This is a genomic window from Agathobacter sp. (assembly GCF_977054825.1).
Genome location: NZ_CDRTEH010000010.1, coordinates 1 through 57,671, shown reverse-complemented (window position 1 = coordinate 57,671; position 57,671 = coordinate 1). Strand labels below are relative to the sequence as shown.

Annotated in this window: 52 protein-coding genes and 1 tRNA gene (1 of these 53 running past the window's edge); 44 read left to right on the top strand and 9 right to left on the bottom strand. The window is 41.9% G+C overall.

Annotated elements, in window-relative coordinates:
* From ACW6PM_RS09245 to aroE, 8 genes are all read left to right on the top strand, one after another.
* Positions 1–455, top strand: partial view of a hypothetical protein gene (locus ACW6PM_RS09245; protein ID WP_456056972.1) — the 3' portion only. The gene continues 358 nt to the left of window position 1, outside the view; 455 of the gene's 813 nt are visible here — the last part of the coding sequence; its start codon lies beyond the left edge, outside the window; it ends in the stop codon at positions 453–455.
* Complete coding sequence (locus ACW6PM_RS09240; protein WP_456056971.1) at positions 448–1,260, top strand: hypothetical protein; 813 nt, start codon at positions 448–450, stop codon at positions 1,258–1,260. The genes ACW6PM_RS09245 and ACW6PM_RS09240 overlap by 8 nt, the downstream gene beginning before the upstream one ends.
* A gap of 9 nt (positions 1,261–1,269) precedes the next feature.
* Positions 1,270–1,896, top strand: a complete 627-nt coding sequence (locus ACW6PM_RS09235; protein ID WP_456056970.1) for an ATP-binding cassette domain-containing protein — start codon at positions 1,270–1,272, stop codon at positions 1,894–1,896.
* A 15-nt stretch (positions 1,897–1,911) separates the two neighbouring features.
* On the top strand, positions 1,912–2,496 hold the full coding sequence (locus tag ACW6PM_RS09230) for a hypothetical protein (RefSeq protein ID WP_456056969.1): 585 nt from the start codon (positions 1,912–1,914) through the stop codon (positions 2,494–2,496).
* Positions 2,497–2,629: 133 nt separating this feature from the next.
* Complete coding sequence (locus ACW6PM_RS09225; protein WP_308499990.1) at positions 2,630–3,103, top strand: Hsp20/alpha crystallin family protein; 474 nt, start codon at positions 2,630–2,632, stop codon at positions 3,101–3,103.
* 121 nt (positions 3,104–3,224) lie between these two features.
* Entirely contained in the window at positions 3,225–4,286 is a 1,062-nt protein-coding gene (locus ACW6PM_RS09220) for a DnaJ C-terminal domain-containing protein (protein WP_456056968.1), read from the top strand.
* A gap of 108 nt (positions 4,287–4,394) precedes the next feature.
* A complete protein-coding gene (locus ACW6PM_RS09215) occupies positions 4,395–4,859 on the top strand; it encodes an NUDIX hydrolase (protein WP_456056967.1) in 465 nt (154 codons plus the stop codon).
* Between the two features lie 89 nt (positions 4,860–4,948).
* A complete protein-coding gene (gene aroE, locus ACW6PM_RS09210) occupies positions 4,949–5,818 on the top strand; it encodes a shikimate dehydrogenase (RefSeq protein WP_117690667.1) in 870 nt (289 codons plus the stop codon).
* 170 nt (positions 5,819–5,988) lie between these two features.
* On the opposite strand, the gene ACW6PM_RS09205 is transcribed toward aroE, so the two are convergent.
* On the bottom strand, positions 5,989–7,989 hold the full coding sequence (locus ACW6PM_RS09205; RefSeq protein ID WP_456056966.1) for an oxidoreductase: 2,001 nt from the start codon (positions 7,987–7,989) through the stop codon (positions 5,989–5,991).
* 289 nt (positions 7,990–8,278) lie between these two features.
* On the opposite strand from ACW6PM_RS09205, the gene ACW6PM_RS09200 reads away from it, so the two are divergent.
* Entirely contained in the window at positions 8,279–9,160 is an 882-nt protein-coding gene (locus ACW6PM_RS09200; RefSeq protein ID WP_456056965.1) for a LysR family transcriptional regulator, read from the top strand.
* On the opposite strand, the gene ACW6PM_RS09195 is transcribed toward ACW6PM_RS09200, so the two are convergent.
* Entirely contained in the window at positions 9,157–10,038 is an 882-nt protein-coding gene (locus ACW6PM_RS09195; protein ID WP_456056964.1) for a LysR family transcriptional regulator, read from the bottom strand. The two genes, ACW6PM_RS09200 and ACW6PM_RS09195, sit on opposite strands and share 4 nt — an antisense overlap.
* Before the next feature lie 261 nt (positions 10,039–10,299).
* On the opposite strand from ACW6PM_RS09195, the gene ACW6PM_RS09190 reads away from it, so the two are divergent.
* The 20 genes from ACW6PM_RS09190 (at position 10,300) to ACW6PM_RS09095 (ending at position 30,276) form a co-directional block, all read left to right on the top strand.
* Positions 10,300–11,178 carry a shikimate dehydrogenase gene (locus ACW6PM_RS09190; RefSeq protein WP_456056963.1) on the top strand — a complete coding sequence of 293 codons (879 nt, stop codon included), beginning with the start codon at positions 10,300–10,302 and terminating at the stop codon, positions 11,176–11,178.
* A 58-nt stretch (positions 11,179–11,236) separates the two neighbouring features.
* A complete protein-coding gene (locus ACW6PM_RS09185; protein WP_308651676.1) occupies positions 11,237–12,448 on the top strand; it encodes an MFS transporter in 1,212 nt (403 codons plus the stop codon).
* A 59-nt stretch (positions 12,449–12,507) separates the two neighbouring features.
* Entirely contained in the window at positions 12,508–13,269 is a 762-nt protein-coding gene (aroD, locus tag ACW6PM_RS09180; protein ID WP_456056962.1) for a type I 3-dehydroquinate dehydratase, read from the top strand.
* A 186-nt stretch (positions 13,270–13,455) separates the two neighbouring features.
* Entirely contained in the window at positions 13,456–14,067 is a 612-nt protein-coding gene (locus ACW6PM_RS09175) for a TRAP transporter small permease (RefSeq protein ID WP_456056961.1), read from the top strand.
* Positions 14,068–15,357 (top strand): TRAP transporter large permease, encoded by a 1,290-nt coding sequence (locus ACW6PM_RS09170; RefSeq protein WP_456056960.1) that lies wholly within the window; start codon positions 14,068–14,070, stop codon positions 15,355–15,357.
* 232 nt (positions 15,358–15,589) lie between these two features.
* Entirely contained in the window at positions 15,590–16,579 is a 990-nt protein-coding gene (locus ACW6PM_RS09165) for a TRAP transporter substrate-binding protein (RefSeq protein WP_456056987.1), read from the top strand.
* A gap of 188 nt (positions 16,580–16,767) precedes the next feature.
* Positions 16,768–17,571 carry a shikimate kinase gene (locus ACW6PM_RS09160; protein WP_308668212.1) on the top strand — a complete coding sequence of 268 codons (804 nt, stop codon included), beginning with the start codon at positions 16,768–16,770 and terminating at the stop codon, positions 17,569–17,571.
* 180 nt (positions 17,572–17,751) lie between these two features.
* A complete protein-coding gene (locus tag ACW6PM_RS09155) occupies positions 17,752–19,197 on the top strand; it encodes an ATP-binding protein (protein ID WP_308657607.1) in 1,446 nt (481 codons plus the stop codon).
* A 97-nt stretch (positions 19,198–19,294) separates the two neighbouring features.
* Entirely contained in the window at positions 19,295–20,302 is a 1,008-nt protein-coding gene (gene bsh, locus ACW6PM_RS09150; RefSeq protein ID WP_456056959.1) for a choloylglycine hydrolase, read from the top strand.
* On the top strand, positions 20,290–21,039 hold the full coding sequence (locus ACW6PM_RS09145) for a DNA alkylation repair protein (protein ID WP_456056958.1): 750 nt from the start codon (positions 20,290–20,292) through the stop codon (positions 21,037–21,039). Before bsh ends, ACW6PM_RS09145 begins: the two co-directional genes overlap by 13 nt.
* A gap of 83 nt (positions 21,040–21,122) precedes the next feature.
* Positions 21,123–21,782 carry an NUDIX hydrolase gene (locus ACW6PM_RS09140; RefSeq protein WP_456056957.1) on the top strand — a complete coding sequence of 220 codons (660 nt, stop codon included), beginning with the start codon at positions 21,123–21,125 and terminating at the stop codon, positions 21,780–21,782.
* A 459-nt stretch (positions 21,783–22,241) separates the two neighbouring features.
* Complete coding sequence (locus ACW6PM_RS09135; protein WP_456056956.1) at positions 22,242–24,035, top strand: ABC transporter ATP-binding protein; 1,794 nt, start codon at positions 22,242–22,244, stop codon at positions 24,033–24,035.
* Positions 24,036–24,112: 77 nt separating this feature from the next.
* Positions 24,113–25,873: an ABC transporter ATP-binding protein gene (locus ACW6PM_RS09130; protein WP_456056955.1), complete on the top strand. Its 1,761-nt coding sequence runs from the start codon at positions 24,113–24,115 to the stop codon at positions 25,871–25,873.
* Positions 25,874–25,884: 11 nt separating this feature from the next.
* Positions 25,885–26,514, top strand: coding sequence for a 4'-phosphopantetheinyl transferase family protein (locus ACW6PM_RS09125; protein ID WP_456056954.1), 630 nt, complete (start codon positions 25,885–25,887; stop codon positions 26,512–26,514).
* A 119-nt stretch (positions 26,515–26,633) separates the two neighbouring features.
* Positions 26,634–26,888, top strand: coding sequence for a hypothetical protein (locus ACW6PM_RS09120; protein ID WP_456056953.1), 255 nt, complete (start codon positions 26,634–26,636; stop codon positions 26,886–26,888).
* A 98-nt stretch (positions 26,889–26,986) separates the two neighbouring features.
* Entirely contained in the window at positions 26,987–27,562 is a 576-nt protein-coding gene (locus ACW6PM_RS09115) for an RNA polymerase sigma factor (RefSeq protein WP_308500367.1), read from the top strand.
* The gene (locus tag ACW6PM_RS09110) at positions 27,555–28,397 is read left to right on the top strand and encodes a hypothetical protein (RefSeq protein WP_456056952.1); all 843 of its coding nucleotides are present in this window, start codon (positions 27,555–27,557) and stop codon (positions 28,395–28,397) included. Before ACW6PM_RS09115 ends, ACW6PM_RS09110 begins: the two co-directional genes overlap by 8 nt.
* Before the next feature lie 19 nt (positions 28,398–28,416).
* Positions 28,417–29,067, top strand: a complete 651-nt coding sequence (locus tag ACW6PM_RS09105) for a hypothetical protein (protein ID WP_456056951.1) — start codon at positions 28,417–28,419, stop codon at positions 29,065–29,067.
* Positions 29,068–29,439: 372 nt separating this feature from the next.
* Entirely contained in the window at positions 29,440–29,694 is a 255-nt protein-coding gene (locus ACW6PM_RS09100) for a hypothetical protein (RefSeq protein WP_456056950.1), read from the top strand.
* 45 nt (positions 29,695–29,739) lie between these two features.
* Positions 29,740–30,276, top strand: coding sequence for an RNA polymerase sigma factor (locus ACW6PM_RS09095; RefSeq protein ID WP_308500157.1), 537 nt, complete (start codon positions 29,740–29,742; stop codon positions 30,274–30,276).
* A gap of 121 nt (positions 30,277–30,397) precedes the next feature.
* Here ACW6PM_RS09095 and ACW6PM_RS09090 read toward each other — a convergent pair whose 3' ends face one another.
* The gene (locus tag ACW6PM_RS09090; RefSeq protein WP_015517178.1) at positions 30,398–31,114 is read right to left on the bottom strand and encodes a hypothetical protein; all 717 of its coding nucleotides are present in this window, start codon (positions 31,112–31,114) and stop codon (positions 30,398–30,400) included.
* Positions 31,115–31,859: 745 nt separating this feature from the next.
* Between ACW6PM_RS09090 and ACW6PM_RS09085 the strand changes: the two genes are divergently transcribed.
* The 7 genes from ACW6PM_RS09085 (at position 31,860) to ACW6PM_RS09055 (ending at position 40,825) form a co-directional block, all read left to right on the top strand.
* Entirely contained in the window at positions 31,860–32,822 is a 963-nt protein-coding gene (locus tag ACW6PM_RS09085; RefSeq protein WP_456056949.1) for a hypothetical protein, read from the top strand.
* On the top strand, positions 32,823–33,302 hold the full coding sequence (locus tag ACW6PM_RS09080) for a DUF2975 domain-containing protein (protein ID WP_308657679.1): 480 nt from the start codon (positions 32,823–32,825) through the stop codon (positions 33,300–33,302). It begins immediately after the preceding gene.
* Positions 33,303–33,339: 37 nt separating this feature from the next.
* Entirely contained in the window at positions 33,340–33,582 is a 243-nt protein-coding gene (locus ACW6PM_RS09075; RefSeq protein WP_330022608.1) for a helix-turn-helix domain-containing protein, read from the top strand.
* A gap of 62 nt (positions 33,583–33,644) precedes the next feature.
* Entirely contained in the window at positions 33,645–35,078 is a 1,434-nt protein-coding gene (locus ACW6PM_RS09070; RefSeq protein WP_308668224.1) for an NAD(P)/FAD-dependent oxidoreductase, read from the top strand.
* A gap of 303 nt (positions 35,079–35,381) precedes the next feature.
* Positions 35,382–36,683 (top strand): phosphopyruvate hydratase, encoded by a 1,302-nt coding sequence (gene eno / locus ACW6PM_RS09065; RefSeq protein WP_456056948.1) that lies wholly within the window; start codon positions 35,382–35,384, stop codon positions 36,681–36,683.
* Between the two features lie 353 nt (positions 36,684–37,036).
* Entirely contained in the window at positions 37,037–39,118 is a 2,082-nt protein-coding gene (locus ACW6PM_RS09060; protein ID WP_456056947.1) for a DUF4153 domain-containing protein, read from the top strand.
* A gap of 111 nt (positions 39,119–39,229) precedes the next feature.
* Positions 39,230–40,825 carry an AAA family ATPase gene (locus ACW6PM_RS09055; protein WP_456056946.1) on the top strand — a complete coding sequence of 532 codons (1,596 nt, stop codon included), beginning with the start codon at positions 39,230–39,232 and terminating at the stop codon, positions 40,823–40,825.
* A 71-nt stretch (positions 40,826–40,896) separates the two neighbouring features.
* On the opposite strand, the gene ACW6PM_RS09050 is transcribed toward ACW6PM_RS09055, so the two are convergent.
* Entirely contained in the window at positions 40,897–43,383 is a 2,487-nt protein-coding gene (locus ACW6PM_RS09050) for a glycoside hydrolase family 3 C-terminal domain-containing protein (RefSeq protein ID WP_456056945.1), read from the bottom strand.
* Between the two features lie 254 nt (positions 43,384–43,637).
* Here ACW6PM_RS09050 and ACW6PM_RS09045 point away from each other — a divergent pair, with 254 nt between their 5' ends.
* From ACW6PM_RS09045 to ACW6PM_RS09025, 5 genes are all read left to right on the top strand, one after another.
* The gene (locus tag ACW6PM_RS09045) at positions 43,638–44,486 is read left to right on the top strand and encodes a helix-turn-helix domain-containing protein (RefSeq protein WP_456056944.1); all 849 of its coding nucleotides are present in this window, start codon (positions 43,638–43,640) and stop codon (positions 44,484–44,486) included.
* A 124-nt stretch (positions 44,487–44,610) separates the two neighbouring features.
* Positions 44,611–44,835 (top strand): hypothetical protein, encoded by a 225-nt coding sequence (locus ACW6PM_RS09040; RefSeq protein WP_055062150.1) that lies wholly within the window; start codon positions 44,611–44,613, stop codon positions 44,833–44,835.
* Between the two features lie 9 nt (positions 44,836–44,844).
* On the top strand, positions 44,845–46,920 hold the full coding sequence (locus ACW6PM_RS09035) for an ABC-F family ATP-binding cassette domain-containing protein (RefSeq protein WP_456056943.1): 2,076 nt from the start codon (positions 44,845–44,847) through the stop codon (positions 46,918–46,920).
* 12 nt (positions 46,921–46,932) lie between these two features.
* The gene (locus tag ACW6PM_RS09030; RefSeq protein ID WP_456056942.1) at positions 46,933–47,796 is read left to right on the top strand and encodes a putative ABC transporter permease; all 864 of its coding nucleotides are present in this window, start codon (positions 46,933–46,935) and stop codon (positions 47,794–47,796) included.
* Between the two features lie 79 nt (positions 47,797–47,875).
* Positions 47,876–47,947: transfer RNA gene (locus ACW6PM_RS09025), tRNA-Glu, on the top strand.
* Between the two features lie 153 nt (positions 47,948–48,100).
* Here the strand turns inward: ACW6PM_RS09025 and ACW6PM_RS09020 are convergent.
* The 5 genes from ACW6PM_RS09020 to trkA form a co-directional block, all read right to left on the bottom strand.
* Entirely contained in the window at positions 48,101–49,198 is a 1,098-nt protein-coding gene (locus ACW6PM_RS09020; protein WP_456056941.1) for an HD-GYP domain-containing protein, read from the bottom strand.
* A 199-nt stretch (positions 49,199–49,397) separates the two neighbouring features.
* The gene (locus tag ACW6PM_RS09015) at positions 49,398–50,255 is read right to left on the bottom strand and encodes a TPM domain-containing protein (RefSeq protein WP_456056940.1); all 858 of its coding nucleotides are present in this window, start codon (positions 50,253–50,255) and stop codon (positions 49,398–49,400) included.
* Positions 50,256–50,307: 52 nt separating this feature from the next.
* Entirely contained in the window at positions 50,308–51,948 is a 1,641-nt protein-coding gene (locus ACW6PM_RS09010; RefSeq protein WP_456056939.1) for a hypothetical protein, read from the bottom strand.
* Positions 51,935–53,434, bottom strand: coding sequence for a TrkH family potassium uptake protein (locus ACW6PM_RS09005; RefSeq protein WP_456056938.1), 1,500 nt, complete (start codon positions 53,432–53,434; stop codon positions 51,935–51,937). Before ACW6PM_RS09005 ends, ACW6PM_RS09010 begins: the two co-directional genes overlap by 14 nt.
* 12 nt (positions 53,435–53,446) lie before the next feature.
* Positions 53,447–54,835 carry a Trk system potassium transporter TrkA gene (trkA, locus tag ACW6PM_RS09000; RefSeq protein WP_456056937.1) on the bottom strand — a complete coding sequence of 463 codons (1,389 nt, stop codon included), beginning with the start codon at positions 54,833–54,835 and terminating at the stop codon, positions 53,447–53,449.
* A 413-nt stretch (positions 54,836–55,248) separates the two neighbouring features.
* Between trkA and ACW6PM_RS08995 the strand changes: the two genes are divergently transcribed.
* The 3 genes from ACW6PM_RS08995 (at position 55,249) to ACW6PM_RS08985 (ending at position 57,411) form a co-directional block, all read left to right on the top strand.
* The gene (locus ACW6PM_RS08995; RefSeq protein WP_456056936.1) at positions 55,249–56,019 is read left to right on the top strand and encodes a histidinol-phosphatase; all 771 of its coding nucleotides are present in this window, start codon (positions 55,249–55,251) and stop codon (positions 56,017–56,019) included.
* A 29-nt stretch (positions 56,020–56,048) separates the two neighbouring features.
* Positions 56,049–56,996 (top strand): alpha/beta fold hydrolase, encoded by a 948-nt coding sequence (locus ACW6PM_RS08990; RefSeq protein ID WP_456056935.1) that lies wholly within the window; start codon positions 56,049–56,051, stop codon positions 56,994–56,996.
* Between the two features lie 238 nt (positions 56,997–57,234).
* Positions 57,235–57,411 carry a hypothetical protein gene (locus ACW6PM_RS08985; protein WP_012743557.1) on the top strand — a complete coding sequence of 59 codons (177 nt, stop codon included), beginning with the start codon at positions 57,235–57,237 and terminating at the stop codon, positions 57,409–57,411.
* Positions 57,412–57,671 lie beyond the last annotated feature (260 nt).

Sequence of the window (57,671 nt, the reverse complement as noted above, 5' to 3'; positions counted from 1 at the left end):
CGCTTATTGGAATGATACCACTGGTGTTTGACTTTATGCTTACTGCAATGGTATTTCCGATGGTAATACCACAGGTAGGAACAGGCACATTCCCGGTAGCGGCAATGGATATCATGTCAGGGGTATTTTATACACATCCACTTGTATACAATCTGATTTTTGTGCTGATTGATGGCTGCTTCTGGGGACTTTTAAACTGTGCGGTGTTGTGGGCGGTTAATTTTGTAAGAAACCGGTTCTGGATATTGCTGACACCATTTATCATATACATATTTGTGTTCTGCATGGTTCATTTTGTAAACAGGGTGAGTTTATCACCGGTAATGTTTCTTAGACCAAGTGCGCCGTTTAGAAATGATATCCGGGTTGTGATCTGTGCGTTTATTATCCTTATAGTGGTAAATATTATATTTTACATACATGCGGTAAAGAAAGAGCTTGTTGCTTATGAATAGGAAAATTTTTGCAAATCTGATCTTATATGATATCAGAAAAGGATTTAGGGAAAACAAGATAAAATGGATAGTCGGAGTATTCATATTTGTATTTTTTTCATTTATCACCGTCAGTGATTTTAGTGTAAATTCACCGGAGCTTGGATTTTTGGCATACTTTACAAATATACTTCAGGGTATGCCGCCATACATAAAGACAGATGACAGCGTATTTACCATTCCGGTGTCGTGGTTTTTGTTTTATGCGTTTTTATTTTTTATGGTAGGATTTTATCCATTGTCAGATCTGTATGGTGCCGGCAAAAAGACACTGATATTGTCAGGCAGCAGGTTTAAGTGGTTATGGAGTAAGTACATATGGACGGTCATAAATGTGATTATGTATTATGCTGCAATGATACTGGTTCTTGCGGCTGTGACATGTGCAATCGGGAAGTGGAGCACAAAGCCTGATGATATGCTTATGGAAATGGGAATAGATATGCAGCAGTTTTCGACCGGAAATGAAGTGCTTGTATGGCTGATACTGCCAATGTTATGCGCCTGTACAATTGCGGTGGTGCAGCTTACTATCAGTATTTTTGCCGGTGCGATCGCTGGATATATTGTTTCCATAGTTTATCTTGTGGTGTCTGTTTACTGGGTGAGTCCGTTTCTTATGGGCAATTATCTTATGATCATCAGAAACAACAGGCTCTGTGCGGGTGGAATGGATGCGGCTGCCGGAATAATAAGCTGCATTATTGTGATGGTGGTTTCTATTGTATCCGGAAGTGTGTATTTTAACAGAAAGAATATTTTGTGAGGTATTTTTATGAAGATAGAGATAGAACATGTTTCTAAAAAGATAAAGGATGCTCTGGTACTCGATGATGTATGCATGACACTGGAAAGTGGTAATATATATGGATTTCAGGGCGTAAACGGCTCCGGCAAGACAATGCTGATGAGAGCGGTAAGCGGACTTATGTATCCTACAAGCGGTACCATCAGTATCGATGGCAAGGTGCTTGGAAAAAATATGGCTTTTCCGGAAAAGATAGGAATGCTTATTGAGAATCCTGCCTTTATAGATAGTTATACAGGCTATGACAATCTAAAAATGCTTGCATCAATAAATAAAGGTGAAGTTGATATAAGCAGGGCACTTGAAACGGTTGGACTGAACCCACAGGATAAGAGAAAGTATAGAAAATATTCTCTTGGAATGAAGCAGAGACTGGGTATTGCCTGTGCCATTATGGAGGAACCAAAGTTTCTTTTGCTGGATGAACCTTTTAACGCCCTGGACAAGGAGGGGCAGGAAAAACTGTCAGAAATCATAAGGGATATGCGTGATAAAGGAAGTCTTATACTGCTTAGCTCTCACGATAAGGATGAGCTTGAAAATCTATCCGATGTAATCTATCTGGTGGACAGCGGAAGGTTTAAATTGAAGTGACGAGGAGAATTTATTATGAAGCAAAGAAAATCAAAACAAGTAAGGCTTTTTTCGGGAATGCTCATAGGAATTGTGATGATTGCTGTTTTGGCAAGGATTGTTTATCTGAATCATTGCTATCCATCCCCAAAGGTCATCACATATACAGAAAATGACACTATTAAGCTTGGAAATTATGAGATAAAGCAGACCGGATGGGAGTGGGGCGATGGCAGTCTCCTAAAAGAAAAATGTCCGGATTATGTATATCATCAGATGGATGATGGTTCAGAATATCCTTTCGACAGTGTGCGTGTGGGGTTTATAACCTTGTCAGTTACCAAAGTAAAGGACGATACAACATCACTTGATCTTACAAGCCTTGCATTTCAAATGGGAACCAATGGTGATCAGTATGACATGGAACTGTTTTTTAAATTAAATCCTACTTTGGAAGCTTTGGAGATAAAGCTTAATGCCGGTGAGGAGACGTCCTTTGTGATACCGTATGCAATGAATGAGCAGCAGGTATCAAAGAAAGACTGGAACAGGGTAGATAAGATGAAACTGTATATGGTGTTGCAGTATTATCCGCAGAAGATAAGGTTGTGCTGTAACTAATTAATAAAAAGTTTATAATTTTTATTAGCACTCACTATTGACGAGTGCTAATAATAGTGCTATAACATACTTGTAAACAAAAGAAAGCAAATTTCCGAAAGGAAAGTTACAGGTATATAAGGAGGTATGACCTATGTTATTAACAACTACAAACAACAACTTATTTGATACTTTTTTCAGTAATCCATGGTTCAATGATCCTTGGTTTGATGACAGGGACGTACAGAAGGCACAGAAGAAATTATACGGACACAACGGAAAGAGAATGATGCTCACAGATATCAAGGAAAGCGATAAAGGCTATGAGCTTGAGATGGATCTTCCGGGATTCAAAAAGGATGAGATTAAGGCTTCTTTAGAGAATGGTTATCTGACCATTACAGCAGAGAAAGGCTTAGAGAAAGATCAGAAAGAGGAAGATGGCAAGAAGTATATCTGCAGAGAGCGCTACTCAGGAAGCTGCCAGAGAACTTTCTATGTGGGTGACGAGATTGAGCAGGATGACATAAAGGCATCCTTCAAGCATGGAATCCTTCGCCTGGATATTCCAAAGAAGCAGCCTAAACCACAGGTTGAGGAAAAGAAATGTATCTCAATCGAGGGATAATCAGATATTGCAAATGATAAGCGGGCTGCCTGTGCAGTCCGCTTATACTATATGGTGTAATTTATAATGTTTAATTATGAAGATAAATTGTTACAGGTAAATAGAAAGGCAGGTGAGTATAATGGCAGCAAAGAGAGATTATTATGAGACTCTTGGAGTGAACAAGAGTGCGGATAAAGAGGCAATAAAGAGGGCTTATCGTAAGCTGGCAAAGAAGTATCATCCTGATACAAATGCAGGAGATGCGCATGCTGAGGAGATGTTTAAGGATGTCACGGAGGCATACAATGTATTAAGTGATGAGAAAAAGCGTAAGCTCTATGACGAGTTTGGCTTTGCAGGTCTGCAGGATGGCTTTTCCGAGGAGGCTGCAAGACAGGCTACGCAGGGCGGCTTCGGTGGATTTGGCGGCAATGGTTCTTTCAGTGGCTCATACAGCTCAAATGGTGGACCATTTACACGTCAGGAATTTCATTTTGAGAACGGCTCCGGGGATATGGATGATATTTTCTCAATGTTCGGAGATGTGTTTTCACATGGTGGCAGCTCCGGAAGTCGTGGTTCATACAGCACAGGTGGAGCAGGGGGCTTCGGTGGAAATAGTACAGATTGGAGCAGCTTTACAGGTGGTTCAGCTAGGGGACGTTCAACGAGTCGCAAGGGTTCTGATGTTATGGCTGACCTTACGATTTCTTTTGACGAGGCTGTTTTCGGATGCGAGAAATCCATTTCATTACAGGATCCGTCCACAGGCAAGGTTTCCAATCTGTCCATCCATATTCCGGCAGGAATCGAGTCGGGCAAGACAGTCAGACTTAAAGGACAGGGCAATCCGGGCATAAACGGTGGTGCAGCCGGAGATGTGCTTCTCAACGTAAATGTGACACCGAGCAGGGAGTTTGAGCGTAAGGGACAGAATGTATACAGTACAATCCGTGTTCCGTTTACGACAGCAGCTCTCGGTGGTAAGGCGAGGGTGCATACTCTTTATGGAGATGTGGAGTGCAGCATCAAGGCAGGTACACAGGGCGGCAGCAAGATACGTCTCAAGGGCAAGGGTATTTCAAGCATGAAGAATCCTTCCGTAAAGGGAGACCAGTATGTGACGGTTGAGATTTCGGTTCCACGCAGGCTTACACCAAGGGCTAAGGAAGCGCTTGAGGAATACAGGGCTGTGAGCTGATGAATTTTATGTGCTTTATATATGGAAAACAAATTTGAAATCCGCTATACTATAGGTATTATAGTACAGCGGATTTTTTGCTTGATGAGATATAAGAAAGGACACAACATGAGCAATTATATAATGGATCTTAGAAAGGTGGTCGGACATGCCCCTTTACTGCAGGCAGGAGCGAGCATTATCGTTGAAAATGAAAACGGACAGGTGCTTCTCGGAAAGCGCACAGACAATCACCAGTGGGGCTACGCAGGCGGTTCTATAGAGCTTGGAGAGACTGTCGAGGAGGCTGCAAAAAGAGAACTCTTTGAGGAGATGGGACTTGTTGCAGACGAGATGGAGCTGTTTTATATCAATTCAGGCGAGGAAACACATTACATCTATCCGAATGGGGATGAAGTCTATAATGTGGAGATTATATATATCTGCCGCAAATATCACGGCACCATAAAGCGCCAGGAGGAGGAAGTCGAGGAGCTTAAGTTTTTCGATGTGGATGATATTCCGGAGGATATTTCTGATCCAATCAGACCTGTATTTCGTGAATATATAAAGATGAGGAAAAGAATAAAATAAACTTTAACGCTTTAAATGAAAAAAGTGCTTGCGCATGTCTTATAAAAGAGTTATCATAATACAAAACGAAACACTTAGGAGGATTTACAATGGAAAAGCGTATTTCAGGTCACACAGGCTTATTAGCACTCATAGGATCACCGGTCGGTCATTCAGGTTCACCGGCTATGTACAACTACAGTTTTGAAAAACTCGGTCTGGACTATGCATACGTTGCATTTGATATAAAAGAAGACAAGGTTAAGGATGCTATTGCAGCAATGAAGACCTTCAACATGCGTGGATGTAATGTGACTATGCCTGATAAGGTAGAGGCTGCAAAGTACATGGACGAGCTTTCACCGGCAGCCCAGATTATCGGAGCCATAAACACTATCGTAAATGACAACGGTAAGCTTACAGGACACATCACAGACGGTGAGGGATTCGTACACAACTTAAAGGATCACGGAATCGACATCAAAGGAAAGAAAATCACAGTTGCCGGAGGCGGCGGAGCTGCTACAGCTATTCAGGTGCAGTGTGCATTGGATGGAGCGCGTGAGATTACTATTTTCAACAAAAATGATGCTTTCTTCGAGCGTACACTACAGACTGCAGAGAAGATTAAAAAAGCAGTTCCTGATTGTGTTGTAAATGTATACGATATTGATGATACAGCCAAGATGACAGAGGAAATCCAGTCAAGCGATATCTTTGCAAATGCAACAATCGTTGGCATGAAGCCTCTGGATGATCAGAGCGTGGTAAAAGATCTTTCAGCTTTCAGACCGGGGCTTGTAGTTGCAGATGCAGTTTACAATCCGGAGGAGACAAAGCTTCTTCGCGAAGCAAAAGAGGCAGGCTGCACATGCGTAGGCGGAAAGGGAATGCTCTTATGGCAGGGTGTTGCCGCATTCAAGCTTTACACAGGACAGGATATGCCGGTTGATGATGTGAAGAAACTGTTCTTCAGCTAGATTTAAGTCTTATTACAAGATCATTAGATAGCTTCCTGTTATACAGGAATATGATAAAACAACAGCTCGCGGTTTCCCGCGAGCTGTTGTTTTTTAGGAGTTTTTATAGGTTTATTATTTTAAAGGAGAATTTTGCAACTATTCCGGTAATCAGAAATAGTTACGAAGTTTTATAAATAATCATGACGGGCAAGCACGTTTAAGATATTTCTACCTTCCTCTGTACCCTCAATGATTCTGCGGGCACGCTTGCTGTCTCCGATATTTACGATTTCAACATTGGTATCACTGAAGGCCTCATCAATCTCTGAAAGAACAGGTGTGTTGGCTCTCATACCAAGGCAGATGAATCCGTAATCAAATGGGATTTCCTCAATCTCACCCTCTGGATTCTTTACGATGAAACGGTCATTCTTAACCTCCTGCAGAGCAGTGTTAGTCATCTGTTTTACACCGTATTTTGCCATTTTTGCGTTTGTGTCACACTTTGTGACAGGGTCAAGTCCGTTTCCAATCATTGGAAGCATCTCAACCATTGTTACCTCTGCGCCTCTTTCTGTGAAGAATTCCATCACGTCAAGACCTACGGCACCACCGCCGATGATGGCGATTTTCTGTCCCTTCATATCCTCAGGATACTCATTGATGCGCTCAATCATCTTAAGGACTGTTGCTACGTTTGTGCCATCCTTGTCAACGAGGTCGTGAAGACCTGTGATAGGTGGGAGAGTAGGTACAGAGCCTGTTGCGTTTACAATGATATCAGGGTTTAAAGCCTTTACCATGTCAACTGTTGCTGATGTATTTTTGAAAACAAACAGGTTGTGAAGCTTGCTTGCACGGTGAATCATGTAGTTAGGGAAGTCTGCAAGACGCTTCTTGTCAGGAATCCTTGAGATAACTGATGCAAGTCCGCCAAGCTCTGCCTTCTTCTCAATGAGGAAGGTTGTACATCCAACCTCTGCTGCTGTGCAGGCTGCCTCAAGACCGGCAGTACCACCACCGATTACAACCACGTTGCAAGGCTTGTTTACCTTTGTCTTCATGTAATCCTCACCGCTGTTTACGGCAGGGTTTACTGTACAGCGGATTGGCTGGTTGAGACCGATTCTGTGTCCTGCGCATCCGATGTTACATGATATACATTTTCTGATATCGCACACATTTCCGAACTCTACCTTATTAACCCACTCAGGATCAGCGATAAGTCCACGGCCCATACCGATGAAATCAGCATCGCCTCCCGCAAGGATGTCCTCAGCTACCTGTGGGTCACGGATATTTCCAACTGTGATACATGGCTTGTTGTATTTCTCTTTTACAGCCTTTGCCATGAATGAACGCCATCCGTCAGGTAAGTAGTTTGCATCAATCTGGTACTGGATAGATCCGTTGAGACCACATGATACGTCGAATACATCGACTTCCTTCTCAAAATACTTTAAGTACTCAAGTGTATCCTCGAGTGTGTTTCCACCCTCCATGAGCTCGTCTGCACTGATACGGACGAAGATAGGGAAGAAAGGTCCAACCTGCTTACGCACCTCCTCGATAACCAGCTTTGCAAATCTTGCACGGTTCTCTGCAGAGCCGCCGAACTCGTCAGTTCTATTGTTTGTGATAGGTGAAAGGAACTGACTGATAAGGTAAGAGTGTCCTGCGTGGATTTCAACAGCGTCGAAGCCACAGATCTGGGCACGCTTGGCTGCCTCACCGTATTTCTTTACGATGTGCATGATTTCATCCTTCTCGAGAGGTCTTGGGATTTCCCCACCTGCCTTTGAAGGTACGTCTGATGCTGATACAGGCTGCATTCCGATACGTGAGCTCATTGCAGAAGCACCGGCGTGATTTAACTGTATCGCGATACATGCACCGTGCTTATGAACACTCTCGCAGAGCTTGAAAAGTCTTGGGATGTAGTTGTCTAAATCAATACGAAGCTGTGTTGTTCCGTTTGAACCCTGTGGAGAGTCAACGCTTGCATTCTCAACGATGATGAGACCTGTGCCGCCCTTTGCTCTCTGCTCATAGTAGTTGATGTGGAGAAAGCTCATTTCTCCGTTCTGCTCACCGTAGTTAGTTCCCATTGGAGTCATGACGATACGGTTCTTTACTGTCATTCTGCGTACTGTAATTGGCTCAAAAATATGTGGATATTTGTTTTTCATAGTATTTTTCTCCTTAATCTGCTAACCGGGTGGGCACACGGTAGTGTAAATTGCTCTCATTACATTATAGTTTTGTTTCATTAAATTGATTGTCAATATTTGTTATCAAAGGCTGTGATATACAAAGTATGTGATTTTTTTAACAATCAAAAAGTGCAGTGCACTCTTGTTACATTCAAGGTACAGCAAAAATATATAAATGTCCAATGCATCTTTTATTCGAAACCTATAGTTTTTGTCTATCAAATAGTGTATATTATCTTTAGACTAAATACACAGGGGGTGTACTATGAATCTGAGTCAATTGCAGTACTTCAAGGTACTGGCGCAGGAAGAACATTATACGAGGGCGGCACAGATGCTGTCGATTACGCAGCCGTCTTTAAGCCATGCAATCTCACAGCTTGAGCAGGAGCTTGGCACGCGTTTGTTTGAAAAAAAGGGAAGAAATGTCGTGCTGACAAGATATGGGAAGATGTTTCTGCCGTATGTTGAGGAATCATTAAAGGTGCTTAATGAGGGTGTGCAGCGCATTAAAGAGGTCAATGGCAGCAGGCATGGAATCATACATCTGGCTTATATATATACGATGGGAAGTGAGTTCGCGCCAAAGCTGGTGCGTAAATTTCTCAATGCATACCCGGATTATGATATAGAATTTCATTTTACGGTTGGAACAACCGGTGAGATTATAGATGGACTAAAGGATGACAAATATGACATAGTTTTTTCTTCTTATAAGGATGGGGAACAGGATATAGATTTTAAGAAGATTGCGAATCAGAAGCTTGTGCTTGCAGTGCCCATGGACCATCCGCTTTCCATAAAGGACAGTGTGGATTTGCGCGACACAATAGAGTATCCGCAGATTTATTTTGAGAAGGGCAGCGGTCTGCGTCCGGTCATTGACCAGATGTTTGAGGAGATAGGACAGTTTCCGAAGGTGGCCTTCGAGATGGAGGAGGATTCGAGTATGGCGGGTCTCGTGGCGCAGGGCTTTGGAATAGCTGTGATGCCTGATATTCCAATACTTCGGTCACTTTCTGTAAAGACACTTGATATATACAATCCTCCTTATGAGAGAGCGGTGTATCTGGCAACGCTTAAGCAGAGATATTTATCACCGGTTGCGAAGGCATTTATCAGGTTTGTGCTCGAGGAGACTGCCTAGCTGCAACTTTCCCGCACAAACTCTATGAAGCGCTTGATAGCCGGAAGCTGGTATTTGCCTGTCATGTAGCCCATGTAGACAGTGTGTGAGAATGACTCATGCGATACGAGGTGGCGTATGCAGATGTCATCGCGGTGAATTGCATCGACATCTGCGACAAGCGCAATTCCAAAGCCCTGTGCCACGAGGGAGGCGATGCCGTTCTCATCGGGTGACTCACATATGAAGTTTGGCGATACATCATGCTTCTTGAAAAAGCTTCTGGTGTACTTGCCAAGGCCTGAGTGTCTGGCATAGCCGAGCACAGGATAGTCAGCGAAATCAGTGGCTTCCATGGTATCCTTAAGTGTCAGTGGGTGGCCGGGAGGCAGTATGGCAACTATTTCCTGCTTTATAATAGGAACAAAATCAATACCATTTTCATCAGGCGAGTATGAACCGAAAATTATGTCATACCTGCCTTTTTTTAATCCATCAATATTCACAGAGGTGATGTCCTGAAAGAAATTGAAGGTGATATTTTTATTTTCCTTTTCGGAGAGGAAAGAGCGCACGATAGTTGGGATAAACACCTTTGCAAGAGGTGATACATAGGCGATATCGATGTGTCCGCCGTCGGTTGCAATCTGGTGCATTTTGTTCTCGGCTCTCTTTATATCGTCCAGAATAGTGGACACATGTTCTAAAAAAATCTCCCCGGCCTTGGTCAGAATTACATTCCGGCCTCTCTTTTCAAATAAGGTTACACCAAGCTCGTCCTCTAAAGCAGTTATCGAACGGCTGAGGCTTGGCTCTGTTATATTCATTTTTTCGGCAGCCTGATTGAAGTGCTCCAGAACTGCCGCTTGGTAAAAATAGCTTAATTGATTGAGCGTCATGCATAAATCTCCTTAAAATAATAGATACAGTCTATGGATTGCAAATGTTATAGCCTTTATTTGTGTATATTATAGCATGATTAGTACAGTAAAGCTATTAAAAAATAACAAAATAAGCATTGGAAGTACCGAAAATAATGCGTTATAATATCAGTATCAAAGGTTGTTAAGTTTTTAACGAAGTGGGCATCGTTGAAAACATAGCTAAGTAAAATACGAATAATCAATATTATTACATTTTAAAATGAAGGAGATTTAATCATGGCAGAGAGAATCACAGGACACACAGAACTCATCGGACTTATGGCTTACCCAATCAGACATTCAAGCTCACCGGCAATGCACAATGAGGCATTTGCTTACCTTGGACTTGACTACGCTTATCTGGCATTTGAGGTTGACAACAACACTCTTGAGGATGCGGTTAAGGGAATCAGAGCATTAAAGCTTGTAGGCTCTAATGTATCAATGCCAAACAAGACAGTTGTAGGACAGTACTTAGACAAGCTTTCACCGGCAGCAGAGCTTTGCGGAGCTGTAAATACAATAGTAAACGAGAACGGAGTACTCACAGGACACATCACAGACGGTATCGGCTTCATGCAGGCACTCAAGGATAACGACATCGATGTTATCGGAAAGAAGATGACAATCGCAGGAGCTGGCGGAGCTGCTACAGCTATCGAGATTCAGGCAGCACTTGACGGTGTAAAGGAAATCTCAATCTTCAACATCCATGACAAGTTCTGGGCAAACGCCAAGGAAACAGTTAGAAAGATCAACGAGAAGACAGACTGCAAGGCTACTCTTTACGACCTTGATGACAAGGAGAAGCTTAGAGAAGAGATGGCTGATTCCTACATCTTCGTAAACGGAACAGGTGTTGGTATGAAGCCGCTCGAGGGAATGTCTGTAGTACCTGACAAATCATTCTTCCGTCCTGAGCTTATCGTAATCGACGTACCTTACTCTCCACTTGAGACAAAGATGCGTTCTATGGCAAAAGAGGTGGGCTGCAAGACAATGAACGGTCTTGGAATGATGCTTTTCCAGGGAGCAGCAGCGTTCAAGCTCTGGACAGGAAAGGACATGCCAATCGAGCATATGAAGGAAGTATTAAACATCAGATATGATGATTAATCAGCCGCAGAAATTAAATTACATTGAATTATTTTGACAGAAATTAAGGAGAACACTGATGAATAAAAAATATTTACCTAGCGCATTGATCCTTTACTTAAATTACTTTATACACGGAGTGGGCTGCTCTATCCTCGGACAGGCAGTCATCAAGGAAGCTCTCGCAGCTTCATGGGGAGTACAGGTTATGGCTATCACAGCTATTTCAGCAGCCCTTGGCCTTGGACGTCTTATCGCACTTCCGTTTGCAGGACCTTTATCAGATAAGCTTGGACGCCGTATCTCAACAGCAATCGGAAGCGGCTCCTATGCTATCTACCTGATCGGACTTGCCCTTGCATTCAATGCAGGAACACATGGCGGATACCAGATCGCATATATCTGCGCTATCATTGGCGGTATTGCAAACTCATTCCTTGATACAGGAATTTACCCTGCAGTATCAGAGATCATCTACAAAGCACCGGGCGTTGCAACAATGGGAATCAAATTCTTCATCGCTATCGCACAGATGCTTTTACCATTCGTACTTGGTATGACAGTTGCTACAACAGCAGCAGGACTTACATCATACAACACACTGTTCTTCGGATGCGGAATCATCTACATCGTACTTTTAGTATTAGTAATGCTCTTCCCGCTTCCTGATACCGATGCAAAGGCAGAGGGAAAGAAAGAAGGACTTATCGCAAGCTTAAAGCACACACATTTCTCTGTTGAGTCAATCGCAATGATTATCATTGGATTTACATGTACCGGAACCTTCCAGTTATGGCTTAACTGTGCACAGAACTTTGCAAAAGAGAACGTAGGCTGGGCTGATCCGTCAGTTATGCAGTCATACTACTCAGCAGGAACCATGATAGCTCTTATCGTAACAGCTCTTTTAACAAGAAAGATCAAGGATGTTAGATTTATCCTTGTTTACCCTGTAATCTGCCTTGCAACAATGGTCGTAGTGTTAGTCGGACAGACAAAGCCACTCATGATCGCTGGTGCATTCATCATCGGCTGGGCAGGCGCAGGCGGACTTTTACAGATCGTAACATCTGTATGCAACATGCTTTTCCCTAAGATCAAGGGAACAGTAACAGCACTCGTAATGATCGCTTCATCACTTTGCAACTATACAATCCTTACAGCAGCATCAAAGATGCAGCCATCACAGGTTATGGTAATGAACATCGTGCTCACGGCAATCGGCGTGGTACTTGGATTATTCGTAAACCTGCGCTATACTAAGATGGTAGAGCTGTCACAGGAAGATTAATAACAGACATACCGGGGAGTATAATCTGTATATAAAATAGTAAAAGAAAGGCGTAAACCATGAACACCATTAAGGTAAGAGATATTGAGATCGGTGCAGGCGCACCAAAAATCATCGTTCCTATCGTAGGCGTTACAAAAGACGACATCATCGCAGAGGCAAAGACATTTGACTCTATCCCTGTAGACGTTGTAGAGTGGCGTGTTGACTGGTTCGAGAACGTATTCGAGTTTGACAAGGTTGAGGAAGTATTAAAGGAGCTTCGTGACGCTCTCGGAAATATTCCGATCCTTATGACATTCCGTACTTCAAAAGAGGGCGGCGAGAAAGCAATCGAGCCTGAGGCATATGCTAAGCTCAACATCAAAGCAGCACAGACAGGCTACGTTGATTTCGTAGATGTGGAGATCTTCACAGGCGATGAGATCGTAAAGCAGATCATCGACGGAGTACATGCAGCAGGTGTCAAGGTAGTAGCATCTAACCATGACTTCTTCAAGACTCCTGCAAAAGCAGACATCATCTATCGTCTCAGAAAAATGCAGGATATGGGAGCAGATATCCCTAAGATCGCAGTTATGCCACAGAATAAGCGTGACGTACTCACACTTCTTTCCGCTACAGAGGAAATGGTAACAGACTATGCCGACAGACCTGTCATCACAATGTCTATGGCAGGAACAGGTGTTATCAGCCGTCTCTGCGGTGAGGTATTTGGCTCATCAATGACATTCGGAGCAGCAAAGAAGGCTTCAGCACCGGGTCAGATGGGAGTGGAGGATCTGTCTACAGTACTTGGATTACTTCATAAAAGCATGTAAGAACAGCTTGTATAAAATCATGCGATAAAATTAAATGGCGCCTCGGCATCTGTAAACCAGGTGCTGTGACGCCATTTTTAAAGATAATAACAAATGGTAATAAAAAAATGTGAATATTTACGTGGAAAATAAGCAATAATTCAGTTAAAATAACACGTATAATTATTCACGGAAAGGGGATATTTCATGAAGAAAATACTGCACTATCTGGATGAATATCTTGAAGAGTTTTTAATGGTCATTTTCCTGATTGCGATGACGCTTATCATGGGTATTCAGGTGTTTTCCAGATACATCCTTGGCATGTCATTATCATGGTCGGAGGAAATCACCAGGTATCTTTTCATATGGTCGGCATTCTTAAGCGTCAGCCTTTGTACCAGAAAATGCATATCTATAAAAATAGACCAGTTTATACAGCTTTTTCCAAAGAGAGGAAAATCGCTCTGGAAGGTATTAAATCTGACAGTTGAGTTTGTGTTTTTCGTATATCTGATACCGTATTCATTCATATATCTGAAAAATACGATAGAAAGCGGTCAGGTAAGTCCTGCCTGCGGTATCCCTATGTACTATGTGCAGGCCGCACCGTTTGTGTGCTTTATCATTACAGCCTTCCGCATCGCGCAGAGATGGTTTGGCGAGTGGAAGATCGTCCTCGGAAAAGACAACAAGCCGCTTGAGGAGGGCAATATTGCCACTGTCATAGAGGAAGCGGTTGTTGAGGATGAGTTTCGTGAGAAGGAGCTTATGGAAACACTTAAAAAGAAACTAGAGGATGAGAGAAAGGAGAAATAGATGTCAGCAGTAGTAGTTTTTATATTGTTTGTGATATGTCTGGTCATTGCTATTCCTGTATCTATTTCCCTTGGAATAGTGGCAGTGCTGCCGGGCGTGTTTGACCCGTCTTTTACAGCCAGTGCCAGCTATGTTGTCCGCTCGATGCTCGGTGGTATAGACAGCTTCCCGCTTTTAGCGGTGCCTATGTTTGTGCTTGCCGGAATCGTTATGGCACATGGCAAAATCTCACAAAAATTGTTCGATGTTTTTGTGTATTTTATAGGAAAAAGAACCGCGGGAATCCCATGTGCGGTTATCATCACCTGCTTGTTCTATGGAGCGATTTCCGGCTCTGCGCCTGCAACTGTTGCGGCTGTCGGAAGCATGACCATTCCGCTTCTTATGGAGCTGGGCTACAAAAAGGATTTTTCAACGGCAATTGTTGCGGTTGCCGGAGGACTTGGAGTCATCATACCGCCAAGCATACCTTTTATCATGTATGCGATGGCAACAGGAGAGTCAGTCAGTGACCTTTTCCTCGCAGGAATCATTCCGGGACTTTTGATTGGAGCGCTTCTCATGTTTTATGCATATTATCACTGCAAGCGCTATGGAGAGGACAAGGAAAAAATAAATGCAAAGGTCTCAGAGCTTAGAAGCAAGGGACTTTTTAACATATTGAAGGACAGTATATGGGCACTTTTGAGCCCTGTTATAGTGCTTGGATGTATTTATGCCGGTATAGCTTCGCCTACAGAGGCAGCGGTAATCTCAGTATTTTATGCACTTATTGTTAGTATCTTTATTTACAAATCCATAAAGGTAAAAGAGATATGGGGCATCATGGTGGAGGCGATGAAGACATACGCACCTATATTGTTTATACTTGCGGCATCGACCGCATTTTCACGCGTGCTCACACTCATGCAGGTGCCACAGACTGTCAGCGCATGGATACTCGCACATTTCACAAATGAAATAGTGCTTCTTATCGTGATAAATGTGTTCCTGCTCATTGTTGGAATGGTTATGGATACCACACCGGCTATTCTTATTTTAAGCCCAATCCTGCTTCCAATTGTGCAGAGCATCGGAATGAACCCGGTCCACTTTGGTGTGGTCATGATCGTAAACCTTGCAATCGGATTTGTCACACCGCCTATAGGAGTGAACCTGTTTGTGGCAAGCTCACTGACGGATGTTCCGGTCATGCGGATAGCAAAGAAGGCGGCGCCTATGATAGGATATTTCCTACTGGCACTTTTGCTTCTTACATTTATTCCGGCAATCAGTCTGTGCTTACTGTAAGATTGAGATGGGATTGATGGAAGGTAGAGGTATATGCAGTTTGTTATGCTTATATGATTTTATATGATTTAAGATAATGTAAGTAAAACAGTAGCGGCATATATACTTGTAATTATAATCGGAGAGAAATATGAATAGATTTGGCTTGTTTTTATGTAAAAAAGTTTGTAAATATAATAAACCGCGTAGATTGTATAGCAAATATAGATTGTGGCGAAAGGCTGCAGCCGTCATGATGATACTTTCGCTTACAACAGGACTTGCCGCGTGCGGCGGCTCAGACAGCTTTGGCAATGCTTCGGATGAGGTACAGCGCTACGCATGGCCTCTCGGCAGCTCAAGTCCTGAGGATACCGTGACACAGATATATGCAGAGAAATTTGCCGATGAAGTGGACAGACTAAGCGATGGAAAGATGAAGATAACCGTATATCCAAACAGCGTGCTCGGCGGAGATAGAGAGCTTCTCGAGTCGTGCAAGGATGGAGATATACCATTTGTAGTGCAGAATACTGCGCCACAGGTTACTTTCATGAAGGATACTGCAGTATTTGATATGCCGGCACTTTTTGACAGCATCGATGAGGTGCGTGAGCATGTGGACAATCCAAAGTTTATGAAGCTCATGCAGCAGGTCTACAATGATGGCGGCTACGAGCTTTTGGGATATGCAGACCAGGGCTTCCGTGTCATGACAACAAACAAAAAGATAGAAAGCCTTGCTGATTTTAAGGGGCAGAAAATCCGTACCATGGAAAACTCTTACCATATGGCTTACTGGAAGGCACTCGGAGCAAGCCCGACACCGATGACCTTCTCGGAGGTGTATATCGGCTTACAGCAGGGCACAATAGATGCGCAGGAAAATCCATACGAGGTAATCGTATCCAATAAGCTCTACGAGCAGCAGGATTATGTAGTGGAGACAAATCATCTGCCACATCTGATATCGCTTATAGTAAGCGAGGAGTTCATGAAAGGACTGACAGATGAGCAGCAGCAGATTATCCGTGAGGCAGCCGAGACAGCAAAACAGTACGCCAGAGAGCAGTCTGACGAGCGAATTGCATCAAAGATAAAGACAATCGAGGACAGCGGCACACAAATCATTACTTTAAGCGATGAAGTGCATGAGCAGATTCGCAAGGAGTGTCAGCCGATATATGAGTCGATTGAGAAAAATGTGTCGTCTGATATTGTGGATGCATATCTGGCACAATAACACTTTAAAGCATTAAAATATTTTGCTTGATAAATTGGTAAAGTCTTGTTATACTATGACTAAGAAATTTGTGGTTATCAAAAATGCGAAATACTATAACGTAAAGTTATAATAAATATAATTTGACGATATTTCGCTTAAATATCAAAATCCAATATGAAAACCACACATAAGTAAGGAGACACACCATGGACAAAATCGAGGAAATCCGCGCAAAGATTGGGGAATGTGACGATATAATAATAGAGCAGCTTGCAGTCAGAATGTCACACATTCAGGAGATTATATCATACAAGAAGGCAACAGGAATCCCAATCTTACAGCCGGAGCAGGAGAAAAAGCAGACAGATGCACTTGCGGCAAAGCTTGGAGACAATGAATTTGAGGAAGAGATACTTGATATTTTCAAATATATCATGAAGAACAGCCGCCGTATCCAGGCAAAGAGCCTCTTTGATTACAATATCTTCCTGATTGGTTTCATGGGTGCCGGAAAAAGCACTGTAGCGGGAGAATTAAAGGATAAGCTTGAGATGGACCGTGTTGAGATGGATCAGATGATTGTTGAGAATCGTGGCATGTCAATCTCAGAAATATTCGATGAGTTCGGTGAGGCATATTTCAGAAACTTAGAGAGCAACACACTTATAGAGCTTCAGAAGAGAAAGCAGACCATCGTTTCCTGCGGTGGTGGTGTTGTCATGAGAGAGGAAAACGCAGACCATATGAAGAAAAACGGCCGTGTAGTTCTTCTTACAGCAAAGCCTGAGACTATTTACGAGCGAGTAAAGGACAGTGACGAGCGCCCGATACTAAATGGCAACATGAATGTTGAGTATATCAGTGGCCTTATGGAAAAGCGAAAGGAGCGCTATGAGGCAGTGGCAGATGTAACAGTTGCTACAGATGGCAAGAATGTCACACAGATATGCGAGGAAATCATTGCAAAGCTTATCGCACTTGATAATGAGCAGGACAATAAACAGGCATAATACAGGAATAGCACAGCACTTATTAAGGCGGCAGCCGGTTAGCAGACCGGTTGCTGTTTTTTGTTCAAATACTTCAGTAAACATTGAACTTGTTTGAAGTGAGTTTGAAGTTGACTTTGAAGTAACTTTGAAGTACTATTGAAATAGTTCAAAGTTGTTAGGATTGATAAGGAGAAAAATATGTATCTGGAAGAAATCGTTGATAATATACAATTAGAAAATGATAGATTTGAGTGCAAAGCCGTTTTGAACAGAGATGATGTAGTGGGATGGCTGAAAACGATAGCCGGATTTGCGAACGCTTCAGGTGGTGAATTTTATATAGGAGTAAAGGATAAGACGAATCAATTGGTTGGATTTGATAGAAAAGCTGCTGATAACGAGAGAAATTATTTTAATAATCAGGTTAATGAACATTTGACACCAAGACCGCAAATGAATATATCATTTATAAGATATGAGGTAAATAAAAATGAACGGTTTGTAATTCGGATTAGTGTAAAGGAATCGGATATAAAGCCTGTTATTTTGAAATATCAAAATATACCTTCAATTTTCATGAGAAGAGATGGATTTACGAATGGCGCAACATATGAAGAGATTATTGAAATGAGCGTTAGGAGTAAAAAAACACAGTATGATGTTTTGGAGTCAGATATAAAATATGATCCGGATAAAATATCAAAATTAAAGGATTTTTATTCCAGACATAATAATGGAAAAGAACTTAATGAAAAGCTGTTAAGATCGTTAGGATTTGTAAATGAGAGTGGATATCTGCTCAATGGTGCAGTATTGTTTTTGGACGGTTATAAAGGAGATAAAACAAAGGTACAGTGCTCTGTTTTTTCCGGAATAAATAAGGGAAGCGAGAGAATAGTTACTATTAATCGTTTTGCAGGTAATATAATTGATACTATTGAATATATGGTAGAATTCGTAAATCAGAGGATGAATCATGGAATAATCAAGCTCAACGATAAGAGAATCAATATAGACTCCTACCCGCAAAGAGCTTTATTTGAGGGAATCGTAAATGCAGTTGCACACAGAGACTATTATCTGGATGGCACACAAATACAGATAGATATATTTAAAGACAGATTGGAAATATCATCACCCGGGGGCTTTTACAGGGGTGAAAAATTGGGAAAAACCTATGATTTGTCGGGAATAATTTCAAAGCGCAGAAATGAGCTGATAGCAGGAGTTCTGGTCGCATGTAATGTTATGGAGGCCGCCGGTACAGGTTTCGATAAAATAGCAGAGGAGTATGCATCTGCTGATAAAAAACATCAGCCATATATATATTCATCATCGGATCATTTTACATTGGTACTTCCGGATTTGACATACGAAGACGGCATTAATGATAATGACAGTGCACCGGCAGTGACATTTATGCCTGTTAAAAATGGTACAGAGTATGATGAAAAAATATTATCATTTTGTTATTTTAAGGCGCATAGGGTTTCTGAAATTGCAGAATATCTGGGAGTTAGTGATTCTTCTTACCTAAGGAAAAAAATGTTGGGAAATCTGGAAAAAAATGGGTATTTAATAAAGGACAAAGTATCGCGAGCTATATATTATAAAACAAATCAGGAGAAGGTTATATTAAAATAAATAGCAGGAGACGCTTTTTTTACAGGATTGTGGTATAATGTTCTACAATTTAAGAGATACTGATTAAGTATGGCAGCATAACAAGGAGGTCATAATTATGTGTACAGCAGCAGCTTATAAAACAAAGGATTTCTATTTTGGAAGAACACTCGATTACGAATTTTCATATGGAGATGAGATTGCGGTAACACCGCGAAACTATGTGTTTGATTTCAGGCATGCGGGAAAGCTTGAAAACCATTATGCAATCATTGGAATGGCACATGTGGCAGGCGATTATCCTCTTTACTATGATGCAATAAATGAAAAGGGACTCGGTATGGCAGGACTGAATTTCGTGGGAAATGCAGCGTATGCGGCAGCAGACGAAAACAGCTCATGCGAGAATGGCACATGCGGCATCGCAAAGACAAAGGTGGCACAGTTTGAGTTTATACCGTGGATATTGTCACTATGCGCTACGGTAGCGGATGCAAAGGAAAAATTAAATCGTATTTTACTGGTAGATACACCATTTAGCAGTCAGCTTCCGGTTGCACAGCTACACTGGATTATAGCCGACAAAAATGAGTGCATTGTGGTGGAGTCGATGGCAGACGGTATGCATGTTTACGACAATCCGGTAGGTGTACTCACAAACAATCCGCCATTCCCATATCAGATGGCAGCACTCAATAATTATAGAGGCTTATCCACAAAGCAGCCTGAAAATACATTTGCACCGGGAGTGGAGCTTAGTGCATATAGCCGCGGAATGGGAGGTCTGGGACTGCCGGGAGATTTATCATCACAGTCACGCTTTGTACGTGTGGCATTCACAAAGCAAAACTCCAAATCGGATGACAGTGAGAATGCGAGTGTGAGCCAGTTCTTCCACATATTAGGCGCTGTAGACCAGCAGAGAGGCCTGTGCGAGGTGACAGAGGGCAAATATGAGATTACGCTCTACACATCATGCTGCAACTGCGACAAGGGCATCTATTATTACACCACATATGACAATAGCCAGATCACAGCGGTAGACATGAACAGGGAAAATCTTGATGAGAAGCTGCTTATCAGATATCCTGTTATTACGGAGGGAAAGATTTGTTGGCAGAATTAGAGCATTTATTTGAGCTGCAGGATAAAAATTACAGGGAATTTCATGCGAGGCTTATGCCCAATATTGAAAAAGACCGCATAATAGGAATAAGAGTCCCGGTGCTTAGAAAGTACGCAAAGGAGCTTGCTCGTGGCAGCAGGCTCTTTTTGTCGGTTCAAAAAGAGAAACGGGTCTGTAATACTGTAAAGGAAAATGACTGTGACAATGTGGAAAAGTTTCTAAACAGTCTGCCACATTACTACTATGAGGAAAATAACCTGCATATGTTTCTTATTATGCAGATGAAGGATTATGATACGGCATTGGCTTATCTGGAAGCATTCCTTCCATACATAGACAACTGGGCGACCTGCGACAGTGGCGTACCGGCTGTGTTCAAAAAGCACAAAAAGGACCTTCTCTTGCATGTATATGAGTGGCTGGATTCAGATAAACCATACACTGTCAGATATGGCATTGGCACTTTGATGCGCTTATATCTCGATGAGGATTTTGATATAAAATACGCTTTAGATGTGGCAAAAATCCGTTCCAAGGAGTATTATGTAAACATGATGAAGGCGTGGTATATCGCTACGGCACTTGCAAAGCAGTATGATGCAGTGCTGCCGATATTGCAGGAAAGGTTCATGGATAGCTGGAGCCACAACAAGGCGATACAAAAGGCGCGTGAGAGCTATCGCATTACGCCACAGCAGAAGGAGTATCTGAGCACATTAAAGGTGCTGAGTGATTAAAATTAAAAATCCGGCTGAAATGTTCGACGTGCGGTTATGCATGATTACCGGCATAATCAGTTATAGAAAGAGACATAAAATATATGAAAATAAAAAGCTTATTTGAATCAAAATTTATAAAGGTGTTTGACCTTCAGTACGGGGAGGGCAGGCATTATTATAATGCCACAAGGAGAGCTGAAGAAGACCTTGTAGCCGCTAAATCCACAGAGGAGTTCAAGAAAATGCTTCCGGATGCGGTGAGCTGCGTTGTGATATGGAATCCGTCAGATGATGAGAAATCCGGTCATGAGCCATGTCTGTTAATGAACCGCGAGTTCCGATATCCGACAGGTCAGTACCTGCTCAGCGTACCGGCAGGGCTTATAGACCCTGAGGATTGCATCGGAGATAATGATAATACAGCACCGCTCATAAAGACCGCCATGCGTGAGCTTAATGAGGAGACCGGCCTTAAAGTGACAGAAAAAGACACGGTTTCTATAATCAATCCATGTCTTTTCAGCACACCGGGCATGACAGATGAAAGCAACGCTCTTGTAAAGATTGTACTTAACCGTGATAGCCTTAATGGAATGTCGCAGGAGGGCGCAGTGGGCGGTGAGCTCTTTGACGGATTCGACCTTCTGACTAAAGCGCAGGCGAAGAAGATACTTGAGGATGGAGTGGACGAGCACGGCATATACTATTCCGTGTATACATGGGCGGCACTCACATATTTCGTGGCAGACCTGTGGAGGTAGATATAGAATGTAGCGTGGTTAGCCCGGGAGACGGTCATATGCTCTCGTAGAGCGACTAGCGAAGCTGTTTAGAGTCTGTAGAATTATGCCCTGTTAACATAGTACATCGTTCTGCAAATAACTGGACCAATAACTTGCCTGAATTTCCATCTGCGGCATCAGAAAAACTTGACGTAGCCCGCTACGCCTGCGTTTTTCTTCTTTGCAGAATGAAAATTCATTCTGCGTTATTGAACCAGTTAATTTTTGTACGCTGTACTTGAAATGCACCGGCATGGACGCCGGGGCAAGGCGTTATGTGCCATGGACGGCACATAAAAGCCGGTTTCGTCAAGCATAGAAATCTTTCGAGCATAATTCGTACAGCCTCTTAACAGCATAGCGTTAGCTCCTAGAGAGCATATGGCTGCCTCCCGGGTTAACCATGCGGCTACAGCAGTGATAATACGGAGGAATAACATGAACGATAAAAAATACTCGCTGCGCCCATATCTGCTAGCATACAAATGGCACTATGCGATAGGCATTTTTGTGCTCCTTGCAGTAGACCTTGCCAATCTGTACATTCCGCAGTTTATTGGGGAGATAATCGACGGAATCACTGCAGGAAAGCTCGATATGGCGGGCGTGGGCGGCATTATATTTAAGATATTGATAACAGGCCTGATAATCATGGCGGGGCGCTTTGGATGGAGATATTTCATCATCGGAGCATCGAGAGGAATAGAATACAGACTGCGCGATGATATGTTTTCGCATATGGAGACACTCTCGGCGCGTTATTACAACAGCCACAAGACAGGAGACCTTATGGCATATTTCACCAATGATTTACAGGCGGTCAGGATGGGAACCGGAATGGCTGTCATCACAGTGTTTGACGCGGTAATCATGACGGTGATGGTGCTTGTCAAAATGGTAGTATACGTGGATTTTAAGCTGACATTGTTTGCTTTTATTCCACTTATTTTTATTGCAATCGGCTGCTATTTTTATGGAATAGAGTCCAAAAAGCGTCAGGTGAAAAGGCAGGATGCTTTCTCATATCTGTCTGACAAGGTGCAGGAGAGCATTGCCGGTATCCGCGTGGTAAAGGCATTTGTGCAGGAGGACGAGGACTTTAAGCAGTTTGAAAAGGCCTGTGAGAACAGCAGGGAGAAAAATCTTGCCGTGGTAAAGCTTCGTGCTGTCTTTGGTCCGGCGTTAGATGCTGTAATCGGAATAAGCGTGATAGTGACACTTATTGCAGGCGGCAGGATGGTGCTTGACGGTCAGGTTTCGATAGGTCAGTTTGTGGCATTCAACTCATACATCGATATGCTTGTGTGGCCTATGATTGCGGCAGGTGACTGCATCAACACATTTTCCCAGGCGGCTGCGGCATGGGGCAGAATCCGGACTATTTTCGAGGAAAAGCCTGATATTGTCGATATGGTGCCACCGGAAAAGGTAATAGAAAATGATGGTGCTTCTGATAAAATACAGATACATGGTGATATACAGCTTAGCCACCTCACCTTCGCATACCCTGACGGCACCAAGCCGGTGCTTTCAGACGTGAGCATACATGTGAAGCAGGGCGAGATGCTTGGTATCTTAGGACGTACCGGAAGCGGAAAATCGTCACTTGCAGACCTTTTGCTTAGAGTCTATGACTGTGAAAACGGCATGATACTTTTGGATGACCGCCCGATAACAGACTATCCGCTGGCGGTTTTGCACCGTGATATCTCATATGTGCCACAGGAGAATTTCCTGTTTTCCGACACACTCGAGGAGAATATTGCATTCGGTCTGGAGGACAGGATTGCCGACAACCCGGCAATTCTTGATGCGGTAAAACAGGCTGCAAAGGATGCGTGTATACACGATAATATCATGGGCTTTCCGGATGAGTACAAGACCATGGTTGGAGAGCGCGGAGTGACACTTTCGGGAGGGCAGAAGCAGCGAAGCTCAATAGCCAGAGCACTTTTAAAGGATTCTGCAATCCTCATACTGGATGATTCGCTTTCTGCTGTCGATACCGATACAGAGGAGCAGATACTTGAAAACCTCATGGAAACCAGACAGGGAAAGACAACCATAGTGATTGCTCACAGGATTTCCACCCTGCAGAAGGCTGACCATGTGGCAGTGCTTTCTGACGGAAAACTGACAGAGTATGGCACTCCTGAAGAGCTGCTTGAGCTTGGCGGTTTTTACGCTGATATCAGCCATAAGCAGCAGCTTGAGAGTGAGCTTGGCAGCTAAAGGGTTTAAAACTCGTTGTTATGCAGATTTGTCTGTTTGACAATAAATAGCTACAAAATAACAGAGAAGATTATAGTATGAATTCGAGTAAAAATATAAATAAAAAAGAAATGAATAAAAAAAGCTCCACAATGCGCCTTGTAGCCTACATGAAGCCGTATGCCCACTGGGTGATTTTCGCCCTTTTGCTGGTGCTTGGACTGACAGCCTTTGACCTTTACAGGCCGATGCTGGTGGGAGATGCAATTGATACCTTTGGAGCAAATGGGGATTATGATGTAATAATTGCTACAGCTATCAAATATGCGGTGGTACTTGCCTTGAGCTTTGTATTCAACATCGCTCAGACCTGGATATTGCAGAAAACAGGCCAGAATATCATTCTTCAGATGAGAAAGGACCTCTACAGGCATATCCAGTCGCTCGGCAGCAGGTATTTTGATATCACGCCGGTTGGAAAGCTTGTAACCCGTGTGACCAATGATGTTGAGGCTCTCAATGAGATGTATTCGGGCATTCTCGTACAGCTTTTCAGAAATATTGTAAAAATAGTGGGACTTGCAGGCGTTATGCTCGTGCTTGACGTGAGGCTTGCTGCGATATCATTTGTGCTGATGCCGCTTGTAATTGGGCTTACGGTGCTGTGCCAGAAAATTGCCAGAAATATTTACAGGCTTTACCGTACGCGCCTGACTGACATCAATACATTTTTGTCCGAGCATCTTTCGGGAATGAAAATTATACAGATATTTGGCAGGCAGGAGCGCAAGTTTGAGGAATTTCATGATAAAAATACAAAGCTCTACAAGGCTTTTTACAGGGAGATGCTTATGTATGCGGTATTCCGTCCGCTTATCTATATTCTGAGCATTTTGTCGCTTATGATAGTGCTGTGGTTCGGAAGCAGAAATGTGTTTGATGAGATTATTTCGGTCGGCACTCTGTATATTTTCTCGAATTACATCAGGTCATTTTTCGACCCGATACAGGAGCTTGCAGAGCAGTTTTCGACATTGCAGTCATCAATTGCATCCGCCGAGAAGATATTTACGGTTATGGATGAGGATGAATTTATTCCTGAGGTCGAAAATCCAAAGCAGCCGGATAAAATCACCGGAAAAATTGAATTTGACCATGTATGGTTTGCCTACGACGGCGAAAACTATGTGCTTAAGGATGTCTCATTTGTCATTAATCCGGGCGAGAAGGTGGCCTTTGTCGGCGCAACCGGAGCAGGAAAATCATCCATTTTAAATCTGATAGGCAGGTATTATGATATACAAAAGGGACATATCTACATTGATGGCATCGATATCAGACAGCTTAGCAAAAAGCAGCTTCGCAGTGCAATCGGTCAGATGCAGCAGGATGTGTTCATATTCGAGGGGGATGTGGCGTACAATATCCGCCTGAATGATGACGATATCACGGATGCGCAGGTGAAGGAGGCAGCAGAATATGTAAACGCCTCACACTTTATCGAAAAGCTCCCACAGGGCTATCACGAGCCGGTTACGGAGCGCGGTGCGACCTTCTCGGCAGGAGAGCGTCAGCTATTGTCCTTTGCAAGGACACTTGCCCACAATCCGAGCATATTGGTCATGGACGAGGCAACAGCCAACATAGATACAGAGACAGAAATTCTCATACAGGAGGCGCTCGAAAAGCTCATGGATGGCAGGACAACAATCATGGTTGCGCACCGTCTGTCCACTATCCAGCATGCCGACTGCATCATGGTCATGCACAAGGGACGCATATGTGAGCGCGGTACGCACAGGGAGCTTTTAGAGCAGGATGGCATATACAGGAAGCTGTATGAGCTGCAGATATCGTAGGGAAGGCTGGTATGGAAAATAAAATAAACAATAACTGTCAGATTTTTATAGAAAAAACGGACTCCATAGCAGGCCGTGAGAAGGAGTTAATTCCACATGTGTCTGCCTATTATGTGGATAAATACACCACTATTTCAGAAAAAGGTGTAAAAACAGGCAGCAACAGGCTGTGTGGCACAGCTAATCAGGAGCTTTTGGCAGGATACATGCTATACAAATATCTGGGGATATCATCGGATGAACAGCTGGTCAGAAATGAGCACGGCAAGCCGGAAATAGCAGCCGGGTATAAGAATGAGCGCGCGACCTTTTTTAATCTGGCACACAGCGGCCCGTATGTGGTGCTTGCAATATCGGACAGGCCCGTTGGCGTGGACATAGAGCAGACAAAACGCATGAGCTTCAATGTGGCAAAGCGCATAATGCGAAAGGAGCAGCTTGACAAACTCGAAGGCTTTGAGAATGAATCTGAGGCATTTCAAATTGAGCTTGCAAAATACTGGACACAGTATGAGGCGATAATGAAGCTTGTCGGTACAGGCTTTTCAGGGGAGCTGGATGATAAGACGATGGAGGCTTATGAAAAAAGGGTAGTGTTTCGTGAGCTTGATGATTATGTAATTGCAGTGGTGACAGAGTAGGGATTGAAAAAAATCTTGATTTTTGTAAGCATATAAGCAGGGATTGCGTCTATATAAGTGAAGGAAGCCATTTATGGAAGCATAATGATGCAGTTGTATATTTTAAGGGGGGATTTGCCATGAAGAAAATTCAATTGTTTTTAAAGTACTTAGTTTTAATGTTGTTTTTAATAGTATGGATAATTATAATGTTTTTCACCGATTATATGAATTCACAGTCGTTTAAGCTATATTGCATGTTTACAGTGGGGTGTGGATGTGCATACTCAATCTGGCAGAAAACCTATGTACCGGATGCAAAATCATATATTGCAGAAAAAGCATTAGCGTTAATACTTATAGTAGCTGCCTTCATCAGATTATTATGTTTTTAATAAAAAAATCAAAATACGTAACAGACTTTTCTGTTGCGTATTTTTGGTTAAAAAAAATAAGGAGTATGTTTATCATTATATAACTTAAAGAAGATTTTATGAATGAAAAAATATCTGATCAGAAAATTGTAAGACATTATCTTGACAGACTTGAAAGTGCCATATTAGAAACAAAGAATAAGTATGGAAAACTGATTAATCTTATTGCGTACAATATCCTTTGCAGTAAAGATGATGCAGATGAATGTGAAAACGATACATATTTAAATGTATGGAACAGTATTCCACCAAATGAGCCTGAAAATCTAAAAGCATATTGTTTAAGGATTTCAAGAAATCTTGCTATTAAAAGGTACAGATACAATTTGGCTCAAAAGAGAGACAACAGCAAACAGTTATCACTTGAAAAAATAATGGAGGAGTGTGGGGATATTTTCCCGGAGCAAAGTAACGTAAGTGATGAAAATGAAATTAAAATAATTATCAATAAATTTCTTATGGATTTACCTTTAAAAAAAAGAAAGGTATTTATGCTGAGATATTGGTATTTTTTATCCGTGAAAGAAATAATGGAAGAATGCAAAATGTCTAAAAGTCAAGTGGAAGTCGCTCTTTTTAGGATGAGAAAATTGTTGAAAGAAGAATTTGAGGAAAGGGGGTATATTCATGGATGATAAGAGACTGGATGTCATGAGTTTGGTGAAAGATGAATATATTGTGGAGACTGCACCCAAAACTTTTTTTAACAGGAAGAAATTAAGAGCAAAAAGATATATGAAATTGGTTGCGTGTGTGGCAATTATAGCAACTGTGTTTAGTGTTTCACCGATGCGTTCGTGGGCAGATTATATTGTTAAAAAGTTGAAGATTACTATAAATTTTAATGAGAATAATGTCAATATAGGTGATGCATACGAAACTAAAATCACGATACCTAAAGATTGTAAAAAAGTTCAATATGATAATGTAATATATTTGACAAAAGCATATAATTCTATAGATACGTTAGAATCAGATATTAATGAAAACTTTTATTCGTGGCAGACAGAGTACAAAATATTGGATGAAGCTCTATTAAATATAGTACCTGATAAATACGCTAGAATCTTTTTTGATTATGATATACCACCGGATGGAGAAAAAGATGGAATATCAGGTGTGTCTGAATATGTGTATATTCCTATAAACGGAAAGGATTTTATTAAAGAGCTGGCTTTGGAAAATAAGGCATTGTCATACTGTCAGTTTGATGAAAGCGGTAATATAGAGCTTTATAAGCAGAACATAGAATACGAGTTGGTTAAACAATATAAGAGCAAAAAATTAGATACTCAGGTGATTGTTGTAAAAGAAAAATTTAATATCAAAATGTCGGATAATGGAATAGATGATAGCTGTTCTGATGAGCTTTATTATTGCTATTTTGCCAAATCAGGGAATGTATATATGATACAGTGTATTGGCTCGTTGGAGGGGGCATGTAGGGTTATTGAAACAATGGGAGAATAAAGTCAAATGGAGGTAACATATGATAAAAAGAAAAATAATTATGTTGATAGTTATGATTACAATCTCATGGAGTTATGTAATGATTCCGAAATTCGTGTATGCGGAAGATAAATTGATGCCGTATAGAGAGGTATTAATTGAAATGAATAATAAATTGGGAACAGATTATTCATTTCCGGAAGAAACTCAATTACAAGAGAATGGACAAAAGCAAGATGATATTGTTAAATTTTTTTCAAGAATGACTTTAGAAGAATTTAGGAAATATATATATAAAGCATATTTAAATCAGATAAGTAACGGCTCTAACCAATATTCAAGAGGTGAAGAGTTTAATATACAGTCAATAGCATTTTCGAAAAGGCAAAATGTATATTATAATAGTAATTCGATTTTTATTAATACAACTATTTATTCAGCTGATGGTTGTGATAGATATAGTAGTATAAATAATTATGGATACACGAAAAAAGGATATCCATATTATAAACCAAACAAGATGACTAAAACGTTTGGTTCAGGAAATAAAACAGTTACATGTAAATTTTTTTGTACCCAATATGTAGCACAGAATATTGTTTCGTCTTCAAAATATACGCTAGTCGCTACTTTTTCTGCATCTGGTGGAGATGTAAATTATACTAGTATATATAAGGGGAATATGACTTAATTAAACATATATTTATATTGACATAAATTATACGTGACTTTGTTGTGAAAGTGGATGAAACCGCCAGAATTTATATATTTTAATTTCCAGGTTGTGGATGTGCATACTCAATCTGGAAGAAGAACTATGTACCGGATGCAAGATCATATATTGCAGAAAAAGCATTAGCATTAATACTTATAGTAGCTGCCTTTATCAGATTATTATGTTTTTAATAAAAAAATCAAAATACGTAACAGACTTTTCTGTTGACTTTTCTGTTGCGTATTTTATTGTTGTTTTTTTACTCATATATGTTAGAATATAATCTAAGTGAAGGAAGCTATTTATGGAATCATAATGTTGTAGTTATATATTTAAGGGGGATTTGCCATGAAGAAGATTCAATTATTTTTAAAGTACTTAGTTTTAATGCTGTTTTTAATAGCATGGATTATTATAATGTTTTTCACTGATTGTATGAATTCGCAGTCGTTTAAGCTATATTGCATGTTTGTAGTGGGGTGTGGATGTGCATACTCAATCTGGGAGAAAACCTATGTACCGGATGCAAGGTCATATATTGCAGAAAAAGCATTAGCATTAATACTTATAGTAGCTGTCTTCATCAGATTATTATGTTTTTAAAAAATAAGGAGAATGTTTATCATTATATAACTTAAAGAAGATTTTATGAATGAAAAAATATCTGATCAGAAAATTGTAAGACATTATCTTGACAGACTTGAAAGTGCCATATTAGAAACAAAGAATAAGTATGGAAAACTGATTAACCTTATAGCGTACAATATCCTTTGCAGTAAAGATGATGCTGATGAATGTGAAAACGATACATATTTAAATGTATGGAACAGTATTCCGCCAAATGAGCCTGAAAATTTAAAAGCATATTGTTTAAGGATTTCAAGAAATCTTGCTATTAAAAGGTACAGATACAATTCTGCTCAAAAGAGAGACAACAGCAAACAGTTATCACTTGAAAAAATAATGGAGGAGTGTGGGGATATTTTCCCGGAGCAAAGTAACGTGACAAACTATAAAAGAAAAATAATTATGTTGATAGTTATGATTACAATCTCATGGAGTTATGTAATGATTCCGAAATCCGTGTATGCGGAAGATGAATTGATGCCGTATAGAGAGGTATTAATTGAAATGAATAATAAATTGGGAACAGATTATTCATTTCCGGAAGGAACGAGAGTGTAATATAAAGTGTGTAAGTTACCGGTAACAAAACTTTACGCACTTTATATTACACTCTCAATCTTTTCTAAATAGTTCTTATCATATTACCAGAATCCAGTTTCACTATTTTCTATAATAATCATCATATGTTTATTTTGTATTTTGCTAACATCTCCAAATTGGTCTTTTTGCATTTTTCAGCTTCTTCAAGTGCAGCTTTCAATAATTCAGGGTTATTATATACCCTATCCCTTGGAGTCGTATATGATTCTTCGATACACTGCTTTATAAATTCTCTTTCGCTCTCTTTCTCTTTTTGCAAGCATTCCATAAAATCATCATGATTATTTGTGAGTATTAAGACCAGTGAATCGTCAATAAATTTATCACACATTCTAAGAACATTTATTGTATATTCCTTCGCATACTTCACATAAGATGTTAAATCTGTCACCTCAGCAAACACTGGAAGAACTAATTCCTTTGTTATTTCAGCAGACTTCTCTACTACCTCAATCATGTTTTGTTCATTGTACTCAAACCCCATTCCATATTCATAGGTCGGTGAGAACATTTGAAGTTGAAGTCCGGTATAATCAAACGCCCATTTAAAGAGTTTGTCCTCGGTGCAGCCATGTGTCCAATCAGCACGTTTAGAAAAATATACCGACATAATACCTGCAGTAATGGTAAAACCTTTATTGCCTTTGAGCCATGCCGGAACCTTTTTTAATCCAATAAAATAGATCAGCTCCTGATTTACCACCTTCACAAATCTTTGCAATTTAGAGCACCATTGATATCCTTGTTCTGTTAGAAATTTACAATATACATCCTTAAAAGCTTTGTTAAGCGTCATAATTGTTCCTTTCAATTATCCAAAAATCAATTTATATGCAAGTGCAAAGCTTGCAGCATCGTCAGTAACTCCAATTCCGCCACTAAGGAAATCCTCAGCCACAGTACCTCCAATGATTACAATTCCGACTACTGTTCCCCAAAACGCATAATCGTTTGATGGGGATGTTTTTGGTGTATACTGATACCCTTTTTCCTTTTCTGTTTCCGGCTTTGGAACTACTACCGGGTATGGTTCCTCCTTTCTGTTTTGTTACAATGTCTTCCTCAACAGCATTATGAATATAATTCCACGCATGTTCTTCAATTAGTTCTTGCCAGTCCCACCAATTATTAAAGGAAAAACCAGATGGCATACTACTTATTATACCACTTGTATCAAGACTATTCCATACACTTATCGGTGATGTTCCAATATCCTAAAATGAATTTCTGTTGCGTATTTTATTGTTGTTTTTTCGTGCATATATGTTAGAATATAATCAAAGCAGTTTTTCTATAGCAACCTGTGCGGTCGTTGGCACATTTATTACAGATATGATTACATGTTCTGTAAATATGTGAGGCATAATAAGATGTCGTCCGGCGATAAGGGCGTGCAGGGTCTTCAATACCTTAATTATTTTTCATATTCCCTGAAATTCTTGCTTTTAAATGTTTCATTATTTTATTTAAAGCAGGATAAGAGGGCTTTTACCACGCAGATATTTCCTGCTTTAGTGTTTTCAAATGAAGGAGGATTTTATATGAGTGGTAACAGAGAGTACAAAAGTGATGTTTTCAGTATGCTGATGCAAGATAAGGAAAGAGCCTTACAGCTGTATAACGCAATGAATGGGTCTAGCTATGACAATCCGGAGGATGTTGAGATAGTGATTCACGATGGCGGCATTTCACTTTCGGTCAGAAATGATGCATCGTTTATCGTGGATGCGAGATTGAGCATATATGAGCATCAGTCCACAGTTTGTCCGAATATGCCGGTGAGAAGTCTTATTTATTTCAGTGTGATATTATCAGATATGCTCAGCGACAAGAAAAAAGGAACAAAAAAGGGCAAGAACATCTATGGCAGAAGACTGGTAAAGATACCGACACCATATTTCGTTGTGTTTTATAACGGTGAGGAGGAACAGCCGGAGGTTCAGGAGCTTAAGCTGTCTGATGCGTTTGAGAAGCCGACCGACGAGCCGAATCTTGAGCTTAAATGTAAGGTGTACAATATAAACGACGGAAAGAACAAGGCGATTATGGAGTCCTGTGGCTGGCTGAATGACTATATGACATTTGTGAATAAGGTCAGAGAGTACCACGCAGACGGAGCATTTGATGATCTTGCTATAGATATTGAGAAGGCTATAGACTATTGTATTGACAATGATATTCTGAAGGAGTTTCTAAAGACTTACAGAAGTGAGGTGACGAAGAGTATGCAGTTAAATTATGAATTTGACAGGCAGCTTGAGCTTGAAAGAGCTGATGCTATCGAGGAAGGCTTAGAACAAGGAAGAGAACAAGGCTTAGAACAAGGCTTAAAGCAAGGAATAGAGCAAGGATTAACGCAAGGAATAGAACTGATTAACCAGCTAAATCAGATTTTATTGTCCGAAGGCAAATATGATGAATTGCAGAAAGCTTCAAAGGATAAGGAGTATCAAAAAAAGCTTCTTTCAGAGTATGGACTTCTCAATGAGAAACAAGGTGAATAAATGAGACAAAAAGAACTCGAAAAATGGTTAAAGATAGTAATAATAGCGGTAGCACTTTGCGGATTAGTGGTCTGTGCGGTTGCTATACCATGGATAGGGCATGTGCTTATTGCGTCTGATCCGCAGATTTCTGATATGTATATACCATGGCTTGTGCTGTTTATCATCAGTGCAATTCCGTGCTATGTTATATTGTATCTGGGCTGGAGGGTAGCTGTAAATATCGGAAAAGACAGGTCGTTTTCCTTAGAGAATGCGAGGCATATAAAGCTGGCATCGAAAATAATTCTGTTTGATGCGTTGTACTTTTTCGTTGTGAATATCTGCATGTGGAGGATATATGTGAATCATCCGGGGGTGATACTGGCGCTTGTGTTCATAGTGTTTGCCTGTGTTGTGGCATCGGTCGTGGCGGCGGTTTTGTCACATCTTGTGGTAAAGGCCGCAGATCTGCAGGAGCAGAGTGATTTGACAATATAGCGTGTGCGCTACAGTTTTATTTGAGCGGGAGAGATACATGGAAGGCGAGATTATTTTTAACATAGACGTAATGCTTGCAAAGAGAAAGATGAGCGTTACGGAGCTGTCGCAGCGTGTGGGAATCACCATGGCAAATATATCAATTTTAAAAAATGGCAAGGCAAAGGCAATCAAGGTATCCACGCTTGCAAAGCTTTGCGAAGCACTTGACTGTCAGCCGGGAGATTTGCTGGAATATAGAGATTGTTCTTGCGATAAAGGAGAAAATATAGTATCATAAATGATTGGTGTGCGCCACATTGGGCGGACAAACAGCAACGTATTATGGGAGGCAATTGATAGATGAATAATTATGATGTGATAATCATTGGAGCAGGACCGGGAGGTATCTTCGGAGCATATGAGCTTATCGAGAAGAATCCTGACTGCAAAATAGCGGTTTTTGAGGCAGGACATGAGCTCGCCAAGAGAAAATGTCCTATCGACGGAAAGAAAATAAAGAGCTGTATTTCCTGCAAGAGCTGTTCTATTATGAGCGGTTTTGGCGGGGCAGGTGCTTTTTCAGACGGAAAATACAATATCACAAATGATTTTGGCGGCACCTTATATGAGCATATCGGCAAGCAGCCGGCCATTGATCTGATGGAATATGTTGACGAGATTAATATGAAGTACGGCGGTGAGGGCACAAAGCTTTACTCTACAGCCGGCACAAAGCTCAAAAAGGTCTGCATGCAGAACAAGCTCAAGCTTTTGGATGCATCGGTAAGACATCTCGGAACTGACATAAACTATGTTGTTTTGGAAAATATGTATGCACATCTGAAGGACAAGGTAGATTTTTATTTCGATACACCTGTTGAGTCGGTAGAGGTGCTGTATGATGAGAATACGGCAGGAGATGATGCTTGTGGTGCAGAAGTGGCTCACACAGACAATGTATCAGGATATGCAGTTAAAACAGCAGATAGCACATATGAGAGCAGATATTGTATCATCTCAGTGGGAAGAAGCGGAAGCAAGTGGATGGAGAAGGTATGCAATGACCTTGATATCCCGACCAAGTCAAACCGTGTGGATATCGGTGTGCGTGTTGAGCTTCCTGCACTGATTTTTTCACATCTGACAGATGAGCTGTATGAGAGCAAGATTGTATACAGGACACAGATTTTTGAGGATAATGTGCGTACCTTCTGCATGAATCCGCATGGTATCGTGGTAAATGAAAATACAAATGGCATCGTAACAGTAAACGGACACAGCTACGAGGGAGCAGACAAGCAGACTGAAAATACAAACTTTGCTCTACTTGTTGCAAAACATTTCTCAGAGCCGTTCAAGGATAGCAACGGATATGGTGAGAGCATCGCGCGCCTTTCAAATATGCTTGGTGGCGGTGTGATTGTACAGCGCTTTGGTGATCTCGTTAGAGGGCGTCGAAGCAATGAGAAGCGTATTGAGGAGGGACTCGTTACTCCTACACTTTCAGCTACACCGGGAGACTTAAGCCTTGTGCTTCCAAAGAGAATCCTGGACGGAATCATTGAGATGATTTACGCACTTGACAAGATAGCACCGGGAACAGCAAATGACGATACTCTGCTTTACGGCGTAGAGGTCAAGTTCTACAATATGGAGGTAGAGCTTAACGATAAGCTTGAGAGCAAATATAAGGGGCTTTACATCATCGGAGACGGCAGCGGTGTGACACATTCACTCTCACATGCATCGGCAAGTGGTGTGTATGTTGCGCGTGAGATCGAAGCGGAGAGATAGTTACGGTTAAAGATGTGTTCTATATAAGAAATGCTTGAGAATGTATAGATTTAAATTGTTATATGAGAACATAATATTTCTGTAATTGGGAAATATTATCATTATGAACTATTGAAATGCTACATCAGTTAGATTAAACTAACTATGTAGCATTTTTCTTTATTTATAAATATATGCGTATGCGGAAGGCTTTCACATATCATTTTTATAATAAGGTAAGGACCACACGATCCTACAATCATGACGAAGAGAAACTGTATTGTAGGATAAAATTGAATCAGAAAAAACATAAGGAGGTTCATAATGAATTATTTGGAAATTGAAAAGGTAGTGGGCAGAGAAATACTTGATTCCAGAGGAAATCCTACAGTTGAGGCTGAGGTTTATCTGGTTGACGGAACTGTTGCCAGAGGCACGGCGCCATCAGGAGCCTCAACAGGAGAGTTCGAGGCACTGGAGCTTCGCGACGGTGACAAGAGCAGATATCTGGGAAAGGGCGTTACCGGGGCAGTAGAAAATATAAATACTGTAATCAACGATACACTGACAGGTATGGATGCAAGCGATATCTATGCAATTGACGCGGCCATGATAGAGGCAGATGGCACAAAGGACAAGTCTAAGCTTGGAGCCAATGCCATTCTCGCTGTATCAATTGCATGTGCGAGAGCGGCAGCAGTCGCACTTGATATTCCGCTCTATAGATTTTTAGGTGGTATTTCAGGAAACAGACTTCCTGTACCTATGATGAACATTGTAAACGGTGGCTGTCATGCACTTTCATCAGGACTCGATGTGCAGGAGTTTATGATTATGCCGGTGGGTGCGCCATCCTTCAAGGAGTGTCTCAGATGGTGTGCGGAGGTATTTCATGCACTTGCAGCTATATTAAAGGAACGCGGTCTTGCCACATCGGTTGGTGACGAGGGTGGCTTTGCACCTGCACTCAAATCTGACGAGGAGGCTATCGAGACAATTCTTGAGGCTGTAAAGAAAGCCGGCTATGAGCCGGGCACGGATTTCAAGATTGCCATGGATGCCGCATCATCAGAGTGGAAGAGTGAAAAGGGCAAGGGCTTTTACAAACTGCCAAAGGCCGGTACAGAGTACACCTCAGAGGAGCTTATAGAGCACTGGGCAAAGCTCTGTGATAAATATCCTATCATCTCAATCGAGGATGGACTCGATGAGGAGGATTGGGAAGGCTGGCAGAAGCTTACAGAGCGTCTGGGTGATAGAGTACAGCTTGTGGGAGATGACCTGTTCGTAACAAACACTGAGAGACTTGCAAAGGGAATAAGCATTGGAGCAGGAAATGCAATCCTGATTAAATTAAATCAGATTGGCTCGGTGTCAGAGACCCTTGAGGCTATCAAGATGGCACACAAGGCAGGCTATACGGCAATCAGCTCACACCGCTCAGGTGAGACTGCCGACACAACTATCGCAGACCTTGCAGTGGCACTCAACACATGCCAGATAAAGACAGGTGCACCTTCGCGTTCAGAGCGTGTCGCAAAGTATAATCAGCTTTTAAGAATTGAAGAGGAGCTGGGAAAGAGCGCGGTTTATCCTGGAATTAAAGCGTTTAATGTGCAGAAGTAGTTTAAATAAAACTGTATGGCTGCATTAAATGAATATCCATTGGAGTGTCTTTAGGAGAAAATAATATAAGTATAGTCGCAGATATCAGAATATGGTATCTGCGATTTTTTATTTTTTATCAGTAATTCTAAATATCGTCGAAACAAATTATTTTAGCACATCAATTGTAGTCCTTAATTGTAGCCTCAATTACCTCAATTGTAGCACCTCAAATTGTAGCAATTAAAACCGATTTATCGTAAAACGATAAAAAAATATTGCAAAACTAAAACCGATGTAGTACAATTAGCTTGCCGGTAAGTAAAAAATATGAGAAAATAACTACATAGATAGTAAGGAGTAAGGAGGAAGCTATGGACAATAATAATAATATCGGGAGCATGAATCCCCAACAGTTTTCACAGAACACGCCACAGAATACGCAGATGAATATGGGCATGTCAGGTATCGAACTGCAGAAGATGCAGCAGGAGGCGGAGCAAAGATGGCGAGAGCAAAGCAGGAGAAACGCGGATTTCTTTGGCAGGCTATGCATACCTACGATAATATATGCGCTGCTGTACACCATTTTCCTGTATGAGAATATAGGTGGAATACTTGTCACATTGTTTTCAATCGTCACAGGGGTATACAGCCTGTATTGTATGAAGATACTTCATATAGAGGCAAAGCCACTCACTATATGGTACAGTGTGATGATGATACTTACAGGCCTCTCGTCAGGCTTGACCGGCAATAAAATTATACAAGGATTTAATTTTTGCTGGATTCTTGTGTTCTTGGTTTTTATGCTGCTTCACAATTTCTGCAATGACAGACAGTGGGGACTTATAAAGTATATCACTGCGGCATTTCAGGCAGTGTTTGGAGCGATTGGATGTATAGCTGAGCCGTTTATGGATATTGCCGACTATATGAGAAATGAACGTATGGATAGTGGCAGTATGGGCAGTGATTGTATGGACTCTGACAGTGTAAACAGAGCAGCCGGAGATGTACATGTGAAAAAACACAGAATGCTTTATGTGTTTATCGGAATTGCTATTGCCTTTCCACTTGTTGTACTGATAGTGGTGCTGCTGTGCTCTGCGGATGCGGTTTTTGCATCAGTAATAAAGAAAATATTTGCTGATATCAATTTCTTTACAGTGAGCAAGGTTGTATTACTTTTTGTATTTGCACTATTTTCATCATACTGCGGTATAAAGTATCTGAGCAAGAAGCGTATATCAGATGCACCGGTTGAGACTCCGGCATTCCCGGCTGCAATCGGCATCACTGTAGCCGCAACTATATCAGCGGTATATGTATTTTTCTGTTTTATACAGATTGTGTATCTGTTCGGAGGGCTTATGCAGCTTCCAAGCGGCTATACCTACGCTAGGTATGCGAGAGAAGGCTTTTTCCAGCTGCTTTTCGTGTGTATACTGAATGTGATTATCGTATTGCTAGGAAGTGGACTGTTTAGAAAAAACAAAATATTAAATGCATTTTTAATTTTAATAACTTTGTGCACATATATCATGATTGCATCAAGTGCATATCGTATGGGACTGTATGTATCGGAGTATGGGCTGACAGCCACCAGACTCTGTGTGTTCTGGGCACTTGGGGTGATAGCGCTGTTTATGCTCGGAGTGATTTTATCTATATGTAAGCCTGCTTTTTCACTATTCAGGTACGGAATAATAGTAATCGGGGTATGTTATCTTGTGCTTGCATTTGCAAGGCCTGATTATGTGGTTGCAAGGTACAATACAGTATGTATGGAGGATACAGACTATAAATATCTAATGTCACTTTCCACGGATGCAGCCCCGGCGCTTGCGGATGATGCAGACTTCATGGAAAATAAGGGGATGGTCACCATGTATGCAAGACAGCTTGCAGGTGAGACAAATGATAGTATAAGACAGCTCAATGTGTCTCATATAAAGGCTGCACATTTATTCAGAGATAGCATAGATGAGGTAAAGAGCTCACAGCTTATCCTTTTATATGTATATTCGCCTTACGATTCGGGCAGCTATAACAATAATGATACCGGTCTTGATGGTGTGGACAGCATACAGATGGGCTATCATGTGTTAAAGGATACAGAAGATGATGACACAGCCTACTATGATTACGACAGTTATAGCATGGATGATACAAGAGTGGCGGCACCGGTATTTTTCAAATGGGTGGATGCAGTCGAGGTGAAGAAGATTTCCGACAGTGAGCGTATCTTCCTTGCAAAGATTCCAAGAAAGGCTTTAAAAGGCAAGGAGGGAGTGAATATTGAATACAGATTTAATAAAGATGGAGATGTGATATATTCATCCCAGTACAATGTGATACTCGACAAGAAAAAAGGACTCAATGAGGTTGAGCTGTCATACTATGAGGGAACAGATGGTGTGGATGAGCCTGAGTACAATATTTATGGGAAGTAATGGCTTAAATTGGATATAATCCAAAGTTGATATGGTGAAGTTGATTAAAAACTGTTATACTTAGCATGTAGTATACGTTGTCAAATTATTTCATTAAGGCAGGAAAGATTCATGGGAAGATTTTTAAATCCGGGAAATAAAGCTTTTCAAAAGACATTGAAATCGGAAATATATGTGGATAAAACTATGCTTTTGGCATACACCAATAAGGTTATGGGTTCTGATATGGCATGCATATGCAATAGCAGACCGAGGCGCTTTGGAAAGTCCATCACGGCGAATATGCTTGCTGCTTATTATAGCAGAGGATGTGATTCCTTTGATATGTTTTCTAATTTAAAGGTTGGCAGGCTTGATTCCTTTGAGACAAACCTTAATAAATATGATGTGATTCATATTGATGTCCAGTGGTGCATGATGGATGCGGGCGAAGTGCAAAACACCGTGAAATACATCAATAACGGTATTCTGGATGAGCTTATAATGGCTTATGGTGATGTGATACCGGACACTGTAAAAACAGCCTATGGAGCCATGTCTTATATCAACGCAGCTACAGGAAATACCTTTGTTATCATAATAGATGAGTGGGATGTGTTGATTAGAGATGAGGCTAATAATAAGGAACTGCAGGAGGAATATATTAATTTCCTCAGAGGAATGTTTAAAGGTACAGAGCCGACAAAGTATATTGCGTTAGCTTATCTTACCGGCATACTTCCAATAAAAAAGCTTAAAACCCAGTCAGCACTTAACAATTTTGAAGAGTTCACAATGCTTGATGCAGGATCGCTTGCATCATATATTGGCTTTACAGATGATGAGGTTAAGCAGTTATGCAAAAAGTATGACAGGGATTATGAAGCGGTAAAAAACTGGTATGATGGCTATATGCTTTCAGGTAAGCATGTGTATAATCCAAAAGCGGTAGTAAGCGTGATGATGAGAGGCAGCTTCCAAAGCTATTGGTCACAGACCGGCACCTATGAATCTCTGATTCCGCTTATTGACATGGATTTTGATGGATTAAGAGCCGCTATTATTTCAATGATTTCCGGAAATGAGATTAAAGTCAGAACAACCACGTTTCAGAATGATATGGTATCATTTAAAAATAAAGATGATGTGTTGACATTGCTTATACATCTTGGGTATCTGGCTTTTAATCAGAAAAATCAGATGGCATATATCCCAAACGAAGAGCTTCGCAATGAGCTTATGGATGCGGTTGAGGAAAACAAATGGGATGAAATCATACAGTTTGAGAGACAGTCAATAGATTTGTTTAATGCAACAATAAACAAAGATGTAAATACTGTGGCAGCAAAAATTGAGCAGATTCATATGGAGTATACCTCGGTGATTCAATATAATGACGAGAATTCCCTTAGCAGTGTGCTGACCATTGCTTATCTTGGAACAATGAACTATTATTTTAAGCCGGTCAGGGAGCTTCCGACAGGGCGCGGCTTTGCTGATTTTGTTTATATTCCGAAGCCTGAGTATATAAATGATTATCCGGCGCTTGTTGTGGAGCTAAAATGGAATAAGAATGCGGATACAGCCATGCAGCAGATTCGTGAGAGACGGTATCCGAATTCATTATTGCAATATACGGGAAACATACTGCTTGTGGCAATCAACTATGATGAAAAAACAAAAGAGCATGTATGTAAAATTGAGGAATATGCTAAAATACAGAATTAATGATTGAGATATATAAATACAAAACCAAAAACGGACATGGCAGCTTTGCATGTCCGTTTTTTGCATCTTATTTAATCAAGCTTTAATATTAAACCTAATATACGCTTTACAGAGGTTTCCATCTCATCACGAGTGATGGCTCCTGCATCATAAGCCTTCTTTACACGATCAGGATATCCGTTGCCCATCTTAAGATCATTTCCTGCTTTTGTCTCCTTGTAATGCTCGCCACAGGTCCACCAGTCGGTTGTGACCATTCCTTCATAGCCCCATTCATCACGCAGTATTCCTGTCAAAAGCTCTTTGCTTTCAGAGGCTCTGTAGCCGTTTATCATATTGTAAGAGGACATAATAGCCCATGGGTTTTCATTCTTTACAATCATCTCAAAAGCCTTCAGATAGATTTCTCTGGCAGCTCTCTCGGAAACTCTTGAATCACTGTTTTTGCGGTTTGTTTCCTTATTGTTCAGTGCAAAGTGCTTGAGTGTGGCACCGACATTGTTTGACTGGATTCCGCGTACCATGGCACCTGCGAGCTTGCCTGTGACGAATGGATCCTCTGAGTAGTACTCGAAGTTACGTCCGCAGAGAGGAGTTCTGTGAATACAGATGGCAGGTGTGAGCCACAGGGCAAGGTTATTTTCTTTTAATTCTTCACCGCCTGCACGTCCTACAGCCTCTAAAACATCCGGGTTCCATGTGCATGCGAGCAGTGTGGAGCATGGAAACGCAGTGGTGCATATACCGACCTCCGGTGCTATGCGCACTCCGGCAGGACCGTCTGCTGTCATGATAGAAGGAATACCGTATTCAGGCATATTTCCGATACCGAAGGTATTTGCGACACCTGTATTTGGCTGTCCGCCGAGCAGATGAATGAGATCATCGATTGACAGCTCTGATACAAATTCATCAAGTGTGATACGTCCTTCCACAACATCCATGATGTCGTGACTGCCGTTTTTAGCCATGCCATCGGCAAAGCGGAAGTATGGGATGGCTCTCTGACCGGGACCAACACCCTCTGTCAGGGCAGGGTCAATGGTGCCGATAGCTGAGTAGTCGGTGTCGACAGGCTCACCTTGAGGCAGAGCTTCATAGCTTCCGTCAGAGAGCATTCTCTTTGGCAGACTTGTAGGTATAAGCTTTGCTGAAAGCTGCTCGGTAATTACATCATGATTTAATATATATGAGTAATCGGCTTTTGTCACGTCACGGACGTTCGTTCCAACGTATATATCATATGAACCGGCTTCAAGCACATATGCAGACTTTTGAACCTTTCCCAGGTCATCATATGATGCCATATCGTTTATTTCCCATGTAAGAGTCATAAGCTGAGACTCACCCGGCTGCAGTTCTCTTGTCTTTTCAAAGGCGACAAGCTCCTTTGCAGGCTTTCCGAGCTTTCCCTGTGGTTTAGCAACATATACCTGAACAACCTCTTTTCCGGCAGCTTTGCCTGTGTTTGTGACACGGACTTTTGCGTAGAGCTTACCGGCTTTGATGTCAATATCTGCATCGGCTGATCCGGCTGCAGTAGCACTTGACGTACAGTTGGAATTCACAACGCCGGCAGAAACAGTCTCCACATCAAATGTGGTGTATGAGAGTCCATAGCCGAATGGGTATACAACCTTCTCGGCAGCGCCCGGAATTGTCTCAAAATAGCGGTATCCGACATATATATCATCGGTGTAGTCCACATAGTTTCTTGACTCATGGAAATTGTAGGTAGATGGATAATCGTCGAGTGATTTGGCAAATGTATCGACAGTCTTTCCGGAAGGATTGCCATCCCCTACTAAAAGCTCAGCGGCAGCAAGTCCTCCCTCCATGCCACCCTGTAAGGCAAGCAGTGCTGATTGAATCTGCTCATCATAAGCAAACCATGATGTATCAACCATTCCACCGACATTTAAAATCACGATTACATTTTTGAAGCTTGACTTAACCGCGTCAACCATCTCTTTTTCTTTTACGGAGAGGCAGAAATCGCCATCCTTAAAAAGCTCTGCCGACTTCTCGGTCATCTCGCGCTCGTAGTCCCAGAGAGCCTTGTTATTTGGGTCAACAACACTCTTTCTGTCCCAGCCCTCTCCGGAGTAGCGGCAGATTGAGATGATAGCAGTGTCAGTGTAGGCCTTTGCCTTATTTAAAAGCTCAACCGGCACATCAGGCTCTATAGTCATGCCGGGTACCGCACCGGCTGCATACTGCTTTTTAATGTCATTGCGGTAGTAGTCGCACAGCTCCTCAAATATGCTTATTTTATCTTTTTGAAGCTTAAGTCCTTCGTAGAGATTGCGGATATATGCAACGGTTACATCACCGCTTCCGCCGCCTCCCTTTACATAGTCGAAGGTGCCCTTTCCGAAAAGAGCTACCCTTGTTCCGGCTGCAAGAGGCAGTACATTGTTGTCATTTTTTAAGAGCACCATGCCTTCCTTGGCTGCGTTCTTTGAAAGCTCAATGTGTGCCTTGCTTCCGGTGACTCTCTCCCCATTTGCCCCAATCGGGAGATTCGGTGTGAATTTGATTCGTGACCATTTGTTCATAGCAGATACCTTCCTTATATTGTGTTTTATAAAGTTAATTTTGTGTCTGTATGGCATTTTATTTATAAAAATACCATGATTTTTCATGTATATTATTGTATAAAAGAATTGTAAGCCAAAATGGAATGATTTACAATCATGATAATGACTTTATTTTATGTCGATATTGACTTTTGGTTTTGCCATTATATTATATAATTAAAACTTCAAACCTGTAAATTTTAGTATATAAGCTTACGCATATGGAGGTTCACATGCAGCAATACACGCACGAATATATAAAATCAATACCACATCTGCCGGTATACTGTCTCCTATATGAGACATACCGCCAGATGTCACCGAGCCACTGGCATGATCATCTGGAGATAATCTATGTACTTGAGGGAGAATTACAGATATCAAGTAATGAAAACGCTGATATATATGCTAATGATGGACATATTCTTCATAAAGATGAGTTCTATATCATAAATTCAAGTAAAATCCACAGCACAAAGAGTAAGGGGATGGTTAAAGCATTTCTTATACAGGTACCATATATGTATTTGGATAATTATATAGAGGATTATGGACACGTCAGATTTCTGGAATGCTTTGATGGAGAAAAGAACACAAAAAAATGTGATCGGATGAAAGCTCTTCTAAAAGCAATAACACGAATTTACTGCAAAAAGGATAAAGGCTATGAGCTTCGTCTGATGGCAAAGATGAATGAATTTCTCTATATTTTGTATACGAGCTATTCACACATTGATGCAAATATGGAAAAAGAGTCAAAACAGATAGAAAGACTGAAGGATGTTCTTAAATATGTGGCAAAAAACTATCAGGAGCCAATAGCATTAAAGGAGGTGGCAGACATAGCCTCGCTCAATCAGGAGTATTTTTGCCGTATGTTTAAAAAATGTATGGGTGTGACATTACTCGAGTATGTCAATCAGGTAAGAATCAATCATATACACGAGGAGCTTTTGTCAACGGAGGATTCCATCACGGACATACTGGAGCGCAATGGATTTACGAATTATAAGGTGTTCAGCCGGATGTTTAAGACGCAGTTTGGCATGACACCGAGGGAATTGCGCAGACTTAGACATTAATAGTGACAGATACACAGAAAAATTCTAAAATGATAGATTATAGAATTGACTCATGGTATAATATAACGAACGTAAAGATATGTGCATCAAAAGATATATCATACACACAAGATAGGAGAAAACCATGAACCCAGCAAGTATAATGAAAATGATGAAAGCAAAAAATACATTTACAGCAAATCACCCAAAGTTTGTATCCTTTTTACAGTATGCATTCGGCAGCGGCATTCCGGCAGATTCTGTTATTGAAATCACAGTTACAAAGCCGGGACAGGAGCCTGTTACATCAAATATCAGGGTTTTGCAGTCGGATCTTGAGCTTTTGGAGAGTCTTAAGGACTTAAAATAGAGGTAAAATATGTTATACCAGATTAAGGATGGGACAGTTTCGGCAGGAGGTCAGACGATTCTGTCCCATATTGATTTTTATATAAAAGAAAAGGAGAAACTCGCAGTTGTAGGAAAAAACGGTGCTGGAAAGACCACACTCCTTCGGCTTTTGGCAGGAGAGCTGACTCTGGACAGGGATGACCGCAGAGGAAACGGTGGTCAGCGCAGTGAAAACAAAGCCAAGACTGCCGGAGAAAACAATAAAGGCAGAAAGAATAATAGCAGAAATAGTGCCGGGATCACGACATCCCGAAATATTACGATTGGTATGTTACGACAGGCTGATAAGTCGGATCAGGACAAAACGATAGAGGAGATACTGCTTGAGAGCTGTCCGGATAAGGATACATTTTCCAAAGAGAGGTTTGACTACGAGATGGAGTATGACCGGCTGTTTACAGGCTTTGGCTTTGAAAAAGAACAGAAAAGCCGTACACTTGGCAGCTTTTCGGGAGGAGAACAGACGAAGATTTCACTTATAAAGCTGCTGCTTGAAAAGCCGGATTTGCTGCTGCTTGATGAGCCGACCAATCATCTAGATATGAAAACTGTCGAGTGGCTGGAGGATTATCTGATAAACTATCCCAAGGATGTTGTTATGGTGTCGCATGATAGGGCGTTTCTTGATGCGGTTGCGACAGGTGTATATGAGCTTGAAAACGGAGCATTGCACAGATATGCCGGCAACTACACGCAGTACAGGCAGCAGAAGCTTAAAAATCTGCAGATACAGCGCAAAGCCTACGAGCGCCAGCAGGCGGAGATTGCGCACAATAATGAGCTTATCGAGAAATTCAAGCATAAGCCGAAGAAAGCTGCCTTTGCCCGCTCGAGAAAGACCATGCTTGCCAGAATGCAGCACATTGAAAAGCCGATAGAGGATGAGGCACATATATTTACAGGTAATATAGAGCCACAGTTTCCGGGCGGTAAATGGGTTTACGAGGCGAAAGAATTAAAAATTGGCTACGACGGCAGGGCACTGCTTGAGCTGTCGCTTCGTATAAGGCGAGGTCAGAAGATTGCCGTAATCGGTGACAACGGCATAGGAAAATCAACATTTCTAAAGACTGTGGCAGGGCTTATTCCACCAATAAAGGGCACAAGCCAGCTCGGCACCAATCTGCTGGTGGGATATTTTGACCAGCAGTCGGCACTTATCGACAGCGAAAAGACGGTGAGAGACCATTTTCACGAGCTTTTTCCGGCACTTGTGGAGAAGGACTTGAGAAAGACTCTTGGCATGTATCTGTTTGGAGGAGCAAATGCCTCAAAGCGCATCAGTTCGCTCTCGGGCGGTGAAAAGTCCAGACTTGTGCTCGCAGAGCTTCTGACAGACCGTCCTAACCTTATGATACTCGATGAGCCAACCAATCACATGGATATTCCGGCGAAGGAGACACTTGAATCAGCATTTAAGGCATATACCGGCACCATGCTCTTTGTATCGCATGACAGGTATTTCATAAAGCAGGTGGCTGATGCCATACTTGTCTTTGAAAAGGACAAAGTGATGTACTATCCGTTTGGCTATGACCATTATATTTCAAGGCTTAAGGCATCAAAGGACGGCAATCTGCCAGCACTCATGCAGGCAAAGGATGCTGCGATGGTCGAGGCACTTGCGGCTGTCCCAAAGAGGGAGAGACATGAGACCAGACAGCTTTCAACAGATGAGGCGTACCTTGAGTGGAAGCTTACGCTTGCGGCAGAGCCGATGATGAAAGCTGCTGATGAAGCTAAGAAAGCTTATGAAGAGCTATGTGCAGCAGAAAGCGAGCTAAAAGCAGAGGAACTTAGAAGCTGTGATTTATCTGATTTCCGCGGGAAAATTCCATGCGGAAATAATTTGGCAGGAGAAGATAAATCTTGTGACATATATAGTGAAAAATTAAATCAAAACATAATAAATGCGGATACGGCTGAGGAAAATGTCGATAAACTGCGACAGCAATACGAAAATGCCACTGACTCATGGACAAATGAGTGTACAAAATGGTATGATATATACTTGAATGAGATGTATCTGGATAATGATTTTTAGAAAGGTGTTTTTATGTGGTTATCAAGATATTTTGTGTATTTTATTATATTTAGCTGTATGGGCTGGATATATGAGAGCATCTACTGTACCATCAGAGCAAAAAAATGGGAGAACAGAGGCTTTCTCTATGGCCCGCTCTGCCCTATTTACGGAGCCGGAGGTGTCGCAATCACTGCGATAGCAGATTTTATTTCTGCTCACACGGATGCGACATTTACCTGGTGGCAGATATTTCTGGTGGCATTTTTGGGAAGCATTGTGCTGGAATATAGCACATCGTGGGCGCTTGAGAAGCTGTTTCACGCGTACTGGTGGGATTACAGCAGTATGCCTCTCAATATAAACGGCAGAGTGTGTTTTCCTTATTCTGTAGGCTTTGGAGTGGCCGGACTTATAGTGGTATATTTCATTGCACCGTTTACGAAGCTCATCACAGGCTGGATGTCACCTATATGGTATGAGTTTTTCTCACTGCTTCTCATGGGCTTTTTAGCCGTAGACACCGCAATCACAGTGTCAGCGCTTACTGATTTCAGCAGGACCATCGTCAATCTGCAGAACAATTTCAACACCTATATGGATGAGGTTGTGGAAGAGGTCAAGGAGCGTAAGAAGGCGGCGGATGAAAGGGCAGAGGAGAGGTCACAGGAGATTGCGGAGGCTGTCGAGGAGCGCAGAAAGAGAAAAAGTATCAGAGCCAGTGCAGACCGTGTTATCGATTCAATGGGTGCTTTAAAGAAATCTGCGCTTAACAGGGCACAGGGCTTTAGAAATCCAAAGGTAGAGAACCGGTATCTCGATACCTTTACAGAGAGTCTCAAGGAGCGCTTTAAAGGAGAGCGAATAAAGAAAGTAAAGAAGGCGAAAAAAGGCTGATAAGTAACAAATAAAAATTTTAAAAAAAATTTTCAAAAAAAGCTTGCATTATCCGATTGACCGTGGTATTATAATATACGGTTCGTTGGTCAAGCGGCTAAGACGCCGCCCTCTCACGGCGGAAACACGGGTTCGATTCCCGTACGGACTGCTAAATAATAAAGCCTTCAGCACACAGTGCTGAGGGCTTTTATCTTTGTGAGCTTTTAATAGCTATAAAAAACACTGAGAATAAAAAAACTGATGCCTGCATGTAAGCATGACGCATCAGCTTTTTTTCTCAAGGTGGCTCAAATCATTACTCCTAAAGTATAATAATACTTGCACACTTCAAATCATCGCCCAGATTGTATACTTTGCCGGAATCGACACCGACAACAGTCGGGCGGAGGATATAGTACTCACTGTTTTTGACCACTCTTGCTTTTTCACCATTGCTCAGCTGTACAATTGAATCAACAGGATATAGAATCATACTGCTCATGAAAGCACGCATAACACCTATATCGAGCTGGTTTGTCATGGACATAAGCATCTCAACTGCGTCGCGCTGTGAGAAGGCATCCTTGTACGGACGCTTTGTGACAAGAGCATCATAGACATCTGCGACAGACAGGATTTTTGCAAACTGACAGATTTTTGGCGCATCAAAGCCGAGTGGGTAGCCGGTTCCGTCAATACGTTCGTGGTGCTGCAGCACTCCCATCAGTATAGAGTTGTTTAGGTCCTTTCTGTCCTTGAGCATATTGTAGCCGTACAGGGAATGTTTTTTCATGATACTAAACTCATCGTCCGTGAGCCTGCCCGGCTTATTTAGAATCTCATTGGGGATCATTGTCTTGCCAATGTCGTGCAGCAGACCGGAAACTCCTATATCGTGGATTTCATTGTCAGGCAGCTTCATCTGCTTGGCAAGAATCATCGAAATAGTAGCCACATCCACACTGTGCTTGAAGGTGTATTCATCGCTTGTTTTGAGAGAATTGATATCGACAGCTATGGCATCGTTTTTGTTGATGGCCTCCATGAGCGAGTCGGCAATCTGGTTTGTTGCCTGTGTAAGCTCCTCTGAGCTTGTGTTGTTGAAGATGTACTGGACACCGGTTGATACACGCTGTCTGACACTGTCGCTTAAGGTGACCTTGGAACGGTCGTCTGTACGCAGCTGTTTGACCATGGCAGCAGCCTTGGGAGACAGTATGGCATCAGGATCGTCAGGGTCTGCACTTCCCTCACGGATATATACTGACATAATACCGAGCTTAAGCAGCGAAGCGATGATATAATCATCGATAGCTGAGCCCTGTACCACCAGGTTACGACCGGTAGGATCCTTGATGACCTGATCAATAATCATGCCGGGTTTCAATTGTCGCGTTCTCATATATCTGCGTTTAATCATGTCCGCTCCACAACAAAATAAGTCTAATCAAAAAACAATTCGAAATGCTACGAATATTATATAGTGTTTTTGTACTAAAAACAATCATAAATTACTATTTTTTTAGTAATTTTTTGTATTAGTACTTTTTTGTAATAGAATAAAAAACCCCGGCATTTGCCGGGGCTGTTGATAGCATTGTATTTATCAAAATCAGAGGTTAGATGTGGTGACCGCCGCCACTGTGACCGCCGCCACTATGACCTCCACCGCCGCTGTGACCGCCGCTTGAGCCTGAGCTTTGCGGACTGTAGTGTCTTGTCTGGCTCATAAAGCGAGCGTGTGCATTCTGGATATCTACCTTTGTAAAGGTTGCCCCCATGAGCTCGTTGCTCTTAGCCTTGCGGCCCTTTGACAGGGATAGTGCATACACAAAGCATAAAATCATGCCGGCAGCGAGCGCGATAAAGATGCTCGAAATGTATCTGAGAGGCTGTGATATATGTCCGCCTGCGAGGACTGTGTTGACCTGGTCTATTGTTTCCATGCAGCAGGTAAAATAGTCGTAATCATGACTTGAGGTGGCATATATATAAGTGTTGTCACAGATAGAGTTACATTTTGAATTCGGGATGGTTCTCTGCGTGCTTCCCTCACAAGCCAGATAAATCTCGTTTAAATCTCTGTCTATCACGAAAATCACACCGTTTGCGCCGGTTCCGAAATAGTCCTCAAAGGTATTGACTGCATAGCTTTCTGTGCTTCCGTAAGGATGTGAGGTAGTGGTGACAACGGCTATATTGCAGTAGTCGGTTGTCTTTTTCATCTGTGAGATGAGCTTGCCCTTTACGGCATCATCAATGAAGCTGGCAGAGTCCTCAAGGATGTACTCGTAGCCGGTAGACTTGTTTGTGCCGCTTGTGTTGTAATCTACAGCTGCCTGACTCTCAGTGTCGTCACTGTATAAAACTGCATCATAAAGCGAGTCATCATAAGCACCGGTATCTGTCTCAGTGGCATATACGTTTGATGAGCTGCTCAAAACAAGGACTGTAACAAGCAAAAATAATGTAAACAATGCTGAGCATCTGCATTTTATACAATGCAAAAAAGGACTTTTAAAAATATTTCTATGCACGGTCATCACCTCCCTTATGTGTGGCAAACTGAGGCAGCTTGCGAGTTGTGAGCACATTGAATGCGCGGATGACATTGATCAGTGTGATAAGTACTGAGGCGATAATTATAAATGCTGCACCATAGTACCATGCATCGAGCACCGGCTGGAAAAGGAGCACTGCATCGCCAATAAGCATGGATACCATGCCAAAGATAAGTCCCGCAACTCCCTTGTGTCCGGGCATCCGGTCAAAGCTTGAAAAGGCTCTGATTGAAAAAATAAATGATATAATGGTCAAAATAACAAATAAAATCAGGCTGCCGTCTGCATTGCCAAAGGTGCCACCGATACCTGCAATGATTGCAAACAGAGCAGGAACAAATTGGATGACAAATATAAAAAGTATAAAATAAGCTACAAACGATGTGTTTGTCTTTTTCTTTATGGTTTTCGCGGCTTTTTTTGCAGCTTTAAGGCGTCTGTGGTTGTTGATTGCACCAAGAGCCTCCGGCTGTTCCTTTGCGATGCGGCCCTTATCCTCGGTACCGGCTTCCTTTACGGCAATCATGGTGAGCTCCTGTGAGTAACAGATATTTGCGATAATCGCAAGTACACCTACTATGGTGAGTGTCATGCCGGGTGTGAGGACTGTCAGCAGGCATAATAAAATGTATACCGGAATTGCCGCGATCAGTGAGCCAAGCAGGAATTTACCGACAGAAATAGGCAGATCTGCAACCACCTTGCCGGTCTGGCCGTTTACAGTGGCATATGCCACACGATCCTTATTGCGGTATGACAAAAACCATACCGGAAACATTGAGTAGTCTGTCTCTTTTACGGTAGTGCCAAGACTTAAAGGCGAAAGAGCGGCGGAGTCACTGTCGACTGACAAGCCGGTAAAGGCAGGCTCCTTGCTTATTTCGCTTACTGTGTTTGTGCAGGCAGCATCCATCGCATCGCTTGCGTAAACAGTTGATGGTAAATCGGCTGTATCAGCGTAAAAACCACTTAAGAATGCCGGCGTAAAGCGCTTCATATTCTTCACATCATATGGTGCAAGCTTCTCGCTTATGCTGTCATCAAAGGATGATGATGCATCATAGGACAGCCCTTTGTAGTAGGCATCAAGACTACCCTCGAGCCTGAAATGGTCTGTGATGATGTAATCTCCTGAACGGTGGGATCTTTTCGCCGGAAGTGAAATAGGAGCCTTCTGGGTGATATAGTAAGTCCAGTAAGGCATGTAGATACCTCTGAATCCATCGATAAACTTCGGATCCTTAAGCTCCTTTGGCGCGAAAATAGCCTTTTTCATGAGGCTCATGTAGGCCTGCTTACAGTCATCCTTGGTCTTTGCAAATGGTATGATATAAGCCGGCTTGTGCTCCTTTTGCATGCGGCTGTAGAGCACAGTTGATGCACCGCAGAAGCTGCAGAAGCCTGCTGCGGTATCGTCTGTGCTCAGGATTTCTCCTCCGCACTGAGGGCATGTGAAAATGGTTGCTTCGAAGTCCTTCTGGACCTCTGCGTCAGAGGTTTTGTCCTCGTACGCGTAAGGGTCGAAAAGTGAATGACAGTAATCACAGGCTAACTGGCCTGATTTGATGTCGAACTTCACATTTCCACCGCAATTTTTACATGCGAACATTTTGTTTCTCCTTTCGATTCCCTTTTACTTTTTTATCTGCTTGAATAAATAATTCCTTCCAGATTGACGGATGGAAGAGTATGAGCAGTGGAAACAGCTCGAGTCTTCCGGCAAGCATGTCAAACATCAGTACATATTTGGAAAAATTATTAAAAAAGCCAAAATTGCATGTCGGACCGACCAGAGAAAGACCCGGTCCGATATTGTTAAATGTAGCTGCGACAGCCGTGAAATTGGTAGTGAAATCATAGTTTTCCACGGAAACAAGCAGCATTGAAACAACAAAAATGACGGCGTACGTTATGAAATAAACATTTATTGACCTGATAACATCATGGTCTACAGGCTTGTGCTCAAAGGTGAGCTTTTTCACACTCTTTGGGTGAATGTAGCCGTTTAACTCCTTGACTATTGTCTTCACAGCAATGACAATACGCGATACCTTGATACCTCCGCCTGTGCTTCCGGCACATGCGCCAATGAACATCAAAAGTACAAGCAGTGTCTTTGAAAGCTCGGGCCATCTGTCGAAATCGGTGCTCGAAAAGCCGGTTGTCGTGATGATTGAGCCAACCTGAAACGCAGCCTTTGTAACTGCGTCGAACACGCCGGTACACATATGCGCGATGTTCACGCTTATGACTATAACGGAGGCTATTATAATACCGAAATAGTATCTGACCTCCTCCACCTTAAGTGCGTCACGGATGTGACCGAAGAAAAGCAGGTAGTAAGCGTTGAAATTGACACCGAAAAGTATCATAAATATGGTAACAACCCATTGTAAATATACATTGTAGCTGCAAAAGCTGTCGTTTTTGATACCGAAGCCACCGGTTCCGGCTGTGCCGAGAGAGGTACAGATGGCATCGTACAGAGGCATTTTTCCGAAAAGCAGGAAAATAATCTCTATAATCGTAAGACCAAAGTATATTATGTATAAAAGCCTTGCGGTGTGACGCATCTTCGGGACGAGCTTTCCTACAGATGGTCCCGGGCTTTCCGCGCGCATCAGGTTTATGTTGCTGCCACCTGAAAGCGGGATGATTGCAAGCAAAAATACAAGAACACCCATACCGCCGATCCAGTGAGTAAAGCAGCGCCAGAAATTCATGCAGTAGGAGAGTGTTTCTACCTCAGGCAGGATGCTTGCTCCTGTCGTGGTGAAGCCTGAGATGGTCTCAAAAAGGGCATCCGTGAAGCTTGGAATTTCTCCTGAGATGTAAAAAGGCAGACAGCCGAATATACTCATTATGATCCAGCCAAGTGCCGTGGTAGCACAGCCCTCTTTCAGGTAAAAGGTAAAATCCTTCGGCTTTCTGGCTGAAAAGATAAAACCGATGGCTATGCTTATCAGTGCAACAATCAAAAAGTAGATGCCGCTTTTCTCGCAATAAATACCGGCAACAATGCATGGCAGAAGCAGCAAAAAGCCCTCTAGCTTTAAAATATATCCAAGAAGATATCGAATTACTGAAGTGTTCATATCATTCCTCCGTTATTCCATAATATCCTGAAGCTTTGTAAAGCCGGTATGGGTTGTTATGATCATGACAGTGTCATTTTTTTGTATGCAGTCATTACCTGTAGGGATAATGATTTTGCCGTTTCGGTTGATGAAGCAGATAAGCAGATGCTTTTTGAGCTTTAAGTCGCGAAGCGGTATGTCTGTCACATTTGAGTTTTCCGATACAAAGAACTCAATTGCTTCAACTCTTGAGTCGTACATGTGATAGAGCGTCTCTATATTGCAGTTCATAGAGTTCTTCTTGGCACGCACATAGGCGATTATTGCCTCGCAGGTGATGTATTTTGGATAAAGCACACTGCCCAGATCCAGGCTGTTAATGACATCGGTAAAGGTGATGTGATTGAGCTTTGTAATAACTTTGGCATTGGAAACCTGCTTTGCATACAGTGTGAGCATGATGTTTTCCTCATCAATACCTGTCAGAGGTACGAATGACTGACAGGTTTCTATGCCCTCCTCCTTTAAGAGTGCCTGGTCGGTTCCGTCACCGTTTATGATGACAGCCTCCGGAAGCCGTATGGAAAGCTCCTCACAGCGCTCAAAGCTGTTTTCTATAATTTTGACCTTTATGCCTCGCGATATAAGCTGCTTTGCGAGATAGTAGGCTGCCTTTCCGCCGCCGATGATCAGCGTATTCTTTACGCTGTGCGTATTGACGCCGATGTGGGTGAAAAAGTCCTTTGTATGTCTGCGCTCGCCGACAAATGACAGCTTGTCGCCCTTGCGGAGCACGAAATCACCTGATGGAATAGTGACCTCATCATCCCTCTCGACAGCACCGATAAGTATGTTGGCGTGGTGCCTGGTGCCCAGATCCATGAGCTTTGTTCCGTCGAGTATGCTGCCCTCGGGAATCTCATACTTGATGAGCTGTGCCTGACCGTGGGCAAAGTTTGTCACCTCAAGGCTGGACGGCAGATAAAGAATATGCGCCATCTCGATAGCTGCCTCAAGCTCAGGATTGATAATGAGTGCAAGCCCAAGCTTGTCGCGCAGGTATTTGGCCTCCTGGCTGTATTCAGGTGTTCTGACTCTGGCGATAGCAGCGCAGTTGCCGACCTGTGTGGCGATGGTACAGCACAGCAGATTCAGCTCATCGGAGCCTGTGACTGCGATGATTAAGTCGGCATCATCAATACCGGCCTCCTGCAGTATCTTGTAGCTTGCACCGTTTCCGGCAATGCCCATTACATCGTATAGATTGGAAACCTGGGAAATCCTTTCGCTGCTTTTATCGACAATTGTTATGTCGTGACCCTCCTTGCTAAGCTGCTCGACGAGAGTACGGCCTACCTTACCGCATCCGACGATGATGATTCTCAGTCCCTGGGAGGGAACCACTTCTTTTTTGAACATTACTTCCTCCATATATAAATATAATGATATGAGGGTCAAAAGGTATTTTGCCCCTCATTTATGATTAATCAGATTACTACATGCTACGCATTCCCGTAATCTGACTCCACCTCGAAATCCGCTAATTTCCTGCGTTTCCGCAGCAAATTGCTACTTTCTCGGTGTAGTGCGGGTCACTAAGGTATACATCGAATTGCATGCAAGCATGCATCGATGATACCTTTTGACCCTTTAATCATATGATTGTGTGGTGGACAAAATTATTCTGACCACCATATATCAATGGATTATATCATAACGCATATATATTTCATAGAGAAAAAAGTCCCAAAAATAGGAGATTGTAATAAATTATAAAAAGTGTTAAAATTGGCTTAAATTCAATAAGAGATAGATTTTTGGAGCTTTAAATCATGACAGAGTTTTTAAAGGCAAACTACCATACGCACACCTATAGGTGCCAGCATGCATATGGCAGTGAGCGTGAGTATATAGAGGCAGCAATCAGAATGGGCATCACAGAGCTTGGTTTTTCGGACCATGTGCCGTGTCCCTTTAAGGATGGGTATGTGTCGGGCATCAGGATGACGATGGAGCAGGCACCGGATTACGTGTCCACCATCAGGCGGCTCGGAAAGGAATATGCATCCGACATAAGGCTATATGTTGGTTTCGAGGCAGAGTACATACCGGAGTTTTTTAAGGAGCAGAAGGCTATGTTTGACAGGCTTGGCTGTGACTATATGATAATGGGGCAGCACTTTATGAAATCAGAACAGACAGGCCCATACACAGGTACACCGACAGATGACGAAAGCCGCATACGCGAGTATGTGGATACTGTTATAGAGGGCATGAAAACAGGCATGTACAGCTATTTAGCACATCCTGATTTAATAAATTACCAGGGGCTTGATTCAGTCTATGAATGGGAGATGACGAGGCTGTGTAAGGCACTTAAAGAGCTTGATATACCGCTTGAGATAAACATACTCGGTATCAGCGCGGGAAAGCATTATCCTACAGAGCGTTTCTGGTGCATACCGCATGACATCGGCAATAAAGTAATACTTGGGCTTGATGCACACACAGTGGACAATATATGTGATGTGGCAAGCTATGAAAAGGCGCTTGATATAGTCAGAAAATATGACCTGAATCTGATTGAACGGATTGAAATATAGTTTACTAAATACAAAGAGTGAGGAATGCTATGATTATTACGGAAGAAAAATATAATGAGGAATTAACAAGATATGTTTTGCCTTTTATCAGGCTTAATTTTGAGGATGGCTACATGAAGAGTGCAGATGGCACACGCATACATTACGGCTATGTGGCGGCACCTTTACCAAAGGCTGCCATAGTCATATCTCATGGATTTACAGAGTGTATGCCGAAATATTATGAGATGATTTACTATTTCGCAAAGGCCGGATACTCTGTATATATGGTGGAGCATCGCGGGCACGGCTTTTCGGACAGAAGTGTGTCCGATATGAGCATGGTCACGGTAAACAGCTTTGATGATTATGTGAGTGACCTTGATATGTTTATCCACGAAATCGTGATGAAGCGTGAGGGGCGCAGACCTCTTTACCTGTACGGACACTCTATGGGAGGTGCGATAGCTGCTTTGTATCTTGAAAAGCACCCTGAGGTGTTTACAAAGGCAGTGCTGTCAAGTCCTATGATAGAGATGCTGTATGGCAATTTCTCACATTTTGCTGTGGAGGCCATACTGTTTGTCGCAAGTGTGCTTAACTGGAACGATAAATATCTGCCGAGCCAGACACAGTATACGGATGAGTATGATTTTGAATCGAGCTGCTGTCTGTCAAGGGCGCGCTATGACTATATATACAAGTGCAAGGTGGAGGAAGAACGCTACCGTACAAACGGCGCCACCTACAGATGGTGCAGGGCAGGGCGCAGGGCGTCCAAATATATAAAGAAGCATGCACAGGAAATTAAGATACCTGTACTATTATGTCAGGCGGGAAAGGATTATCTGGTCTCAAATGCCGCTGAGGATGAATTTATCGCGAAGCTCCCTCAGGGCATGAAGAAGGTTTATCCTGATTCAAAGCACGAGATATTTAATGCAGATGATGATACCTTGGAAAAGTTTTACTCAGATATCCTTGATTTTTGGGCTTGAACATGAAAATGAAATTCGTCAAGTGAAAAATGTGACATAAAAAATCATTTGTTTTGTTAGAAATGACATATGGATTTAAAATACAATATATAGTATAATCACAACTGTTGCGGACAAGATATTTGTACTTTAGCAGATGATAAGCATGTACAAAGCACAGCCCGCACAGAGAATAATAATAAAATATATCAATATGTAGCAGCTAAAGATAATATAAACAAATGTGAGGAGAAAGAGAATGTCAGACGAAGTATTAGACGATGTAATGATTAAGGGTTCATGTAAGGGGAAAGCAGATGCTATTGTAAATTGCCAGTGCAATATCGAGAGTGCACCGGTCAGATGCGAACAGGCGGAAAGGTGCATGTTCTATTCTTATTATAAGTGCAGCAAACAGTGGAAGAGGCTTGCATAGTCAAAATTAAGATTAAAAGCTCCGGGCTGACAATGAAGTCGGCATGGAGCTTTTTTGCGTATATAAAGAAAAAAATATTTTACACGCGGAAAACTTATGATAATATATAAATGATGGATACGTAAAACAAGATATAGTCCAGCGGTGTGATGTCAAGAGATAAATAATAAAAAAATCATATATTTTTACATCGGTCTCATAAAGATAAAAAACACCCACCCAAGCCCTGTCGACCAAGCTTAAAAAATGAGCAGGGCGTA

What these genes read in the sequence shown, in the direction of transcription:
- aroD (WP_456056962.1), top strand. Translation starts at nt 12,508, where the DNA reads ATGAACACCATTAAGGTAAGAGATATTGAGATCGGTGCAGGCGCACCA.
- trkA (WP_456056937.1), bottom strand. Translation starts at nt 54,835, where the DNA reads ATGTTCAAAAAAGAAGTGGTTCCCTCCCAGGGACTGAGAATCATCATC.
- ACW6PM_RS09130 (WP_456056955.1), top strand. Translation starts at nt 24,113, where the DNA reads ATGAATTCGAGTAAAAATATAAATAAAAAAGAAATGAATAAAAAAAGC.
- ACW6PM_RS08990 (WP_456056935.1), top strand. Translation starts at nt 56,049, where the DNA reads ATGATTATTACGGAAGAAAAATATAATGAGGAATTAACAAGATATGTT.
- ACW6PM_RS09170 (WP_456056960.1), top strand. Translation starts at nt 14,068, where the DNA reads ATGTCAGCAGTAGTAGTTTTTATATTGTTTGTGATATGTCTGGTCATT.
- ACW6PM_RS09105 (WP_456056951.1), top strand. Translation starts at nt 28,417, where the DNA reads ATGATAAAAAGAAAAATAATTATGTTGATAGTTATGATTACAATCTCA.
- ACW6PM_RS09110 (WP_456056952.1), top strand. Translation starts at nt 27,555, where the DNA reads ATGGATGATAAGAGACTGGATGTCATGAGTTTGGTGAAAGATGAATAT.
- ACW6PM_RS09085 (WP_456056949.1), top strand. Translation starts at nt 31,860, where the DNA reads ATGAGTGGTAACAGAGAGTACAAAAGTGATGTTTTCAGTATGCTGATG.
- ACW6PM_RS09160 (WP_308668212.1), top strand. Translation starts at nt 16,768, where the DNA reads ATGGACAAAATCGAGGAAATCCGCGCAAAGATTGGGGAATGTGACGAT.
- ACW6PM_RS09205 (WP_456056966.1), bottom strand. Translation starts at nt 7,989, where the DNA reads ATGAAAAACAAATATCCACATATTTTTGAGCCAATTACAGTACGCAGA.
- ACW6PM_RS09095 (WP_308500157.1), top strand. Translation starts at nt 29,740, where the DNA reads ATGAATGAAAAAATATCTGATCAGAAAATTGTAAGACATTATCTTGAC.
- ACW6PM_RS09175 (WP_456056961.1), top strand. Translation starts at nt 13,456, where the DNA reads ATGAAGAAAATACTGCACTATCTGGATGAATATCTTGAAGAGTTTTTA.
- ACW6PM_RS09005 (WP_456056938.1), bottom strand. Translation starts at nt 53,434, where the DNA reads ATGAACACTTCAGTAATTCGATATCTTCTTGGATATATTTTAAAGCTA.
- ACW6PM_RS09215 (WP_456056967.1), top strand. Translation starts at nt 4,395, where the DNA reads ATGAGCAATTATATAATGGATCTTAGAAAGGTGGTCGGACATGCCCCT.
- ACW6PM_RS09030 (WP_456056942.1), top strand. Translation starts at nt 46,933, where the DNA reads ATGTGGTTATCAAGATATTTTGTGTATTTTATTATATTTAGCTGTATG.
- ACW6PM_RS09060 (WP_456056947.1), top strand. Translation starts at nt 37,037, where the DNA reads ATGGACAATAATAATAATATCGGGAGCATGAATCCCCAACAGTTTTCA.
- aroE (WP_117690667.1), top strand. Translation starts at nt 4,949, where the DNA reads ATGGAAAAGCGTATTTCAGGTCACACAGGCTTATTAGCACTCATAGGA.
- ACW6PM_RS09155 (WP_308657607.1), top strand. Translation starts at nt 17,752, where the DNA reads ATGTATCTGGAAGAAATCGTTGATAATATACAATTAGAAAATGATAGA.
- ACW6PM_RS09075 (WP_330022608.1), top strand. Translation starts at nt 33,340, where the DNA reads ATGGAAGGCGAGATTATTTTTAACATAGACGTAATGCTTGCAAAGAGA.
- ACW6PM_RS09070 (WP_308668224.1), top strand. Translation starts at nt 33,645, where the DNA reads ATGAATAATTATGATGTGATAATCATTGGAGCAGGACCGGGAGGTATC.
- ACW6PM_RS09020 (WP_456056941.1), bottom strand. Translation starts at nt 49,198, where the DNA reads ATGATTAAACGCAGATATATGAGAACGCGACAATTGAAACCCGGCATG.
- ACW6PM_RS09040 (WP_055062150.1), top strand. Translation starts at nt 44,611, where the DNA reads ATGAACCCAGCAAGTATAATGAAAATGATGAAAGCAAAAAATACATTT.
- ACW6PM_RS09135 (WP_456056956.1), top strand. Translation starts at nt 22,242, where the DNA reads ATGAACGATAAAAAATACTCGCTGCGCCCATATCTGCTAGCATACAAA.
- ACW6PM_RS09100 (WP_456056950.1), top strand. Translation starts at nt 29,440, where the DNA reads ATGAAGAAGATTCAATTATTTTTAAAGTACTTAGTTTTAATGCTGTTT.
- ACW6PM_RS09195 (WP_456056964.1), bottom strand. Translation starts at nt 10,038, where the DNA reads ATGACGCTCAATCAATTAAGCTATTTTTACCAAGCGGCAGTTCTGGAG.
- ACW6PM_RS09115 (WP_308500367.1), top strand. Translation starts at nt 26,987, where the DNA reads ATGAATGAAAAAATATCTGATCAGAAAATTGTAAGACATTATCTTGAC.
- ACW6PM_RS09035 (WP_456056943.1), top strand. Translation starts at nt 44,845, where the DNA reads ATGTTATACCAGATTAAGGATGGGACAGTTTCGGCAGGAGGTCAGACG.
- ACW6PM_RS09090 (WP_015517178.1), bottom strand. Translation starts at nt 31,114, where the DNA reads ATGACGCTTAACAAAGCTTTTAAGGATGTATATTGTAAATTTCTAACA.
- ACW6PM_RS09120 (WP_456056953.1), top strand. Translation starts at nt 26,634, where the DNA reads ATGAAGAAAATTCAATTGTTTTTAAAGTACTTAGTTTTAATGTTGTTT.
- ACW6PM_RS09165 (WP_456056987.1), top strand. Translation starts at nt 15,590, where the DNA reads ATGATGATACTTTCGCTTACAACAGGACTTGCCGCGTGCGGCGGCTCA.
- bsh (WP_456056959.1), top strand. Translation starts at nt 19,295, where the DNA reads ATGTGTACAGCAGCAGCTTATAAAACAAAGGATTTCTATTTTGGAAGA.
- ACW6PM_RS09055 (WP_456056946.1), top strand. Translation starts at nt 39,230, where the DNA reads ATGGGAAGATTTTTAAATCCGGGAAATAAAGCTTTTCAAAAGACATTG.
- ACW6PM_RS09200 (WP_456056965.1), top strand. Translation starts at nt 8,279, where the DNA reads ATGAATCTGAGTCAATTGCAGTACTTCAAGGTACTGGCGCAGGAAGAA.
- ACW6PM_RS09240 (WP_456056971.1), top strand. Translation starts at nt 448, where the DNA reads ATGAATAGGAAAATTTTTGCAAATCTGATCTTATATGATATCAGAAAA.
- ACW6PM_RS09080 (WP_308657679.1), top strand. Translation starts at nt 32,823, where the DNA reads ATGAGACAAAAAGAACTCGAAAAATGGTTAAAGATAGTAATAATAGCG.
- ACW6PM_RS09045 (WP_456056944.1), top strand. Translation starts at nt 43,638, where the DNA reads ATGCAGCAATACACGCACGAATATATAAAATCAATACCACATCTGCCG.
- ACW6PM_RS08985 (WP_012743557.1), top strand. Translation starts at nt 57,235, where the DNA reads ATGTCAGACGAAGTATTAGACGATGTAATGATTAAGGGTTCATGTAAG.
- ACW6PM_RS09140 (WP_456056957.1), top strand. Translation starts at nt 21,123, where the DNA reads ATGAAAATAAAAAGCTTATTTGAATCAAAATTTATAAAGGTGTTTGAC.
- ACW6PM_RS09230 (WP_456056969.1), top strand. Translation starts at nt 1,912, where the DNA reads ATGAAGCAAAGAAAATCAAAACAAGTAAGGCTTTTTTCGGGAATGCTC.
- ACW6PM_RS09220 (WP_456056968.1), top strand. Translation starts at nt 3,225, where the DNA reads ATGGCAGCAAAGAGAGATTATTATGAGACTCTTGGAGTGAACAAGAGT.
- ACW6PM_RS08995 (WP_456056936.1), top strand. Translation starts at nt 55,249, where the DNA reads ATGACAGAGTTTTTAAAGGCAAACTACCATACGCACACCTATAGGTGC.
- ACW6PM_RS09050 (WP_456056945.1), bottom strand. Translation starts at nt 43,383, where the DNA reads ATGAACAAATGGTCACGAATCAAATTCACACCGAATCTCCCGATTGGG.
- eno (WP_456056948.1), top strand. Translation starts at nt 35,382, where the DNA reads ATGAATTATTTGGAAATTGAAAAGGTAGTGGGCAGAGAAATACTTGAT.
- ACW6PM_RS09190 (WP_456056963.1), top strand. Translation starts at nt 10,300, where the DNA reads ATGGCAGAGAGAATCACAGGACACACAGAACTCATCGGACTTATGGCT.
- ACW6PM_RS09010 (WP_456056939.1), bottom strand. Translation starts at nt 51,948, where the DNA reads ATGTTCGCATGTAAAAATTGCGGTGGAAATGTGAAGTTCGACATCAAA.
- ACW6PM_RS09125 (WP_456056954.1), top strand. Translation starts at nt 25,885, where the DNA reads ATGGAAAATAAAATAAACAATAACTGTCAGATTTTTATAGAAAAAACG.
- ACW6PM_RS09185 (WP_308651676.1), top strand. Translation starts at nt 11,237, where the DNA reads ATGAATAAAAAATATTTACCTAGCGCATTGATCCTTTACTTAAATTAC.
- ACW6PM_RS09235 (WP_456056970.1), top strand. Translation starts at nt 1,270, where the DNA reads ATGAAGATAGAGATAGAACATGTTTCTAAAAAGATAAAGGATGCTCTG.
- ACW6PM_RS09225 (WP_308499990.1), top strand. Translation starts at nt 2,630, where the DNA reads ATGTTATTAACAACTACAAACAACAACTTATTTGATACTTTTTTCAGT.